This window comes from Mesorhizobium sp. RCC_202 (assembly GCF_041355295.1).
Classification (GTDB): Bacteria; Pseudomonadota; Alphaproteobacteria; order Rhizobiales; family Rhizobiaceae; genus Mesorhizobium.
The window spans coordinates 111,973-168,644 of record NZ_JBFUPO010000005.1; the positions used below are offsets into that span (position 1 = coordinate 111,973).

Annotated in this window: 53 protein-coding genes and 1 pseudogene (2 of these 54 only partly in view); 19 read left to right on the plus strand and 35 right to left on the minus strand. The window is 63.2% G+C overall.

All coding sequences use genetic code 11. The annotated features are described in order from the left end of the window. The 3 genes from AB6802_RS13375 to AB6802_RS13385 form a co-directional block, all read left to right on the plus strand. Window positions 1–174, plus strand: partial view of a DUF5801 repeats-in-toxin domain-containing protein gene (locus AB6802_RS13375; protein ID WP_371010580.1) — the 3' portion only. It extends 3,450 nt beyond the left edge of the window; only the last 174 of its 3,624 coding nucleotides appear in the window; its start codon lies off the left edge, out of view; its stop codon occupies window positions 172–174. A 108-nt stretch (window positions 175–282) separates the two neighbouring features. Further along, on the plus strand, window positions 283–2,028 hold the full coding sequence (locus tag AB6802_RS13380) for a type I secretion system permease/ATPase (protein WP_371010581.1): 1,746 nt from the start codon (window positions 283–285) through the stop codon (window positions 2,026–2,028). Between the two features lie 3 nt (window positions 2,029–2,031). Next, on the plus strand, window positions 2,032–3,558 hold the full coding sequence (locus AB6802_RS13385) for an HlyD family type I secretion periplasmic adaptor subunit (RefSeq protein WP_371010582.1): 1,527 nt from the start codon (window positions 2,032–2,034) through the stop codon (window positions 3,556–3,558). Between the two features lie 142 nt (window positions 3,559–3,700). Here AB6802_RS13385 and AB6802_RS13390 read toward each other — a convergent pair whose 3' ends face one another. Next, complete coding sequence (locus AB6802_RS13390; RefSeq protein WP_371010583.1) at window positions 3,701–5,746, minus strand: SPFH domain-containing protein; 2,046 nt, start codon at window positions 5,744–5,746, stop codon at window positions 3,701–3,703. A 494-nt stretch (window positions 5,747–6,240) separates the two neighbouring features. Next, entirely contained in the window at window positions 6,241–6,543 is a 303-nt protein-coding gene (locus AB6802_RS13395; RefSeq protein ID WP_371010584.1) for a DUF982 domain-containing protein, read from the minus strand. Window positions 6,544–6,839: 296 nt separating this feature from the next. Between AB6802_RS13395 and AB6802_RS13400 the strand changes: the two genes are divergently transcribed. Further along, window positions 6,840–8,297 (plus strand): NCS1 family nucleobase:cation symporter-1, encoded by a 1,458-nt coding sequence (locus tag AB6802_RS13400; protein WP_371010586.1) that lies wholly within the window; start codon window positions 6,840–6,842, stop codon window positions 8,295–8,297. 94 nt (window positions 8,298–8,391) lie between these two features. Here the strand turns inward: AB6802_RS13400 and AB6802_RS13405 are convergent, their stop codons facing one another. The 5 genes from AB6802_RS13405 to tpiA form a co-directional block, all read right to left on the minus strand. After that, window positions 8,392–8,931, minus strand: a complete 540-nt coding sequence (locus AB6802_RS13405; RefSeq protein ID WP_371010587.1) for a DUF1697 domain-containing protein — start codon at window positions 8,929–8,931, stop codon at window positions 8,392–8,394. Between the two features lies 1 nt (window position 8,932). Then, window positions 8,933–10,570 (minus strand): CTP synthase, encoded by a 1,638-nt coding sequence (locus tag AB6802_RS13410; protein WP_371010588.1) that lies wholly within the window; start codon window positions 10,568–10,570, stop codon window positions 8,933–8,935. A gap of 206 nt (window positions 10,571–10,776) precedes the next feature. After that, window positions 10,777–11,895 (minus strand): L,D-transpeptidase, encoded by a 1,119-nt coding sequence (locus tag AB6802_RS13415; protein WP_371010589.1) that lies wholly within the window; start codon window positions 11,893–11,895, stop codon window positions 10,777–10,779. Window positions 11,896–12,109: 214 nt separating this feature from the next. Next, complete coding sequence (secG, locus tag AB6802_RS13420; protein ID WP_371010590.1) at window positions 12,110–12,652, minus strand: preprotein translocase subunit SecG; 543 nt, start codon at window positions 12,650–12,652, stop codon at window positions 12,110–12,112. A 171-nt stretch (window positions 12,653–12,823) separates the two neighbouring features. Continuing rightward, the gene (gene tpiA / locus AB6802_RS13425; RefSeq protein ID WP_371010591.1) at window positions 12,824–13,591 is read right to left on the minus strand and encodes a triose-phosphate isomerase; all 768 of its coding nucleotides are present in this window, start codon (window positions 13,589–13,591) and stop codon (window positions 12,824–12,826) included. A 143-nt stretch (window positions 13,592–13,734) separates the two neighbouring features. Here tpiA and AB6802_RS13430 point away from each other — a divergent pair, with 143 nt between their 5' ends. The 5 genes from AB6802_RS13430 to glp are packed head-to-tail and all read left to right on the plus strand — an operon-like array spanning window position 13,735 to window position 19,148. Then, window positions 13,735–15,630: a peptidyl-prolyl cis-trans isomerase gene (locus tag AB6802_RS13430; protein ID WP_371010592.1), complete on the plus strand. Its 1,896-nt coding sequence runs from the start codon at window positions 13,735–13,737 to the stop codon at window positions 15,628–15,630. Continuing rightward, window positions 15,627–16,637, plus strand: coding sequence for an anthranilate phosphoribosyltransferase (gene trpD, locus AB6802_RS13435; protein ID WP_371010593.1), 1,011 nt, complete (start codon window positions 15,627–15,629; stop codon window positions 16,635–16,637). The genes AB6802_RS13430 and trpD overlap by 4 nt, the downstream gene beginning before the upstream one ends. A gap of 4 nt (window positions 16,638–16,641) precedes the next feature. Continuing rightward, a complete protein-coding gene (gene trpC, locus AB6802_RS13440) occupies window positions 16,642–17,457 on the plus strand; it encodes an indole-3-glycerol phosphate synthase TrpC (RefSeq protein ID WP_371010594.1) in 816 nt (271 codons plus the stop codon). 2 nt (window positions 17,458–17,459) lie between these two features. Continuing rightward, window positions 17,460–17,942: a cyclic pyranopterin monophosphate synthase MoaC gene (moaC, locus tag AB6802_RS13445; protein WP_371010595.1), complete on the plus strand. Its 483-nt coding sequence runs from the start codon at window positions 17,460–17,462 to the stop codon at window positions 17,940–17,942. Further along, complete coding sequence (glp, locus tag AB6802_RS13450; RefSeq protein ID WP_371010596.1) at window positions 17,943–19,148, plus strand: gephyrin-like molybdotransferase Glp; 1,206 nt, start codon at window positions 17,943–17,945, stop codon at window positions 19,146–19,148. It begins immediately after the preceding gene. Between the two features lie 51 nt (window positions 19,149–19,199). Here glp and AB6802_RS13455 read toward each other — a convergent pair whose 3' ends face one another. Beyond that, entirely contained in the window at window positions 19,200–20,030 is an 831-nt protein-coding gene (locus AB6802_RS13455; protein WP_371010597.1) for an alpha/beta hydrolase, read from the minus strand. Between the two features lie 254 nt (window positions 20,031–20,284). Between AB6802_RS13455 and AB6802_RS13460 the strand changes: the two genes are divergently transcribed. Continuing rightward, window positions 20,285–21,910, plus strand: a complete 1,626-nt coding sequence (locus AB6802_RS13460) for an AMP-binding protein (protein WP_371010598.1) — start codon at window positions 20,285–20,287, stop codon at window positions 21,908–21,910. Between the two features lie 15 nt (window positions 21,911–21,925). Here the strand turns inward: AB6802_RS13460 and kynU are convergent, their stop codons facing one another. Continuing rightward, entirely contained in the window at window positions 21,926–23,173 is a 1,248-nt protein-coding gene (gene kynU / locus AB6802_RS13465) for a kynureninase (protein WP_371010599.1), read from the minus strand. A 462-nt stretch (window positions 23,174–23,635) separates the two neighbouring features. On the opposite strand from kynU, the gene lexA reads away from it, so the two are divergent. Continuing rightward, entirely contained in the window at window positions 23,636–24,376 is a 741-nt protein-coding gene (gene lexA, locus AB6802_RS13470; RefSeq protein ID WP_371010600.1) for a transcriptional repressor LexA, read from the plus strand. A gap of 52 nt (window positions 24,377–24,428) precedes the next feature. On the opposite strand, the pseudogene AB6802_RS13475 reads toward lexA, so the two are convergent. Further along, window positions 24,429–26,890, minus strand: a pseudogene (locus AB6802_RS13475) (ComEC/Rec2 family competence protein). 106 nt (window positions 26,891–26,996) lie between these two features. On the opposite strand from AB6802_RS13475, the gene gltX reads away from it, so the two are divergent. Together gltX and gltA are read left to right on the plus strand one after the other, a co-directional pair. After that, on the plus strand, window positions 26,997–28,421 hold the full coding sequence (gene gltX, locus AB6802_RS13480) for a glutamate--tRNA ligase (protein WP_371010601.1): 1,425 nt from the start codon (window positions 26,997–26,999) through the stop codon (window positions 28,419–28,421). Between the two features lie 180 nt (window positions 28,422–28,601). Next, the gene (gene gltA, locus AB6802_RS13485) at window positions 28,602–29,930 is read left to right on the plus strand and encodes a citrate synthase (protein WP_371010603.1); all 1,329 of its coding nucleotides are present in this window, start codon (window positions 28,602–28,604) and stop codon (window positions 29,928–29,930) included. Between the two features lie 63 nt (window positions 29,931–29,993). On the opposite strand, the gene lpxB is transcribed toward gltA, so the two are convergent. From lpxB to pyrH, 11 genes are all read right to left on the minus strand, one after another. Beyond that, entirely contained in the window at window positions 29,994–31,175 is a 1,182-nt protein-coding gene (gene lpxB, locus AB6802_RS13490; protein WP_371010604.1) for a lipid-A-disaccharide synthase, read from the minus strand. Continuing rightward, on the minus strand, window positions 31,165–32,067 hold the full coding sequence (locus AB6802_RS13495; RefSeq protein WP_371010944.1) for an LpxI family protein: 903 nt from the start codon (window positions 32,065–32,067) through the stop codon (window positions 31,165–31,167). Before AB6802_RS13495 ends, lpxB begins: the two co-directional genes overlap by 11 nt. Then, window positions 32,054–32,890, minus strand: a complete 837-nt coding sequence (gene lpxA, locus AB6802_RS13500; RefSeq protein WP_371010605.1) for an acyl-ACP--UDP-N-acetylglucosamine O-acyltransferase — start codon at window positions 32,888–32,890, stop codon at window positions 32,054–32,056. The genes AB6802_RS13495 and lpxA overlap by 14 nt, the downstream gene beginning before the upstream one ends. 15 nt (window positions 32,891–32,905) lie before the next feature. Next, window positions 32,906–33,367 carry a 3-hydroxyacyl-ACP dehydratase FabZ gene (fabZ, locus tag AB6802_RS13505; RefSeq protein ID WP_371010606.1) on the minus strand — a complete coding sequence of 154 codons (462 nt, stop codon included), beginning with the start codon at window positions 33,365–33,367 and terminating at the stop codon, window positions 32,906–32,908. Next, a complete protein-coding gene (lpxD, locus tag AB6802_RS13510; RefSeq protein ID WP_371010607.1) occupies window positions 33,360–34,415 on the minus strand; it encodes a UDP-3-O-(3-hydroxymyristoyl)glucosamine N-acyltransferase in 1,056 nt (351 codons plus the stop codon). Before lpxD ends, fabZ begins: the two co-directional genes overlap by 8 nt. 77 nt (window positions 34,416–34,492) lie before the next feature. Continuing rightward, the gene (gene bamA / locus AB6802_RS13515) at window positions 34,493–36,862 is read right to left on the minus strand and encodes an outer membrane protein assembly factor BamA (protein ID WP_371010608.1); all 2,370 of its coding nucleotides are present in this window, start codon (window positions 36,860–36,862) and stop codon (window positions 34,493–34,495) included. Window positions 36,863–37,079: 217 nt separating this feature from the next. Further along, window positions 37,080–38,222, minus strand: a complete 1,143-nt coding sequence (rseP, locus tag AB6802_RS13520) for an RIP metalloprotease RseP (protein ID WP_371010609.1) — start codon at window positions 38,220–38,222, stop codon at window positions 37,080–37,082. A 104-nt stretch (window positions 38,223–38,326) separates the two neighbouring features. Next, a complete protein-coding gene (locus AB6802_RS13525; protein ID WP_371010610.1) occupies window positions 38,327–39,142 on the minus strand; it encodes a phosphatidate cytidylyltransferase in 816 nt (271 codons plus the stop codon). Between the two features lie 11 nt (window positions 39,143–39,153). Next, entirely contained in the window at window positions 39,154–39,873 is a 720-nt protein-coding gene (locus AB6802_RS13530; protein ID WP_371010611.1) for an isoprenyl transferase, read from the minus strand. Between the two features lie 30 nt (window positions 39,874–39,903). Next, entirely contained in the window at window positions 39,904–40,458 is a 555-nt protein-coding gene (gene frr, locus AB6802_RS13535) for a ribosome recycling factor (protein ID WP_371010945.1), read from the minus strand. Window positions 40,459–40,544: 86 nt separating this feature from the next. Continuing rightward, window positions 40,545–41,267: a UMP kinase gene (gene pyrH / locus AB6802_RS13540; protein WP_371010612.1), complete on the minus strand. Its 723-nt coding sequence runs from the start codon at window positions 41,265–41,267 to the stop codon at window positions 40,545–40,547. Between pyrH and AB6802_RS13545 the strand changes: the two genes are divergently transcribed. After that, window positions 41,196–41,546, plus strand: a complete 351-nt coding sequence (locus tag AB6802_RS13545) for a hypothetical protein (RefSeq protein ID WP_371010954.1) — start codon at window positions 41,196–41,198, stop codon at window positions 41,544–41,546. The genes pyrH and AB6802_RS13545 overlap by 72 nt on opposite strands. On the opposite strand, the gene AB6802_RS13550 is transcribed toward AB6802_RS13545, so the two are convergent. From AB6802_RS13550 to AB6802_RS13560, 3 genes are all read right to left on the minus strand, one after another. Then, window positions 41,492–42,601 carry an aldo/keto reductase gene (locus tag AB6802_RS13550; protein ID WP_371010613.1) on the minus strand — a complete coding sequence of 370 codons (1,110 nt, stop codon included), beginning with the start codon at window positions 42,599–42,601 and terminating at the stop codon, window positions 41,492–41,494. The genes AB6802_RS13545 and AB6802_RS13550 overlap by 55 nt on opposite strands. A gap of 38 nt (window positions 42,602–42,639) precedes the next feature. Further along, on the minus strand, window positions 42,640–43,167 hold the full coding sequence (locus AB6802_RS13555; protein ID WP_371010614.1) for a nuclear transport factor 2 family protein: 528 nt from the start codon (window positions 43,165–43,167) through the stop codon (window positions 42,640–42,642). Between the two features lie 61 nt (window positions 43,168–43,228). After that, on the minus strand, window positions 43,229–43,657 hold the full coding sequence (locus AB6802_RS13560) for a nuclear transport factor 2 family protein (RefSeq protein WP_371010615.1): 429 nt from the start codon (window positions 43,655–43,657) through the stop codon (window positions 43,229–43,231). Between the two features lie 115 nt (window positions 43,658–43,772). Here AB6802_RS13560 and AB6802_RS13565 point away from each other — a divergent pair, with 115 nt between their 5' ends. Then, window positions 43,773–44,699 (plus strand): LysR family transcriptional regulator, encoded by a 927-nt coding sequence (locus tag AB6802_RS13565; protein WP_371010616.1) that lies wholly within the window; start codon window positions 43,773–43,775, stop codon window positions 44,697–44,699. A 23-nt stretch (window positions 44,700–44,722) separates the two neighbouring features. Here the strand turns inward: AB6802_RS13565 and tsf are convergent, their stop codons facing one another. From tsf to AB6802_RS13590, 5 genes are all read right to left on the minus strand, one after another. Further along, entirely contained in the window at window positions 44,723–45,643 is a 921-nt protein-coding gene (tsf, locus tag AB6802_RS13570; protein ID WP_371010617.1) for a translation elongation factor Ts, read from the minus strand. A gap of 109 nt (window positions 45,644–45,752) precedes the next feature. Continuing rightward, the gene (gene rpsB, locus AB6802_RS13575; protein WP_371010618.1) at window positions 45,753–46,535 is read right to left on the minus strand and encodes a 30S ribosomal protein S2; all 783 of its coding nucleotides are present in this window, start codon (window positions 46,533–46,535) and stop codon (window positions 45,753–45,755) included. Between the two features lie 176 nt (window positions 46,536–46,711). After that, window positions 46,712–47,323 (minus strand): LysE family translocator, encoded by a 612-nt coding sequence (locus tag AB6802_RS13580; RefSeq protein ID WP_371010619.1) that lies wholly within the window; start codon window positions 47,321–47,323, stop codon window positions 46,712–46,714. Continuing rightward, entirely contained in the window at window positions 47,320–47,598 is a 279-nt protein-coding gene (locus tag AB6802_RS13585) for a DUF4031 domain-containing protein (RefSeq protein WP_371010620.1), read from the minus strand. Before AB6802_RS13585 ends, AB6802_RS13580 begins: the two co-directional genes overlap by 4 nt. Window positions 47,599–47,617: 19 nt before the next feature. After that, on the minus strand, window positions 47,618–48,448 hold the full coding sequence (locus tag AB6802_RS13590) for a cell envelope integrity EipB family protein (RefSeq protein ID WP_371010621.1): 831 nt from the start codon (window positions 48,446–48,448) through the stop codon (window positions 47,618–47,620). 138 nt (window positions 48,449–48,586) lie between these two features. Between AB6802_RS13590 and AB6802_RS13595 the strand changes: the two genes are divergently transcribed. The 4 genes from AB6802_RS13595 (at window position 48,587) to AB6802_RS13610 (ending at window position 51,571) form a co-directional block, all read left to right on the plus strand. Next, the gene (locus tag AB6802_RS13595) at window positions 48,587–49,051 is read left to right on the plus strand and encodes a RidA family protein (RefSeq protein WP_371010622.1); all 465 of its coding nucleotides are present in this window, start codon (window positions 48,587–48,589) and stop codon (window positions 49,049–49,051) included. Between the two features lie 8 nt (window positions 49,052–49,059). Then, on the plus strand, window positions 49,060–49,788 hold the full coding sequence (locus AB6802_RS13600; protein ID WP_371010623.1) for a glycerophosphodiester phosphodiesterase: 729 nt from the start codon (window positions 49,060–49,062) through the stop codon (window positions 49,786–49,788). A 55-nt stretch (window positions 49,789–49,843) separates the two neighbouring features. Further along, entirely contained in the window at window positions 49,844–51,058 is a 1,215-nt protein-coding gene (locus AB6802_RS13605) for a GNAT family N-acetyltransferase (protein ID WP_371010624.1), read from the plus strand. Window positions 51,059–51,142: 84 nt separating this feature from the next. Next, window positions 51,143–51,571, plus strand: coding sequence for an HIT family protein (locus AB6802_RS13610; protein WP_371010625.1), 429 nt, complete (start codon window positions 51,143–51,145; stop codon window positions 51,569–51,571). 12 nt (window positions 51,572–51,583) lie between these two features. On the opposite strand, the gene AB6802_RS13615 is transcribed toward AB6802_RS13610, so the two are convergent. The 6 genes from AB6802_RS13615 to AB6802_RS13640 form a co-directional block, all read right to left on the minus strand. Beyond that, window positions 51,584–51,895: an AzlD domain-containing protein gene (locus AB6802_RS13615; RefSeq protein ID WP_371010626.1), complete on the minus strand. Its 312-nt coding sequence runs from the start codon at window positions 51,893–51,895 to the stop codon at window positions 51,584–51,586. A 35-nt stretch (window positions 51,896–51,930) separates the two neighbouring features. Further along, window positions 51,931–52,668 (minus strand): AzlC family ABC transporter permease, encoded by a 738-nt coding sequence (locus AB6802_RS13620; protein ID WP_371010946.1) that lies wholly within the window; start codon window positions 52,666–52,668, stop codon window positions 51,931–51,933. Window positions 52,669–52,866: 198 nt separating this feature from the next. Next, complete coding sequence (locus AB6802_RS13625; protein ID WP_371010627.1) at window positions 52,867–53,490, minus strand: chloramphenicol phosphotransferase CPT family protein; 624 nt, start codon at window positions 53,488–53,490, stop codon at window positions 52,867–52,869. A gap of 63 nt (window positions 53,491–53,553) precedes the next feature. Beyond that, complete coding sequence (clpA, locus tag AB6802_RS13630) at window positions 53,554–56,037, minus strand: ATP-dependent Clp protease ATP-binding subunit ClpA (RefSeq protein WP_371010628.1); 2,484 nt, start codon at window positions 56,035–56,037, stop codon at window positions 53,554–53,556. Window positions 56,038–56,043: 6 nt separating this feature from the next. Beyond that, window positions 56,044–56,370, minus strand: coding sequence for an ATP-dependent Clp protease adapter ClpS (gene clpS, locus AB6802_RS13635; RefSeq protein WP_040972327.1), 327 nt, complete (start codon window positions 56,368–56,370; stop codon window positions 56,044–56,046). A 277-nt stretch (window positions 56,371–56,647) separates the two neighbouring features. After that, window positions 56,648–56,672, minus strand: partial view of a phasin family protein gene (locus AB6802_RS13640; RefSeq protein ID WP_371010629.1) — the 3' end only. It continues 305 nt past the right edge of the window; the window shows 25 of its 330 coding nt (coding positions 306–330); its start codon lies off the right edge, out of view; its stop codon occupies window positions 56,648–56,650.

A 56,672-nucleotide genomic window follows, 5' to 3' on the forward strand; every position in this document is an offset into this window, starting at 1 on the left:
ATCTTCGATCCCGTCGACAACGACGTGCTGAAGATCACGGATATCGGCTTCACCTCGACGGTGAGTCAGACCCCGGATGCACACCTCAATTTCGCGTTCCAGGTGGCGGACGCGGACGGAGACGTGACTCCGACCTCTCCGGACATGGCGCACATCCTCGTCGACATCGCCTGACACTCGATCAACGGGGGCGGCTATAGCCGCCCCCGTTACCGTCGCCGGCCGCGCGCAACTGGGCGCCCGGCCGGCCATTAGCAAAAGCATCAAAGTGGGGTATGCGTGATGCAGCCAAGACCGCAATTCCAGGAGGTGATGCGTCTGGCGCGTCACCAGGCGCCCGCGCTTCTCCTTTTCAGCCTGCTTGCCAACGTTCTCCTGCTCGCCAGCACCGTCTACATGTTGCAGATCTACGACCGCGTGCTGTCGAGCGGCTCGTTCGACACGCTGCTGTGGCTCACCCTGGCCGTCATCGGCGCGATCGCCGTCTACGGCCTGCTGGAACATGCCCGCCGGATGATGCTGGGGCATATCAGCCAGTGGCTGGACGACCAGCTCAGCGTGCCGGTGATCGAACGCGCCATGGAGGCCCGCTTGGCCGGCAGCGGCCTCGAGGCTGGCCTGAAAGACGTGTCGGATTTGCGCGGCTTCATTGCCGGCGACGGCATACTGACCTTTCTCGATGCGCCATGGACACCCGTGTTCCTGGCATTCATGTGGTTTCTGCACCCGGTATTAGGCCTGCTCGGCCTCGCCGGCGCCGTATTGATGTTCTGCTGCGCTTTAGCCAATGATCTCCTTACCCGCCGCAAGGGGCAGGAGGCGGCGGCCGGCCTGCGCCGGAGCCAGGCCGTCGTCGGCCAATTCGTCGACGGCGCCGAGACGTTGCGCTCGCTCGGCATGTCGGAGCCGGCGCTGCTGCGGTGGGAACAGAACCAGCAGTCGCTGACGACCTTGCAATCCCGGATTTTCCACCGCACCACCATCATCGGCAGCCTGTCGCGCTCGCTGCGCCTCGCTCTCCAGGTGGCCGTGCTGGGAGTAGGCGCCTACTTCGTCCTGCGCCGCGAATTGACGGGCGGCTCGATGATCGCCGGCTCCATTCTGCTCAGCCGCGCACTGGCGCCGATCGAGCGCTCTATCGGCGCCTGGCGCAGCCTGGTCAGCGCACGAACGGCGCGCCGCAACCTGATGAAGCTTTTTGCCGACACACGGTCGATGCAGCCAAGCAGCGTCAGGCTGCCCCGGCCGCAAGGCCGGCTGAAGCTCGAGAACCTCCACTACCGGCCGCCAGGAACCTCGCAGGCGCTGTTGAACGCGATAGGCTTCGACGTCGAGCCTGGCCAAACCTGTGGCGTGATCGGCCCGTCCGGATCCGGCAAGACCACGCTGTGCCGATTGATCGTTGGAGCGCTGCAGCCCTCGCTTGGCCATGTCAGGCTGGATGGCGCCGAGGTGTGCAACTGGCCTTCGGACGAACTTGGCCAGCATGTCGGCTATCTGCCGCAACAGATCGACTTGTTTCCGGGAACAATCGCCGAAAACATCGCGCGCCTGCGTGACGTCGACAGCGAGTCGGTCATGGCGGCAGCGCAGCTTGCAGGCATCCACGAGATGGTCCTGCGGCTGCCGAACGGCTATCGGACCGAAGTCGGACCGCACGGCGCCCGGATTTCGCGCGGCCAGCGCCAGCGTATCGCGCTGGCCCGGGCGCTGTTCGGCGATCCGCCCCTTGTGGTTCTGGATGAACCGAACACCGGTCTCGATGGCGAAGGCGAGGTCGCGCTGTTCAACGTGCTGCAGCAGCTCAAAGAGCGAGGCCGCACAGTCGTTGTCATCAGCCACCAGACCAATCTTCTACGCACCGCCGATCATGTCGTCTTCCTCCGCGACGGGGCCGTCGCGATGTTCGGCCCGCGCGACGAGGTGCTCGGCTCGCTGGCAGGCCAGCCCAAGCGCATCCCGGTGCCGACGGCCATGCGAGACAAGATTGCCGCCAACGTGCAAGCGAAACTGAAGGCAGCGGAGTGAGCCATGGACGACCGATTTGGCGACTTTTCGAGGATGCTGACCGGGCTGGCGGATAATCTGCGCGAGCTGACCGGCAGGCTGACGATTTCCGCCGGGCAACTCATTGCCGCGGCGTCGATCTGGTTCGACGGGCTCGACCAGTCGAAGCGCATCGCCCTGATGGTGGCCGTCGGCCTGCTCTTCCTGCTCCTGACAGCAGGGCTCGTCCGGCGACGGTCGCATGCGGTCCGGATCAGCAGGCGCGATCTCAACCAACGCACGCGGCCCGCGCGCATGCTCGGTTACGTATCATCGATCGTCTTCGTCGGCGGTGTAGCCGCATGGTCGAGTGTCGCCCTCCTGGCGAGCGCCGTCGTCGCCAACGGCGTGGTCAGCCCCGAAGGCTATCGCAAGACCGTCCAGCATCTGGAAGGTGGCATCATCGGGGCGATCCATGTGAAGGAAGGCGAAAAGGTCCGCGCCGGCCAGGTTCTCATCAGCTTGAAGGCAACCGAGGCCCAAGGCCGCTACGACGAGTTGCAGGGGCACTACATCCGCCTGCTGGCGACAGAGGCGCGGCTGGTCGCGGAGCTTGCCGGCCAAACACGCATCGCGTTTCCCAAGGAACTGACGTCGATCGACAGCGAAATCGCGCGCAAGGTGGTCGTCGAGGAACAGGCTCTGCTCGACAGCCGTCTGGCAACCCGCGAGGGGCGCACGCAGATCCTCAACAAGCGCGTCGCGCAGATCGAAGAGCAAAGCACTGGAGCGCGGGACGTCATGGCCGCCGAGGCCGAGCAGCTCGGCCTGATCGACCAGGAGATCGCCTCCGCGCAGGAGATGTACAAGAAGGGCCTCGAACGCCTGCCGCGGATATGGGCGCTGCAACGCTCCCAGGCCGATATTCGCGCCAACCAGGCATCGAACCGGGCGCAGATAGCGAAGAACGACCAGCAGATCGGCGAGACTGAGTTCCAGCTCCTCAACCTGCGTCAGCAGGACAGCGAGAGCGCCAATGAAGATCTGGCCAAGGTGCGCAATGATCTCGCCGAACTGCGCAGCCAACTGCCTTCCCGCCAGGATGTGCTGGCGAGGACGGACATCGTCGCGCCGATCGCCGGAACGGTGATGAACCTGCGGGTAACGACCGAGTCGGGCGTGATCGCCAGCGGCCAGCCGCTTCTCGATATCGTCCCCAACGAGCCCAACCTGATCATCGATTCACGAATCCGGCCGACGGACATCGATGTGCTGCATCCGGACATGCCTGCCCGCGTCGTGTTGACAGCCTATCCGAGCCGGCATCTGCCGCAGATCCATGGCCTGCTCACCTCGGTGTCCGCCGACCGGCTGACCGATGAGAAAACCGGCGAGCCTTATTTCCTCGCCAAGATCAAGGTCGACGCGGCCGAACTCTCGGAGCTGCATGACATCCGGCTGTCCCCCGGCATGCCGGCCGAAGTCATGATCCTGACGGGCGAACACACGCTGCTCGATTACATGCTGGCTCCGGTCGAGGCTTCGTTGACGCGGACTTTCAGGGAGAATTGAGCCAACACAATCCACGACGTTGGCCGGAGGAGCCAACGTCAAAACTCGCCCTGGCCGGGTGGACCGATCGGCCTGCAGGAGCGCCTCGACGCGGCATGTTTCGGCAGAGCGAAACGGGCCGGTACAACCGGCCCATCCTCGATCACTCCTCCTCAACGGCTTCCGGCACCGCATCTGGTAGCGTTTGCGGTCCAACCCGGTCGGCGACGAGCATCGAAAGCATCATCTCGACAAGGCCATTGGCGGCCCCCTTCTCGCCACCGGTAGCGCCGATCTGGATCTGCGGCACGAGCGGTATCCTGCCGTTCTCGATCGCTTCGGCGAAGCGCGTGAGAACCTGCGAGTTGAGCTGATAGTCCGGGCCGCCGAAGGCCGCGACCTTCTTTTCGGTGGCCTCGGCCTCCGCCAGACCGATGGCGCGCACCCTCTCGGCATCCGCAAAACCGGTCGCCTTGATGCGTTCGGCATCGGCAAGCGCGATAGCCTTGATCATGTCGGCCTCGCCCTGGCCGCCGAGGCGCACCTTCTCGGCCTCTGCCTTGGCTGTCACCTGAATGGTTTCCGCCTGCTGGCGGGTGCGGGCGAGTTGCGCCTTGCCCTCGTTCTCGCTGATCTCGATGGTAAGGGCCGACGTCGTGATCTTGGCTTGCTGTTCGGCGAGCGCCTCCTTCTCACGCAATGTGCGTTCCTGAATGGCCGCCTTCTCCTGCAATTTGTAAGTCTCGACCTTTTCGACCGCGATCTGCCGCTCGCGCAGCTGGATCAGGATCTGCTCTATGCTGTTCTGGCCATTGGCGGCACGCGGCGTACCAATCAACACTTCCTGCAGCTCGAGGCTGTAGGTATTGAATTTTTCGCGCATCTCCTCGCCCGATTTGCGCTGGATATCGCTACGCTCCTGCAAAAGCTGGATCAGCGTCTTCGTCTGGGCGATGTTCTTGAAATAAGCGGAGACCATCGGATCGAGCGTTTGTTCGACCAGCCGCTTGATGTCGCCGAAACGCTGCACCACGAGCGGCGCCTTCATATAGTCGATATGCACGACAACGGAGAGCGGCAGCACAGGCTCGAACGCATCCTTGGTGATCAACGACACTTCAGACAGGTTCTCGTCCAGCCTGTGTTCGCCAAACTGCTCCTTCGTCCATTTGAGCACGAAGTTGGTGGTCGGCACGGTGATGATATGGCCGGCATAGGTATTGAACGCATACTTGCCTGGCAGCAGCGGCGTCGACCACACACCGCGTGCGCCGATTTCGACCAGCTCGCCGTGACGATATGCCTGCCCGGATATATCCGTGCCGTGGCGGCCATTATAGGAGACGACGACACCCACCGTGCCGACGTCGATGATGGTCTTCTCGACCAGCTCGACGGTCGCGAAAATGCGATTGAGGAAGTAGCTGCCGTCGGCCAGCACCTGCAACTGCCGGCCACGGTAGCCACCGGCATTGAGAAACTTCTCCGGGTCCTGAAAATTGTTGTGGAAGTTCGGGTCGTTCGGATCGTTGGCGACGGTCGGTGCGATGATCTCGCCGTCCGGCAGAGCCGGACCGTCATGGATGGTGACGATGCCGATCATGTCCTCGGCACTGTGGATGACGACCGGCTCAAAGCCGCCCCGCTCCGAGATCATGCTGGACATATTGGCAAAAAGGTCTTGTTCCGACGCGCTCAGATTGACGGCATAGATCGACTGGGCGGTGAGCACGATGAACTGTGCGAGATTGATGGCGTAGGTACCTTCACGCAAGATCTTGCGCTGCGGTCCTTTCTGTCCGCCTTTTTCAAGAAAGCCGCGCACATCCTGGAAATCATCGGCTTCGGTGTTGGAAGCAAGTGTCTGCGTCGGGGGCAGCGCCTTGCCATCGCGGGCAAAGACATAGCCGATCTGACCTTGCGGGATGGTGACCAGATTGGCGCGATGCATCGAATATTGGAACGGCATGAAGAAATGCAGGCCACCGCGCACCACTTCCGGCTGGTAGCCTGCCTCACGGTTGAGCGCAATGAAGCCATTGCTGACGGAGCCGCGGAAACTCCATAGTTTTTCCAAAATGCCGAGCCTGTCGTTTGGGATGTAGCGGACCACGCCGCTGCGCCAAAACAGGATTGCCAGCACGATGACTGGCACGGCTATCTCGATCGCCGTCCATTTCATCGGCTCGAGATATTGCAGGGCTTCCATTTCTTCTCTCCTCTGGGCGCGCGGGTTCGTTCACCCGGCGGCGACCCGGTTGGTGTTGATTGTTGAAGCGGGGAGATTGCGCAGCGGCACGCTCGACCAACTCAACGGCGTGTCGAACGTTTGGGCTGCTCATTGTATGGGAAAACGACCACCCGTCCCGAGTCCCCAGTGTGGGGAGGCGTGGCCGTGAGCGATCTTACATCGGTGTTGCCTTAACAGACATTACGACAAATGACGTAGGGATCGCGCCTACAGGTTTAAAGATACTTCGAGTGAAAATATTATAAGTACTTCCGACGCTACTTTGAAAGCGTGGCCGTTGGCTTTCAGGAGTTGGCTTCTAGGAGTTGGCTTTAGAAACTGGCAGGGGGCGAGAATGGCGCTTTTGAAGGGTTGGAACCGCCGCCCACGGTGCGGTTGCATTCGGAAACGAACAGCAGCCTGTGCCGCGCCATTGCGGGCACGGCATCTTGATTTCGCGAAGGTTTTTTCGCCTACCGCCGCAGCGCGTAGACGTTTTCTATTGTGCCGCCGCCAAGCGGTAGCGCCATGTCGTCATCGAGCAGCCTGGTGATGCGGGCAAAGCCGATGAAGGCTTTCCTTGCTTCCTCGGCCGACATCTTGCCCGATATCGCCGCCGAGCAGCAATTCAGGGCGCACTGATAGACAGGGCCGCGTCTGCCTGTTGGCCACTTCCGCAAAAACACCATCGCTTCGGAGACGCTATCGACTTCCTCAACGGGGTGCCCTTGCCCACGCGCAATTCGCACTGGGGTAAAGAAATGCAAGCGATCCATGACTAACCTCCCGGCCGACCGCGATGCGATCGAACCCTACTGAACGCACGTCTTGCGACTTGGTTCCAAACAATTTTGGTTGCCGACGGAAAGAGTTCGAAACCTATAGGGTTGCGCCTGGCCAGCATGGCGAGTGAGCTCGATGCAGGCTCGGGTGCAGGCGGATAACGGCGATTCTCATTGAATATCTTTAAGGCGAAAGCCGGCAAATGGTTTGCTTGCCCGTTCCCCGGCGTCAGGCTTACCCTCCACGGTTAACGCGTGAGGGCGCGTTTTGCAAAAGGGGAACACTTGCAATGACCATACAAGGCGCATCGCCGGGCCTCTACAATGAGGATCTGGCTCCAGCTACGGTCCGAAATTGGGGGCCATTCTCGATCTTCAACGTCTGGACATCGGACGTCCACAGCCTCTGGGGCTATTATCTGGCGGCGAGCCTGTTTCTGTTCTGCGGCGGCTTCGTCAATTTCATCGTCGCCATCGGCATCGGCTCGCTGATCATCTACGTGCTGATGAACATGGTCGGCTATGCCGGCGTCAAGACCGGCGTGCCCTACCCCGTGCTTGCCCGTGCTTCTTTTGGCATCTGGGGCGCCAACATCCCGGCGCTGGTGCGCGCTATCGTCGCCTGCTTCTGGTACGGCGCGCAGACGGCCGCGGCATCCGGCGCGATCGTCGCGCTTTTGACGCGGCTGCCATGGTTCAACGAATTCAACCAGACCTCGCATCTTCTTGGCCATTCCACACTGGAAGTGCTCTGCTTCGTCGTCATCTGGGCGCTGCAGCTGCTGATCATCCAGAAGGGCATGGAAACCGTGCGCCGCTTCCAGGATTGGGCCGGCCCGGCCGTCTGGGTGATGATGCTGCTCCTGGCCATCTATCTCTGCATCAAATCGGGGACTTTCGCCTTCACCAGCGATATTCCGATGGACGTGCTGCGCGAAAAGACCACCGATGCCGGCATTCCGGGCGATCCAGGCTCCTGGACGGCGCTCTTCGCGGTGGCGGCGATCTGGGTGACCTATTTCTCGGCGCTCTATCTGAACTTCTGCGATTTCGCCCGCTACGCGCCTGACCAGGCTGCCCTGCGCAAGGGCAACATCTGGGGCCTGCCGGTCAATCTGATCCTGTTCTCGCTGGTCGCCGGCGTCACCACGATCGCCGCCTATGATGTCTATCACGAGGTGCTGCTGCACCCCGACCAGATCTCGGCCAAATTCGACAGCTGGTTCCTGGCCGCGCTTGCGGCATTGACGTTCGCGGTGGCAACGCTCGGCATCAATGTCGTGGCCAACTTCGTCTCACCCGCCTTCGACTTCTCCAACGTCTTCCCGCGCCAGATCGATTTCAAGAAAGGCGGCTACATCGCGGCGGTGATCGCGCTCGTGCTCTACCCCTTCGCGCCATGGGAAGGCAGTGCCGCGCATTTCGTCAACATCATCGGCGCGACGATGGGGCCGATCTTCGGCGTCATGATGGTCGACTACTATCTGATCCGCAAACGCGAGGTCGATGTCGAAGCGCTCTACCGCGAGGACGGCGAATTCCGCTTCCAGGGCGGCTGGCACGTCAACGCCTTCATCGCCGCCGGCATCGGCGCGATCTTCTCCTCGATCCTGCCCAACTTCACCAACTGGCTGCCCGCCTGGTGGGGCGTCTATGGCTGGTTCTTCGGCGTGGCGATCGCGGGTGTCGTCTACTATGTGCTGCGCACGGCCGCACTTGGCGCCGGGGCGCGGACGGCAAAGGCCTGAGAAATAGGGGAGTAAGGGAGTAGGCAAGTAGGCAAGTAGGCAAGTAGGCAAGTAGGGGAGTAGGGAAGAGAGCTTCCCCTATTCCCCTATTCCCCTATTCCCTCACCATCTCCGCCAGCTTGCGCACCGTGTTCCAGTTACGCGAAGTGCCGATGCCGAGACGCTTGTGGTTCATTGCCGCGAGCAGCCGCGATGTCGGGCTTTCGCGCGAAAAGACGACCCAGATGTCGCCGCCGGACGGCAGCATCTTTTCGTCCTCGGCGGCGTAAGCCTGCAGCGCCGCCACGCTCTCCACGGGCGCGGGCTTGCGCATCACCCGCACGGCCACCCGGTCGCCTGCCGCGGCCGAGTCGGACGGGAACGGATTGCCGGCGGCGAGCTTCAGCCAGTCCTCGGCGGTGCGCACGATGATGTCGACATGGCGGCCGAACGTTTTTTCGAAGGCTGTTTCCAGCCGCTGTTCCAGCCTGGCGATATCGGTCGCCCCCGCCTCGAAGACCAGATTGCCGGTCGCCACCAGCGTGCGCGGGTTCTTCAGCCCAAGGCCCTCGGCCATCGCCTTGAGCTCGGACATGACGACCCGGCGGCCCTCGCCGAGGATGATGCTGTAGAGCAGCGCGACATAGGTCTGCACGTCAGACCAGGCGCGACTGCTCGACCGCCGCCTCGATGAAACTGGCGAACAGCGGATGCGGCTCGAGCGGCCGGCTCTTCAGCTCGGGATGGTACTGGACGCCGATGAACCACGGATGGTCCGGGTACTCGACCGTCTCGGGAAGCACGCCGTCAGGCGACATGCCGGCAAAGACCAGCCCGCAATCCTCGAGCCGCTGCTTGTAGTCGATGTTGACCTCGTAGCGATGCCGGTGGCGCTCGGAAATCTGCGTATCGCCATAGATATCCGCGATCTTGGACCCTTTGGCGAGCTCGGCCTGGTAGGCGCCGAGCCGCATCGTGCCGCCGAGGTCGCCAGTCACCCTGCGCTTCTCCAGCATGTTGCCCTTCAGCCATTCGGTCATAAGGCCGACGACGGGCTCGGGGGTCGGGCCGAACTCGGTCGACGACGCATGCTCGACGCCGGCCAGCGACCGCGCTGCCTCGATGCAGGCCATCTGCATGCCGAAGCAGATGCCGAAATAAGGCACTTTGCGCTCGCGCGCGAACTTCGCCGCCAGGATCTTGCCTTCCGAGCCACGCTCGCCGAAACCGCCGGGAACCAGGATGCCATGCACCTTTTCCAGCCACGGCGTCGGGTCTTCCTTCTCGAATATCTCCGATTCGATCCAGTCGAGCTTCACCTTGACGCGGTTGGCCAGACCGCCATGCGAAAGCGCCTCGATCAACGATTTATAGGCGTCCTTGAGGCCGGTGTATTTGCCGACGATGGCAATCGTCACTTCGCCTTCGGGATTGTGGATGTGGTTGGAAAGCGCCTGCCACGGCTCCATGCGCGGCTTCGGCGCCGGGTCGATGCCGAAAGCAGCCAGCACTTCCGAATCGAGCCCTTCGTGGTGGTAGGCCAAAGGCACGTCATAGATATGCGGCACGTCGAGCGCCTGGATCACGGCGCTTTCGCGCACGTTGCAGAACAGCGAAAGTTTTCGCCGCTCCTCCTTCGGGATCGGCCGGTCGGCGCGCACCAGAAGGATGTCCGGCGCAATGCCGATGCCGCGCAATTCCTTGACCGAATGCTGCGTCGGCTTGGTCTTCAATTCGCCGGCGGTCGGGATGTAGGGCATCAGGGTCAGATGCACATAGACCGCGTTGTTGCGCGGCAGGTCGTTGCCGAGCTGGCGAATCGCCTCGAGAAATGGCATCGCCTCGATATCGCCGACCGTGCCGCCGATCTCGCACAGCACGAAATCATAGTCGTCATTGCCGTCCAGCACGAAATGCTTGATCTCGTCGGTGACATGCGGGATCACCTGCACGGTGGCGCCGAGATAGTCTCCGCGCCGCTCGCGCTCGATGATGTTCTTGTAGATGCGGCCGGTGGTGATGTTGTCCTGCTGGTTGGCGGAGCGCCCGGTGAAGCGCTCATAGTGGCCGAGATCCAGATCGGTCTCGGCGCCATCGTCGGTCACGAACACTTCGCCGTGCTGGTACGGCGACATCGTTCCGGGGTCGACATTCAGATAGGGATCGAGCTTTTTGATCCGGGCGCGATAGCCTCGCGCCTGCAGGAGAGCCCCAAGGGCCGCCGCGGCAATGCCTTTTCCAAGTGAGGAAACCACGCCGCCTGTGATGAATACATATCGCGCCATGGGAGTCATCGCTTAACGCGGGCTGATTGATTCCGCCAGAGAAAAAACCGCCGCGAAAGCTTTTTCCCAAAATGGCGCCGGCGCTCCTGAAGAGCCGTTGCGAAGCATGTCGCCCAAAGTGCAAACCGGTTTTGGGACACCGACAGGCGTGAAAACGAATACTCAAAACAAAAGGGCCGGCGATGCCGGCCCTTTCGGCAGTTTGATCGAACGTGTCAGATGATAACGACCTTGGTACCGACCCTGACACGGCTGTAGAGGTCCATGACGTGCTCGTTGATCATGCGGAAGCAGCCATTCGAAGCGCTGGTTCCGATCGACTGCGGCGCGATGGTGCCGTGGATGCGCAGATGCGTGTCCTTCTTGCCGTCGTAGAGGTAGATGGCGCGCGCGCCGAGCGGATTCTGGCCACCGCCGGGCATGCCGTCCTTGTACTGGCCATAGTGCTTGGGTTCGCGCTTCTGCATATCGAGCGTCGGGATCCAGCGAGGCCATTCCTGCTTGTCGCCAACGGCAACAGTGCCCTTGAACTGCAGGCCTTCGCGGCCGACCGCGATGGCATAGCGGCGCGCCGTCGAATACGTCTCGACGAGATAGAGACGACGGGCGCTGGTGTCGATGACGATGGTGCCCGGCTCATAGCCGGTGAAGGTGACGTCCTGCGGCACGAATTCCGGCTTCACCTTGAAGGGCCGCTTGGAGTCCTTCCTTGCAAGCACCGAATCGAGCGCGCGCGTCTCGGGCAGATAGTCGATCGAGGTTGCTTTGGCTTTGCCGCCGAACAGACCGTCGAACAGACCGCCGCTGCTCGCCTGCTTCTGCCCCGGCTGCTCGCTGCGCAACTCGCCATTGTTGCCGCTGGCGGTGACATTCATGGCCTCCGCCGGGATAGGCTCCTCGGTCTGGACAGGCGCCGCCACGGGTTCGAGCGACGCGATCTTAGTCGTCTTCTTTGTCGGCTTGGCGTCGGCGACTTCAGCCGGTGCGGCAGTGCCCTTCTTGGCAAGCCATTCCTGGCGCGCCGCGTCGGCCTTGGCCTTGGCGGCATCGCGCATCGCCATTTTGCGAGCCTCGAGCGCCTTATCCTTGGCGGACTGCTTGTCGGCCACCATCTTGGCCTCGAGTTTGCCGATCTGCGCAAGATCGTCCGAGGTCGGGTTTTTCTTCTTCTTGAGAAGCTTCAGCTGCGATGCGTCGCTCTTTGCGGCGACAGGAATTGCGTCGGTCTTCTCGAGCGACGGGGAAGAGACCATGTTTGCCGGTCCGGCAATGGCCGCGGAGCCCATGCCGAGGACGGCACAGAATCCCAGAATGATGAAGCTGCGAAGCTGCATGGCGAAGATCCGATTCTTGACTGCAAGTTGCCCACGGCGTCGCCCGGCGCCCCCCAAGGACGCCGAAAAGTGCCGCGAACAACCTATAATCGATTAGCCGCCGCGCCCTCAAGCTTACCCAGGCGCTACGCCCGGTTGAATCTTCGTGATCGGGCACGCATTTGCCGCGACTGTGTTCAAAGAACCACAGATCGCGGCCTGAAAGCTTGCGCGGCTATTGGTTCGGAACCTGCGGGGCGGCTGGCGCCGAGGTGCCGTTCGTTGCCGGCGGCGTGGCCGGATTCGCCGTGGCGGGAGCCGGGGTGGTCGTATTCGCCGTGGCGGGAGCCGGGGTGGTCGTATTCGCCGGAGCCGGAGTGCCGCCATTGGCAAGCGGCGTGGTGGTTGTCGCGGCGCCTGACGCAGCGGGAGCCGTCGTGCCGGTCGGAGCCGCGGGCTGCGTGGTGCCCACCGGCCCATTGGAGCCCGGCAACTGGTTGAGCACGCCATTACCCGAGGTCGATGTCGCCGGGCGATCGAGAATGTCGATCGGCTTTTCGCCGTAGCGGGCCAGGATCGACAGCCCGAGCGATGTGACGAAGAAGGCGGCCGCCAGGATAGCGGTGGCGCGGGTCAGTGCATTGGCTGCCCCCCGCGCGGTCATGAAACCGGAGCCGCCGCCAATGCCGAGACCGCCGCCTTCGGAGCGCTGCAGCAGCACCACGCCGACAAGGGCGAGCACGACCATAAGGTGGATGACGATCAGTACGGTTTCCATAATTTATCCTGGCGAGGCCTTGCGCGACCGCGCAAATGACCGGTGATTTGGAGGCGGCTCCTTACAATGCTTTGGCGGCATTTCCAAGCCCGTGGCCGGGAATATGGGAAGCAACGCGGCCATTGCAAAGATTTCCGCCCGTCCCCAGGCCGCCGAAGCGAGCCGCGGCGGTTACGCCATGCTCATATAGGCTTCCGCAATGGCGAGGAAGTCCGCCGCCTTCAGGCTCGCGCCGCCGACCAGCGCGCCGTCGACATTCGCGACACCGAGCAGCTCGACCGCGTTGGACGGCTTGACCGAACCGCCATAGAGAATGCGCATCTTGGCCGCGGCATCGCCGAGCAATCCCGTCAGCTTGCCGCGGATATGCGCATGCGCCTGCGCGACGTCGGCGGCGGTCGGCGTCAAGCCGGTGCCGATGGCCCAGACCGGCTCATAGGCAATGATAGTATTCGCCGCGGTGGCGGTGGCCGGCACGGAGCCGTCGACCTGGCGCGACAGGACATCGAGCGTCGTGCCGGCCTCGCGCTCGGCCCGCGTCTCGCCGATGCAGACGATGGCCACCAGCCCTGCCCGCCAGGCGGCCGTGGCCTTGGCATTGACGATCGCATCGTCCTCGCCGAATTGCTCACGCCGTTCGGAGTGGCCGACGATGACGTGGCTGGCGCCGGCATCTTTCAACATCTCGGCCGAAATCTCGCCGGTGAAAGCACCGCTCTCCTTGGGATGGCAATCCTCGCCGCCGGTCCGCACCGGTGTGCGCGACAGGATTTCGGCGGCCCGCTGAAGCAGGGTCGCCGGCACGCACACCACCGCTTCGGTTTCCGCATCCAGCCCGCTCATGAAACCGTTGCCGATCGACCTCAGCTCGTTCAGCGAGGCGCTGGTGCCGTTCATTTTCCAGTTGCCGGCAACGAGCGGGCGGATTCCAGGGGTCATGGGGCGTATTCTCCGAGCGACATTAAGCAGCGCCCTCACTACCAAAATCAGGTGACAAAGCAATCGACAGTGGGCTGGAAGGGCGCTATTGCGCTTGTTTCAGACTCGGCGCATGCGAAAATGCGCAAAAATCGGAAGTATGCATGCTTGGTATATTGAGAAGCGCGGCAGGTACCTGGGTCGCGAAGGCGTTGTTGTCCTTGCTGGTGTTGAGTTTCCTCGCCTGGGGCGTGACCACCCGGATGGCGGGCGGCTTCCTGGCTGGCCATCACGCGGTGATCACCGCCGGTGGCACGGAGGTTTCGATCAACGAATACCGCCTCGCCTATAATCGCCAGCTCAGCATGCTCTCGCAGCAATATGGCCAGCGCGTCACCCAGGAGCAGGCCAAGCTGCTCGGTGTCGACAATCAGGTGCTGTCGCAGCTTGTCTCGGGCGCAGTGCTCGACGAGCAGGCGCGCAAGCTTGGCCTCGGCCTTTCCAAGGATCGGCTGGCCGAGTTGACCCGCGAGGATCCTGCCTTCAAGGGTCCCGGCGGCCAGTTCGACCGCAGGACCTTCGAATATCTGCTGCGTCAGCTCGAGATGCGGCCTGAGGACTATCTCAAGAACCGTTCGCAAGTGGCGGTGCGCCAGCAGATCGTCGAGGCCATCTCGGACGGAATGAAGGTACCGCAGACCTTCCTGAAGGCGGTTTCGCTTTACCGCGGCGAGGATCGCACGATCGAGTATCTGGTGCTGCCGAAGACGCTGGCGCAGCCGATCGAGGCCCCGTCCGACAGCGCCTTGAACACTTATTTCGACGCCAACAAGAAGGCTTACGCCGCACCGGAATACCGTAAGTTTTCCTATGCCCGGCTGGAGCCGCAGGACATCATGGATCCGTCGGCGGTGACCGACAGCCAGGTCAGCGACGATTACAAGAAGAACATCGCACGCTACACGACGCCCGAGATGCGCACCATCGAGCAGTTGGTGTTCAAGACCCCGGATGCGGCCAAGGCCGCCTATGATTCGCTGAAGGCCGGCGCCACTTTCGACAAGCTCGTCACCGCCGAGGGCAAGACGCAGGCCGACACGCTGCTTGGCACGCTGTCCAAGGACAAGGTAGCCGACAAGGCGGTGGCCGACGCCGCCTTCTCGCTCAACGCCAATGAGGTCAGCCCGGTCGTCCAGGGCGCCTTCGGCCCGGTTCTGTTGCGCGTTACCGAGATCAAGCCGCAGGTGGTAAAGCCGCTTACCGAAGTCTCAGCCCAGATCCGCAAGGACCTCGCCTTGGGCGAAGCAAGCCGCATCCTGCTCGACGTCCACGACAGCTACGAAGACACCCGAGCGTCGGGCGCTTCGCTTGCCCAGGCGGCCGACAAGCTGAAGCTCAAGGTGGTCACCATCGACGCCATCGACCGCACCGGCTTGCGGCCGGACGGCACTGTTGTCAACGACCTGCCGGAATCGGCCGATCTCATCAAATCGGTGTTCGCGGCCGAGCCGAACATCGAGAACGAGGGCCTGACCACGACCAACAACGGCTTCGTCTTCTACGAAGTACAGTCGATCACGCCGGCCCGCGACCGCACGCTGGACGAAGTCCGTCAGAAAGTCGTGGCCGACTGGACGGCCGCCGAGACCGACAAGCGGCTCGACGCGAAGGCGCAGGAGTTCGAAAAGCGCCTCAAGGCCGGCACCACGCTCGACGTTATCGCCGGCGAGCTCAAGCTCGACAAGCAGACCAAGCGCGGCCTGAAGCGCGAAGCCGACGATGCCGATTTCGGCAAGGAAGGTGCTGCAACGATGTTCGGCGTCGGCGAAGGCGGCACGGGCCTCATCCCCTCGCCCACCGGCGACGGGCAGATCCTGTTCAAGGTCGCCGAGGTCTTCGAGCCGGCGGGCGCCGATGGCAGCTCGGTTCCGGAGGACGTGCAGAAATCCTTTGGCGCCGGCATGTCTGACGATCTGCTCGACCAGTTGGTGGCGCAGCTTCAGTCACAATACAACGTCCGCGTCGATCCGAACGCCGTTTCGCAAGCCCAGACACGATGAGCGCGCTGAAGACACACATCGCAAAGGTCGCGACCGGCACCGCACTTTCCTTCGAGGAAGCGCGCGAGGCCTTCGACGTTATCATGTCGGGCGATGCCACACCCGGCCAGATCGGCGGGTTCCTGATGGCGCTGCGCGTGCGCGGCGAGACGGTGAGCGAGATTTCCGGCGCTGTCGCCACGATGCGCGCCAAGATGCTGCGCGTCGAGGCGCCCCCGGGCGCCATCGACATCGTCGGCACGGGCGGCGACAATTCGCATTCCGTCAACATCTCGACCGGATCCGCCTTCGTCATTGCCGCCGCCGGCGTGCCTGTCGCCAAGCACGGCAATCGCGGCCTGTCCTCGCTGACCGGCGCTGCCGATGTGCTGACGGCGCTCGGCGTCAAGGTCGACATTTCACCGGAGACGATCGGCCGTTGCATCCAGGAGGCCGGCGTCGGCTTCATGTTCGCGCCGGCCCATCATCCGGCGATGAAGCATGTCGGCCCGGTCAGGGGCGAACTCGGCACGCGCACCATCTTCAACCTGCTTGGGCCGCTGTCGAACCCGGCCAGCGTCAGCCGCCAAATGGTCGGCGTGTTCCTGCCGGAATGGATCATGCCCGTGGCCGAGACGCTGAAGGCGCTCGGCACCGACCACGCCTGGGTCGTCCATGGCGATGGCTATGACGAGATCACCACCACCGGCGAAACGCAGGTGGCCGAGCTTGTCGGGGGCGAGATTCGCAGCTTCACCCTTACCCCGGAAGCGTTTGGGCTGAAGCGCCATACGAAGAAAGATCTGCGTGGAGGCGAAGCGGCCTACAATGCCAAGGCGCTGCGCGATATGCTGAGCGGCGTTGCCGGCGCCTATCGCGACACGGTGCTGATGAATGCCGGCGCCGGGCTGGTCGTTGCCGGCAAGGCGACCACCCTTGCCGACGGTATCGCCGCTGCCACGCAGGCCATCGACAGCGGTCGCGCGGTTGCCGTGCTTGAGAAGCTGATCGAGATTTCGAACGGATAAAACCTTGTCGGATATCCTGCGCAAGATCGAAGCCTACAAGCGCGAAGAGATCGCGGCGGCGAAGGGCAAACTGTCGCTCGCCGAAATCAAGGCGCGGGCGAAAGACGCCGACGCGCCGCGTGGTTTCCTTGCCGCACTTGAGGCAAAGCGCGGATCGGGCGGCTTCGCCCTGATCGCCGAGATCAAGAAGGCGAGCCCATCCAAGGGGCTGATCCGCGCCGATTTCGATCCGCCGGCACTTGCGAAAGCCTATCAGCAAGGCGGCGCAGCCTGCCTTTCGGTGCTGACGGACGCGCCGTCTTTCCAGGGCGCTCCGGAATTCCTCACCAGCGCCCGCAAAGCGGTGTCATTGCCTGCGCTGCGCAAGGATTTCCTGTTCGACCCTTACCAGGTCTACGAAGCCCGAGCCTGGGGCGCGGATGCTATCCTGATCATCATGGCCAGCGTCGGCGATGCCCTGGCGAGCGAGCTCGAAGCCGTGGCGTTCGAACTTGGCATGGATGCGCTGATCGAGGTGCATGATGAGGCAGAAACCGAGCGCGCGGTAAAACTGTCGTCGCGATTGATCGGCATCAACAACCGCAATCTCAGAACATTCGAGACCAATCTCAACACCTCGGAGCGGCTGGCGTCGATGGTGCCGAGCGGTCGCTTGCTGGTCAGCGAGAGCGGCATTTTCACCCATGACGATTGCATCAGGATGCAGAAGACCGGCATCGGCACCTTCCTCGTCGGCGAGAGCCTGATGCGTCAGAACGATGTGGCGGCCGCAACGCGCCTGCTTCTCACGGGCAAGGCGGCGGTCGAGGCCGCCGTCTGACGATGACGCCCGCCCTCACCCACCTTGGCGCCAAGGGCGAGGCCAACATGGTCGATGTCGGCGACAAGGCCGAGACGACCCGCACCGCGATCGCCGAAGGTTTCGTCTCGATGCGGTCGGAAACGCTGGACATGATCCTGGCCGGCGACGCCAAGAAGGGCGACGTGCTGGGCACCGCCCGCATCGCCGGCATTATGGCGGCGAAGAAGACGCATGAACTGATTCCACTTTGCCATCCCCTACTTTTGACGAAGATTGCCGTCGAGATCGAGCCCGACCATTCGCTTCCCGGCCTCAGGGTCACCGCGCTTGCCCGCGTCACCGGCAAGACGGGCGTGGAGATGGAAGCGCTGACGGCCGCCTCGGTCGCCTGCCTCACCATCTACGACATGGCCAAGGCAGTGGATCGCGCCATGGTGATTTCCGGCATCCGGCTGGTCGAGAAGACCGGCGGCAACTCCGGCGACTACAAGGCAAACAGCTAGATGGCGTTGGTTCCGGTGGCCGAGGCCCTTGAGCGCCTGCTCGATGGCGCAGCACCTTTGCCGGGCGAAAGCGTTGCGCTGGCCGATGCCGCCGGCCGGGTGCTGGCGGAGCCGGTGGTGGCGCTGCGCACCCAGCCGCCCTTCAATGCCTCGGCCATGGACGGCTATGCCACGCGCTCGGCCGATATTGCCTCCGTGCCGGTGCATCTTTCCGTGGTCGGCATGGCGCCTGCCGGACGCGGCTTTGCCGGTACCGTCGGCAAGGGCCAGGCCGTGCGCATCTTCACCGGCGCGCCGCTGCCGGACGGCGCCGACACCATCGTCATCCAGGAGAATGTCCGCGACCTTGGCGACGGCCAGATCGAAGTGGTCGAACCGACCGCCCAAGGACGCAATATCCGTCGCCGTGGCCTCGACTTCGGTCAAGGCGATGTCCTGCTCGAAAAAGGCCGCGTGCTCGATCCGGCCGCCCTGTCGCTCTCGGCATCAGCCAACCATCCAAACCTCACGGTCGTGCGCCGGCCGCTGGTCGCGATTATCGCCACCGGCGACGAATTGCTGCCGCCGGGCAGCGAGCCTGGCCCCGACCAGATCATCTCGTCCAACGCCTATGGCGTCGCCGCCACCGCGCGCTCGGTCGGCGCTCGCGCGCTCGATCTCGGCATCGCCGCCGATCGTCCGGAGGCGATTGCCGGGCTGGTGAAAAAGGCTGTCGAGGCCGGCGCCGACGTCATCGTCACGCTGGGCGGCGCCTCGGTCGGCGATCACGACCTGATCCATGACGTGCTGACCGGCGAAGGCATGCAGCTCGATTTCTGGAAGATCGCCATGCGCCCCGGCAAACCGTTGATGTTTGGCCGGCTCGGCAATGTCCGCTGCGTAGGCCTGCCCGGCAATCCGGTGGCAAGTATCGTCTGCTCGCAGCTTTTCCTGAAACCGCTCCTGGCGCGGCTTGGCGGCCGCGATCACAGCCAGGATTTGCGCACGGCCCGGCTGGGCAGCGCGATGCAGGCGAACGATCTGCGGCAGGATTATGTGCGCGCCGTCGTGCGCGAGGATGCCGGCCAATTGGTGGCGACGCCTTTCGGCATCCAGGATTCCTCGATGCTGCGGATGCTGGCCGACGCCAACGGCCTGATCGTGCGCGAGCCCTTCGCGCCCGCAGCGCAAGCCGGCGCCGCATGCCGGGTGCTGATGCTGCGCTAAACAGACGTCGACGCAGTCGATCGTCCCGTCGACGCAGTCGATCGCTAATCCCTATTCGTCGACCAGCATTCGCGTCAGAGGATGATCCGGGTCGGCGAGACCATCCACGACATTGAAATGATGTCGGTCGGGCTCGACCACCGAGCTTGTGACGGCGCCAAGCCCAGTCCAGATGTTGGCGAGCAAGGCGCTCTGGCGCAAGAATTCGGAACGCTCGCCGCCGCCGACCCAGGATGCCACGCGCGCGCCGTTCATCGGCCGCAGCAGCGCTGGGCTCTCGCTCAGCGCTTCCTGCTCGTCGATCGCCAAGGTCGCGTTCATCTGTGTGCGCATGAGCGGCCGAAGGTCGTGCAGGCCCGAAATCGAAACGACATGGCGTATGCGTCGCGCCACGTCGGGCGACAGCGGCGTGGTCGTGGTGATCATGCGGCTGGCGAGATGGCCGCCGGCGGAATGTCCGGTCAGCATCAGCGGCCCCTCGACCATCGCTGCCGCGGTGCGAACCGCGACCGCTATTTCACCGACGATACCGCCGATCCTGATCCCGGGACATTGGGTGTAGGAGGGCATGACGACGGCGAAGCCGCGGCTGACGGCGCCATTGGCCAGATGCGACCAGGAATCCTTGTCCGACTCCATCCAGTAACCGCCATGGATGAACACCACGAGGCCCTTTGGCTTCGCGCTGGGGAGAAAGAGATCGAAGCGGTTGCGCGGCGCTTGACCGTAGACGATGTCGAGCTGTGCCCTGCCCTGCGCGAGGAGCTTTTCACGAAACGCCTGCGCCGGGCTATCCCAGGCCGCCGGCCAGCGGTCGCCGCCTGGGATGTTCGCCCCATTGGTGTAGGCATCGTCCCAATCCGCGATGCGATGCTCGACCACCAGCCCCTCCCAAGACGCGCAGCTTTCCCCAGCAATGGCCGGCAGAGGGCACAACGTCAATGCTCGCGAGCAAAACATTTTAGGCTTGAAACAAATTTCGGCTGGTGCAATCCTGCGCGACGAACAGCCGACAATGGGAGGTCAGCTGGACAGGCCGAAGCCTGCATTCCGTCGCTGCCCGGGTGGCGTTGTTGAACAGGTTTGGCACGCTGGCATCGACCTCCCTCAGGGAGGCAGGGAAGGATAGCGGCAGCATGCTTGGACCTTCGGCGCACACCGACACTTTCACGCGCGATCATCTGCCGCCGCCGCACCAATGGCCGGACTTCCTTCTCGACGGCTTCGACTATCCCGAACGCCTCAATGCCGGCGTCGAACTGACCGACAGGCTGGTCGCGAGGGGCTTTGGCGATCGTACGGCGCTGATCGGCAATGGCCGCCGCCGCACCTACAAGGAACTGTCCGACTGGACGAACCGGCTCGCCCATGCGCTGGTCGGAAATTACGGCGTCAAGCCTGGCAACCGGGTGCTGATCCGTTCGGCGAACAACCCCGCCATGGTGGCCTGCTGGCTGGCCGCTACGAAGGTTGGCGCAGTGGTCGTCAACACCATGCCGATGCTGCGCGCCGGCGAGCTCGCCAAGATCGTCGACAAGGCTGAAATCGGCATCGCGCTTTGCGATACGCGGCTGATGGACGAGATGACCGCCTGCGCCAAGGACAGCGCCTTCCTCAAGCAGGTCATCGGCTTCGACGGCACCGCCAACCACGATGCTGAACTCGACCGCGCCGCCCTCGACAAGTCCGTCACCTTCACCGCCGTCGACACCGGACGCGACGACGTGGCTCTTCTCGGCTTCACATCAGGGACGACTGGCGTGCCCAAGGCGACGATGCATTTTCATCGCGACCTGATGATCATCGCCGATGCCTATGCCCGCGAGATTCTCCAGGTGACGCCCGAAGACATCTTTGTCGGCTCGCCGCCGCTGGCCTTCACCTTCGGCCTCGGCGGCCTCGCGATTTTCCCTTTGCGCTTCGGCGCTGCGGCGACACTGCTGGAGCAGGCGACACCGCCCAACATGATCCACATCATCGAGACCTACAAGGCAACCATCTCCTTCACCGCGCCGACCGCCTACCGCGCCATGCTGAAAGCCATGGATGAAGGCGCCGACCTGTCGTCGCTGCGGGTCGCCGTTTCGGCCGGCGAGACGCTGCCCGCCCCTGTCTTCGACGAGTGGACGCGCAAGACCGGCAAGCCGATCCTCGACGGCATCGGAGCGACCGAGATGCTGCACATCTTCATTTCCAACCGCTTCGGCGATAGGAAGCCGGCTTCGACCGGCAAGCCGGTGGGCGGCTACGAGGCGCGCATTGTCGATGACGCGATGCGCGAGTTGCCGCGCGGCACGATTGGCAGGCTGGCGGTGCGCGGCCCGACCGGTTGCCGCTACATGGCCGATACCCGCCAGGCAGACTATGTCCGCGACGGCTGGAACCTGACCGGTGACACCTTCGTGCAGGACGAGGACGGCTTCTTCCATTTCGCCGCCCGCTCCGACGACATGATCGTCAGCGCCGGCTACAACATTGCCGGCCCTGAGGTCGAAGCAGCACTTCTGTCACACCCCGACGTCACGGAATGCGCCGTCATCGGCGCCGAGGATAGCGAACGCGGTCAGATCGTCGAGGCGCATGTCGTGCTGGCAACCGGCGTGGCGCCGGACGCCGCGACGGTCAGACGCCTGCAGGATCACGTCAAGGCAACGATCGCGCCTTACAAATACCCCAGGTCAGTAAAGTTCATCGCGGCCTTGCCCAAGACCCAGACCGGCAAGATCCAGCGTTTTCGTCTACGCAGCGAAAAGGCCCATTAAGCGGGCGATTCCGCTTCAGGTAACGGCCGTCTTGACCGCAAAGCGCGCGTCCTGCCAGGCGCCTGTGCGCAGGATATCCTCCAGCACGCCGACCGCATCCCAGACATCGCGATAGCCGACATAGAGCGGCGTGAAGCCGAAGCGAATGGTGGACGGCGCGCGGAAATCGCCGATGACGCCACGCTCGATCAAGGCGCGCATCACCTGGTAGCCGTTGGGATGGGCGAAGGACACCTGGCTGCCGCGCTCGGCGCCATCGCGTGGACTTTCTAGCTCGAGGCCAAAGGCGCCGCATCTGGCTTCGACAAGCTGGATGAACAGATCCGTCAGCGCGATGCTTTTGTCGCGCACGACGGTCATGTCGACCTCGTCCCAGAGATTGAGCGCGCCCTTCAGCGCCCGCATCGACAACACCGGCTGCGTTCCGCACAGGAACCGGCGAATGCCCGAGCCTGCGGCATAACCCTGTTCGAAGGCGAAAGGCCTTGCATGGCCCCACCAGCCGCTGAGCGGCTGGCGGATGTCGCCGTGGTGGCGGTTCGCGGCATAGATGAAGGCCGGCGCGCCCGGACCGCCATTGAGATATTTGTAGGTGCAGCCGATGGCGAAATCGGCATTCGAGCCGTCGAGATTCACCGGCAGCGCACCCGCCGTATGGCAGAGATCCCAGACGATCAACGCGCCGGCCTGGTGGGCCTTGCGCGTTAGCGTCGCCATGTCGCGCAACCGACCGGACTTGTAGTTGACGTGGTTGACGAGGATGACGGCGACGCGTTCGTCGATCAATTCCTCGATCGCCGGGGCGTCGACGCCTTCCAGGCTCAGCACCGTGCCGGGCCGTGTCGAGGCCACGCCTTCCGCCATGTAGAGGTCGGTCGGAAAGCTATCGCCCTCGGCAACGATGACGGACCGTTCAGGCCGCATGGCCAGCGCTGCATGCAAAACCTTGTAGATGTTGATCGAAGTCGTATCGCAGACGACCGTCTGGCCGGATCCGGCGCCAATCAAGCGCCCAAGCTGGTCACCCAATTCGACGGGCATGTCGAACCAGCCGGCGGTGTTCCAGGCGCGGATCAGATCCTGCGCCCATTCACGCCTGGCGGCGTTTTCGATCTCGCTGAAGACATCGGATGAAGCGGCACCCAGTGAATTGCCGTCGAGATAGATGACCCCATCGGGCAGCACGAAGCGATCGCGCATGGAGCGCAACGGATCGGCGGCGTCCATCGCCTCAACAGACGCCAGATCAGGAATTCCCGTCATTATGCAATTGCCTCCCGTTCGGGCCCGACGCAGCATATGAAGCTACCGCCGGCCATGCGCGGTTTGTCTCACCGCCGTCCACGCTACGGCAAGACCCTTTTGTCCTTGTCCGCTGGTCCATCGATGCCAGGCGAGAGATCGGAATTATGCCGACGTTGGCCTTTTGAGTTCGTTTCGTTCACGGTGCCGCAGATGAATCGGGTGGCAGAGCCTATCCCGCCCTGCGCATTCACGATGTGGACGTCCCCGTCTCCTGTGAACGATGGGGTTGTAAAATGGAACGGAATCAAGACCTAAGGCTCAGCCGGCCCTCGCAACGGCATCCGCGCCGACGCAACATGGTTTCGGCTGTCCTAACAAATTCACTAAACTTTAAACGGTTGCGGAACACAACTGGAACAGATAGTGTTTGTTCTGGGTTTGTTTTTCTGATTCTGGTTTCTGAACCCTTGGGGGCGGCCGATGCTGACGCGCAAACAACATGAACTCCTGATGTTCATCCACGAACGTCTGAAAGAGAGCGGCATTCCTCCGTCCTTCGACGAAATGAAGGAAGCGCTCGACCTTGCGTCGAAGTCCGGCATCCACCGACTGATCACGGCGCTGGAAGAACGCGGTTTCATTCGCCGGCTGCCCAACCGGGCGCGGGCATTGGAAGTGCTGCGGCTGCCCGATTCGATCGCGCCCGGCCTCAATGCCGCGAGGAAGTTTTCGCCAAGCGTCATCCAGGGCGGCCAGGGCCAAGGCAATCTCGGCCGGCAGATCAAGCCGGCGGCTTCATCGCGCGCACCCTCGCCGAGCAATGACGACGATGCCGTTTCGGCCATCTCTATCCCGGTCATGGGCCGCATCGCCGCCGGTGTACCGATCGACGCCATTCAGCACCGGACGCATTCGATCTCCGTGCCGCCGGACATGATCACGGGCGGCGAGCATTACGCGCTCGAGGTCAAGGGCGACTCGATGATCGAGGCCGGCATCTTCGACGGCGACACCGTCATCATCCGCAACGCCGACACGGCGAGCCCGGGCGAGATCGTCGTGGCGCTGGTCGACGATGAGGAAGCGACGCTCAAGCGCTTCCGCCGCAAGGGCGCCTCGATCGCGCTCGAAGCCGCCAACCCGGCCTATGAGACGCGCATCTTCGGGCCTGACCGGGTCAAGGTGCAGGGCAAGCTTGTCGGGCTGATCAGACGTTACTGAGCAATTCCAGGAAAAGTGCACAGCGGTTTTCCGTCCGGAATTGCGTAGCGATCTACTGAGCCGGCGGCGAGGGCTTCGCATCCGCCCTCTCCGGCTTTTTGTACGGCGCTAGCCCCCTCGCCTCGCGCGCGTATTTCCGCTGCTCGTGCCAGGGCCGGTACGGCTGCTCGACGGCGTAGCGAACGACTGGCCGCGCCGTTGCCGACTGCGTGTCGAAGAAGACGGCGGCACTGCCGTCAAGCGCGAGCTGCCGCTTGGTAACGACGAGAATGCGCGGATCCCAGCACGGATTGTAGGCCGTGGCGTCGTTGATGACGATGAGGTCGGCGAAGCCGCAGGCTGGGCGTGCGCTGTCGCGGGTCTCGGCGAGCGCGACGATCGCGCCGGATGGATGCCGGCCGATGCACAGGTCACCGGTGCAGTAGAAAGGTGAGCCCGGCGGCAGGTCGACTGGATCGGCGACGTCCAACGCGCCTCTGGCGAAGATCTCCGGCGGCACGATCGTTTCCGACTGCAGCGCTCGCTTCCAGTTGTCGGTCGTGAATTCGTTGGCGCGCTCACGGTTGATGGCGAGCTCGCCGCCGCCGATCGGCATCGCCACCAGATGCGCATCCTCCGAAATGAGAAGGTCCGGGGTGCGCACATGCGGAATGGCCAGCAAGGCGGCAAGCGCGAAGGGCGCGGCGGCGAGCCTCAGCCAGGTGGTCGCCATGGTGGCGATGACAAGCGCGATCGTTGCCAGAAGCACCGACTGGATCGAGATCAGGCCGACAGCGTCGACCGGCGAGCGCTCGGAAATCCATGCCGAAATCGCAACCATCGCCGTCAGGCCCTTGCCCATCACATAGAGGAACGGGCCGTCGAGGCCGAAGGGCATGGCCAATGCGCTCAGCACTGCAAACGGCATGACGATCAGTGAGACGATCGGCATGACCGCAAGGTTGGCCACCAGGCTGAGCGGCGATACGCGCTGGAAATGCCAAATGGCGAACAGCACCGTCGCGCTGCCGGCGATCAGCGATGTCATGGCCGCGCCGCCGACGCCAACCGCCAGTTTTCTCGACCAGAAACCCAGGAATGAATGCTTTGCCGGCGGCGCCCGTATTTTGTCGGCGCGGTAGTCGGCCCAGCCGGCATAGGCGCCGACGAGCGCCGCGGTCGCGGCAAACGACATCTGGAAGCTCGGGCCGACCACCTCGTGCGGCGAAACCAGGATGACGGCGATGGCCGAGATCGCCAGATTGCGCATGGTCAGCGCCGCGCGATCGAAAAGCACCGCAATCAGCATCACCGCCAGCATGATGAAGCTGCGCTCGGCCGCGACCACGATGCCGGAGATGACGAGATAAGCGGCGATCGAGATGAGCGCGATTGCCGCGGCGTATTTCTTCACCGGCCGGCGCGACGAGAAATCGGGAAACAGCGCGAAGGCGCCGCGCAACAGCACCAGATCGTGCCGGCGACCAGCGCCATATGCAGGCCCGAGATCGAGATGATGTGATAGATGCCGGTGCGCCGCATGGACTCGTTGATCTCTTCGGGAATGCCGGCGCGCACGCCGACAATCAACGCCGCCGCGATCTCGCCTTCGGATCCGCCGATCTTGGATCTGATATGGTCAGCGATGTTTTCCCGCGCATTCTCAATGGCCAGAGCGACGCTCGAACCAAACGGCGCGTCGGCCGTCGCTGAAACCAGTTTTGGATCGCCCAGGAAAAATCCGCTGCCGCCGATGCCGGTAAAATAGCTATCGAAGGAAAAGTCGTAGCTGTCCGGCCGCACCGGCCCTGTCGGTGGCAAGAGCTTGGCGTAGCCGGTCAGGATCGATCCGGCCCGCATGTCGGGTGGGATCCGGCGCGCCGAAAGCCTGACGCGCTCCGGCGCATAGCGCAACGTCGGACGCGCGGTTGAAATCAGGTCGATGGTCAGCCTGACGCGGCCGTTGGCGGTCGGCTCGGCGATGACCAGGCGGCCGGTCAGCCGGGTCTGGATTTCGGACCCGAGCATCGGTGTTGCCGCCCGCCATGTCTCGACCTTGGCAGCCAGAAAGCCCAGGGCGCAGAACAGCGTGGCCATGAAGATGAGATGCGTTCTCGGCCAGGAACGGAAAACGACCGCGCACACGGCCATCAGGGTCACCGTCGCAAGCGGCCTGTAGAGATCGGGCTCGGTGCTGAGCGAGAAGTAATAGATGACGCCGGCGGCCAGAAACACCGGCACCAGCAGGAAGCCGATGCCGCGATCGAGCTCCGTGGTTGCAGCGACACCGATGCCTTGCCGAAGTACCGGAAGCGAAAGGCGGCGAAGCTGCTTGCGCAGTGTGACGATTGGCGCCGGCAAAACCGGGCGTGGCGCGCCGCGGCTTTGCGGTGAGATTTCAGTGGGGGTTAGCGGAGTCGCCGGGAGTGAAACCGGTACCGCTTCGACCGCATTGACGTCGGCAAACAGCAGGCGTTCGCTGACGCCAGCTGCCGTCACCTCGCCCTCTCCCGCGCCCCGGCCTCGTCCAGCCATCGGGTCTGCCCCTTGCGCCCAAGACCGCCTATGCTACATGAACCCGCACCGCGCGAAAGTCCGCGCGAAAAATGCGTGTTTTCCTGCGCCGCTTTCCGAGAGTTTCATGTCCGACAAGGTCGTCACCCGTTTTGCCCCATCGCCGACAGGCTACCTGCATATCGGCGGCGCGCGCACGGCGCTGTTCAACTGGCTCTACGCCAGGCACACCGGCGGCTCGATGCTGCTGCGCATCGAGGATACCGATCGCGAGCGCTCCACCGAGGCGGCGACTGCCGCCATTCTGGACGGACTGACCTGGCTCGGGCTTTCCTGGGAAGGCGACGCCGTCTCCCAGTTCCAGCGCGCGCCGCGCCATCGCGAGGTGGCCGAGGAACTCGTGCGCCTGGGCAAGGCCTATTACGCCTATGAGACGCCCGCCGAGCTCGAGGCGATGCGCGAGGCCGCGCGCGCCAAGGGCCTGCCGCCGCGCTACAATGGCGCATGGCGCGACCGTGACCCGTCCGAGGCGCCTGCCGGTGTCCGAGGCGCCATCCGCATCAAGGCGCCGGCCGAGGGCGAAACCGTCGTGCACGACCGTGTGCAGGGCGAGGTACGCTTCCCCAACAAGGATCTCGACGATTTCATCATCCTGCGTTCGGACGGTGTCCCGACCTACATGCATGCCGTCGTCGTCGACGACCACGACATGGGCGTCACCCACATTATCCGCGGCGACGATCATCTGACCAATGCCGCGCGCCAGACCGTGATCTACAACGCCATGGGCTGGGACGTGCCGTCGATGTCGCATATCCCGCTGATCCACGGCGCCGACGGCGCCAAGCTGTCGAAGCGGCATGGCGCGCTCGGCGTCGAGGCCTATCGCGCCATGGGTTACCTGCCCGAGGCGCTGCTCAACTATCTGGCCCGGCTCGGCTGGAGCCATGGCGATGACGAGGTGATATCGATCAAGGACATGATCGCCTGGTTCGACATCGGCGACGTCAACAAGGGTGCTGCGCGCTTCGACTTCGCCAAGCTCGATGCGCTGAATGGCGTCCACATGCGCAAGATGGACGATCACGCGCTGTTCGACATTTTCGTCGCCACCTTGCCTTATCTCGATGGTGGCCCGGCGCTGGCGGCTAAGCTCGACGACAAGCGCAAGGCGCAGCTACTTGCAGCCATGCCCGGCCTCAAGGAACGGGCAAAAACCCTGGTCGAGTTACTCGACGGCGCGTCATTCCTTTTCGTTGAGCGGCCCTTGCCGCTGGATGAGAAGGCGGCAGGCTTGCTCAATGCCGATGCGCGCGCCATCCTGCGGGGGGCCCATGCGGCGCTGGCGACGGTTTCCGGCGACTGGATCGCGGCTTCGGCAGAGGCTGCGATCCGCGACTTCGCGCAGGCCGGCGGCCACAAGCTCGGCGCCGTGGCGCAGCCACTTCGGGCGGCGCTGACCGGCCGCAGCACATCGCCCGGCGTCTTCGACGTGCTTGCCGTGCTGGGTCGCGAGGAAAGCCTGGCGCGGATTGGCGATCAAATCGATTAGGTGTGAACTGGCCCAAGAAGATTGGCATTGAAAGGTGTGTTTCGCAGTGCAACATTAGGCCTTGGCCCAATCTGGCACGCACCTCCTAAAATGCGGTGGCGAGTTCGCGCATTCCGGTGACTTCACGTGTCGTTGGCAGGATTTGCCTTGCCGGCATGAGGATACAAAAGGAGTTTGAGAATGAGCGAAGCTGCGAAAAAGCTGGACACGGGCAGCAAAGCGCACCCGTCGACTGCCACGCTCGATTTGAACGGCAAGACGCACGAGTTGAAGGTGCGAAGCGGGACGGTCGGACCTGATGTCATCGACATCGGCGCGCTCTACAGCACCACCGGCGCCTTCACCTACGATCCGGGGTTCACGTCGACGGCAAGCTGCGAGTCGGCGATCACCTTCATCGATGGCGACGCCGGCATTCTCCTGCATCGCGGCTTCCCGATCGACCAGCTTGCCGAACATGGCGACTTCCTCGAAGTCTGCTATCTGCTGCTTTATGGCGAGCTGCCGACCAAGGCGCAGAAGGACGACTTCGACTACCGCGTGACGCGCCACACCATGGTGCATGAGCAGATGTCGCGCTTCTTCACCGGCTTCCGCCGCGACGCGCATCCGATGGCCGTGATGTGCGGCGTCGTTGGCGCGCTGTCGGCCTTCTATCACGATTCGACCGACATCTCGGACCCGTACCAGCGCATGATCGCCTCGATGCGCCTGATCGCCAAGATGCCGACGATCGCCGCGATGGCGTATAAATACCATATCGGCCAGCCCTTCATTTACCCGAAGAACGATCTCGGCTTCGCCGCCAACTTCCTGCATATGTGCTTTGCCGTGCCGTGCGAGGAGTACAAGATCAATCCGGTGCTGGCGCGCGCCATGGACCGCATCTTCATCCTGCATGCCGACCACGAGCAGAACGCCTCGACCTCGACCGTTCGCCTCGCCGGCTCGTCGGGCGCCAATCCCTTCGCCTGCATCGCCGCCGGCATCGCCTGCCTGTGGGGTCCCGCCCATGGCGGCGCCAATGAAGCGGCGCTGAACATGCTGGGCGAGATCGGCCATGTCGATCACATCCCGGAGTTCATCGCCCGCGCCAAGGACAAGAACGATCCGTTCCGCCTGATGGGCTTCGGCCACCGCGTCTACAAGAATTACGATCCGCGTGCGAAAATCATGCAGAAGACCGCGCATGAAGTGCTGGGCGAGCTCGGCATCAAGGACGATCCGCTGCTCGACATCGCCATGGAGCTGGAAAAGATCGCGCTGACCGACGAGTACTTCATCGAAAAGAAACTCTACCCGAACGTCGACTTCTACTCCGGCATCACGCTGAAGGCGCTGGGCTTCCCCACCACCATGTTCACCGTGCTGTTCGCGGTTGCGCGCACCGTCGGCTGGATCGCGCAGTGGAAGGAAATGATCGAGGATCCGCACCAGAAGATCGGCCGCCCGCGCCAGCTCTACACCGGCGCCACCGAACGCGACTACGTGCCGATTGCGAAAAGATGAGCGAGTAGCGAGTAGGGAGTAGTGAATAGGGAAGAGGGTCGAGCACTTACTCAGCCCTACTCCCTACTCTCTATTCGCTCTCTTGATGCACCCCATCACCACCTCGGCGGCAATCTCGCCGGATGGTCGCTCGGTCGCCATGCGGCGGGCGATGTCGGCAAAGCCGGCCTTCTGCCAGGCGCGCATGCCGGTGTCGGCGAACAATGCTTCCAGCTGCCGCGCCAGATTCTCCGGCCGGACATACAGGTCATAAAACTCGGGAACCAGCGCGCGGTCGGAAATCAGGTTGGGCAGCAGCGCCGACCATGCGGTCACCAGGTGCAGCAGAATTTTGCGGGCGATCGGATCGAGCTTGTAGCTTGAAACCATCGGCACACCGGCAAGCGCCAGCTCGAGCGAGACCGTTCCCGAGGCAATCATGGCCGCGTCGGCCTTGCCGAAAGCCTGCCACTTGCGCTCCGGCTCGGTTACGATTTCCGGTTTCTCGTCCCAGGTCGCGACCGACGCCTTCACCAGATCGGCAACATGCGGAACCGTCGGCAACAGCACACGCAGGCGGTGGCCGCGCTGGTGCAACACCGACACCGTCTTGCCGAAGGGTTCCAACAGCCGGCGCACCTCGCCACGGCGCGAGCCCGGCAGCACGAGCAACGTCTTCACGCGATCGTCGGCAAGGTCGCGCGCCAGGCTCTGAGCCTTGGCGGCGGCGAGCACGCCTGGATCTTGGGTCAGGCGGTGGCCGACATAGGTGCCGGGCGGCCCGCCGAGACGGCCAAGCGCCTTTACCTCGAAGGGCAGGATGCACAGGATGTGATCGACATAAGGCTTCATCGCCGCCGCCCTGCCCGGCCGCCATGCCCACACACTCGGGCAGACATAGTGCACGATCGGGATGGCGGGATTGGCCGCACGGACCTTCTTGGCAACACGCAGAGAAAAATCGGGGCTGTCGATGGTGATCAGGCAATCCGGCCGCCCGGCCGCGATCGTCGCCGCCGTCTGGCGGATGCGACGCATCAGCCGCGGCAAATCGCGCAGCACCGCGCTGAACCCCATCAACGCGATCTCGGCGCCGTCGAACAGCGGCGTCAGCCCCAGTTCCTGCAGATGGCGGCCGCCTATGCCGACGAGCTGAACCCTGCGTCCGGTTGTCCGCTCCAGCGCCCGCACGATGTCGGCGCCGAGCAGATCGCCGGATTCCTCGCCGGCAACGATCGCGATCTTGAGCGGCTTGTCACTGGCCATTGGCCGGCTCCATTGCGGGCAGACCGACAATGAACAGGCCAAGCGCATTGGCGCGCGCCAGCGTCGCCGGACCTTCGAGAACGAGCGCATGGCCAGCTTCGACCGCGATGCCGGCCAGGCCGGCGGCATGCGCGGCTTCGACGGTTTCGGGGCCTATCGAAGGCAGGTCGGCACGCAACTCCTGATCGGGTTTGGCGCATTTGACCAGCACGCCGCGCTCCTTGCCGGCGAGCCTGCCATGGCCGCGCAGATCCCGCGTTCTTTCGAGCAGGCCTCGGGTGCCTTCGACGCCTTCCAGCGCGATAGCCCGCCCGCCGATCGCAACCGCCGCCTGACCGATGTCCAGCGCGCCAATAGCCTTGGCTGCCGCTCTGCCGGCCTGAATGTCGCGCCAATCGGATTGTCGGGGCGCTGCCGTCGTCAGCGTGCCTTCGCTGGCTGCCAGCTCGGGAACAACTTGATGTGCGCCGACCACCGTGATGCCCCGCTTCTCCAAACCTCGCGTCAGCATCTTGAGCAGCCCGTCGTCGCCGCGCGCCAAAGCCACGACCAGAGAGGGTATGATCGCCAGCAGACCAAGGGTCGGGCGTACTTTGCTCAGCCGTGGCCGGCGCCTGATCTCTCCGGCAAGCACCAGATGGCTGATGCGCTGGCGCTTAAGCAAGGAGACCAGCGAACCGATCTGCTCCAGCGCAAGCCTTTCCTGCGCGTATTCGGCAAAATCCGCCTCGCGGTCGACTTCGCCGTCGACCAGGATGATGAAAGGGGCGTGGCCTTGTCGGACCAGGCCCGCGGCGACTTCCACCGGCAGACTGCCGCCACCGGCGATGATGCCGACCCTGGCGCCCGGCGCGAGTGCAAGTCGGGCTTCGGTCGGCTCAGCCCTCGTCATCGCCATTGTCATCGTCGCCGCCACCCTTGAGCGACGGGACGGCATAGTGCCGCTTGCCGCGGCTGGAGATGAAATCGATGATTTTCATGGCCGTTGGCGACGAAGCGAATTCCACCTTGGCCAGTTCGACATTCTCGCCGACGGTGCGGGAACGGTCGAAGATCGTCCTGTAGGCCTTTCGCAACAGGTAGATTTCGGAACGCGCCAGACCGGCTCGCTTCAATCCGATGATGTTCAGGCCGCGCAGGCTGGCGCGGTTGCCGACGGCGATGGCGTAGGGGATGACATCGCCGACGAAGGCCGAGCAGCCGCCGAGGAAGGCGTTGTCGCCGACACGCACGAATTGATGAACGGCGCTGAGGCCGCCGATATAGACGTTGTCACCAATCTCGCAATGTCCGCCCAGTGTGGCGCCATTGGCGAAGGTCGCGTTCTTGCCGACGACGCAATCATGAGCGATATGGGCATAGGCCAGGAAATTGCCGTTGTCGCCGATGGTCGTCTCGCCACGGCTGGTATCGGTGCCGAGATGCATGGTGACGCCTTCACGGATCGTGCAATTCTCGCCGATCACCAGCGTGGTGCGGCCGCCCTTGTGCTTGGTGTTTTGCGGCGGCCCGCCGAGCGTCGCCATCGGATAGACCTTGGTCGAGGCTCCGATCGTTGTCGCGCCCAGCACCGAGACATGGCTGACCAGTTCGACGCGGTCGCCGATCACGGCATCGGCGCTGACATAACAGAAGGGACCGATGCGGACGCCTTCGCCGAGTTGCGCGCCTTCCTCGACGACCGCGGAAGGATGGATGGATGTCTGGACTTTCATGAGCATATCGAACCGTCAGCCGGTAACCATCATAGCCGAGATCTCGGCTTCCGCCGCTTTCGCGCCGTCGACCATCGCCTCGCAGGCAAATTTGAGCAGGTTGCCGCGCATTTTGATTTTCTTGACGTGGATCTTCAACTGGTCGCCCGGAACGACCGGTTTGCGGAATTTCGCATTGTCGATGGTCAGGAAATAGACCAGGGACGGCGTTTCCGTCTTGAGGCTGCGGATGCAGATGGCTCCGGCCGTCTGCGCCATCGCCTCGATGATGAGCACCCCCGGCATCACCGGCTGCCCGGGAAAATGGCCCTGGAAGTGCGGCTCGTTCATCGTCACGTTCTTGATGCCGATGGCGGAGTCGTTGCCGTCGATTTCGACGATGCGGTCGATCATCAGGAACGGATAGCGATGCGGCAGGAGCTTCATCAGCCCCATTATGTCGACCGTATCGAGCGCCGTTACCACCATGTCAGCCATTTCCGTCGCCCTGCTTGCGGGTCTTGGCGAACCTGCGCAGCATCGCGATCTCGCGCAGGGCTTCCGCCATCGGCTGCGCCGGATAGCCACCCCAGACCTCGCCCGCCGGCACGTTGTTCATGAATCCACTTCTGGCGGCAAGCTTGGCTCCCGCCCCGATGGTCAAATGGTCGGCGAGGCCGACACCGCCACCCATGGTGACGTTGTCGCCGACGACGACGGAACCGGAGATACCCGAAAGCCCCGCTATAATGCAATTGCGACCGATGCGAACATTGTGGGCGATCTGAACCAGATTGTCGATCTTGGTCCCCTGGCCGATGACCGTGTCGGACATCGCGCCGCGATCGACGGTCGAATTGGAACCGATCTCGACATCATCCTGGATGATGACGCGGCCGATCTGCGGCACGCGTTCGGGCCCCTTGGCGCCGCCCACGAAGCCGAAGCCATCCTGGCCGATCCTGGCGCCGCCGTGGATGATGACACGGTTGCCCAGAAGCGCGTACTGGATGCTGGCGCCGGGGCCAATGAAGCCATCCCGGCCAATTCTGCAGGAGCGGCCGATCACGGCATGAGGCGCAATCACGGTGCCGCTGCCGATCGCGACATCGGGGCCGATCACGGCGCCCGCCTCGACGATGGCCCCCTCCTCGATATGGGCGGAGGGATCGACGAACGCATGCGCCGAAACGCCCGTCTCCCCGGTCATCGGTCCTGGAGTGGCGGCCTGCGGGAACAGCAGGCGCCCGACCATGGCGAAAGCCTGTTGCGGTCGCGGATGCACCAGCACCGCGACACCTTGCGGTGCCTTGCTGGCAAAATCTGCGGGGCAAAGGACGGCGGCCGCCTTGAGCGCCTGCATGAGCGCGAAATTGCGCTTGCCGTCGACAAAGACGAGCGCGCCGTTGCCGCCCTCATTGGCCGGAGCCAGCGCCTCGATGGCGATTTCGGCCTGCGTGGAATCGACCAGGCTGGCGCCGGTCAGATTCGCGACTTCGCCAGCCGTATACCGGCGTGAAGGCGCGAAGAACACCGGATCGGTCATTCCAGAAGCAATATCCAGCTGGGTCGGGTCAGTCCACTCCGGGCCGTCAACCGGCCCGGAAAATCACAACCACGAAATTAGAAGCGGGTCGCAATACCGAAGTTGAATTCCTGCACGTCGTCATGCGGCTGTTTCTTGACCGGTATCGCATAGTCGATGCGGATCGGACCGAACGGCGAAGCCCACATCAGGCCGATACCGACAGAGGCGCGGAGCGCCATGTCGGTCGATTCCTGACCAACCAAGTTAACCTTTGAACCATAAAGCGTCGCTGCGTCGGCAAAAACGGCGCCGCGTAAGCCAAAGCTTTCCGGGATAGCCGGCAGCGGGAATTGGGCTTCGGCCGAGGCGTTGAAATAGGTCGTGCCGCCGAGATGGTCGCCCGTATTCGGGTCGACCGGGCCGATGCCGCCATATTCAAAGCCGCGGATCATGCGATCATTGCTTTGGAACTGGTCGAAGATACGCAGGCCACCATTACCAAACCCGGAAATGTAACCGGCGCCGCCCGAGACCAGGCCGACCAGGTCCCACTGCTCGGACAAGGTATGATAGACGCTTCCGCGACCGGTCACCTTCACCCACTTGGCGTCACCGCCAAGCCCGGCAACTTCAGTCGTGCCGGTCAGATAGAGACCCTCATGCGGGTTCTTCATGTCGTCGATGGTATTGTAGACCAGACCCAGGCTGACCGACGATTTGACCCAGGTGCCCTCGTGGATGGCGTCCAAAATGGCTGGCGAAATCGTACAGTTGGGGCCATCGGGATCGAGACCGGTCACCGTACCGCAATTGTCGTCCACTTTGTATTTTTCTTGCGAGATATTGTACGCCAGCTGGGTCGAGATGCTGTCCGTGATCGGCAGACCGAACCGGATCGTCGCGCCAGTGGTATCGCTGTCATAGCTGTTATTGTACTCGCGGGTCGACTTGTAGATATCGAAGCCCGCCGCGATGCGCCGGCCGAGGAAATAGGGCTCGGTGAAGGACAGGGCGTAGTCGCGCGAATTCTTGCCGCCACCGGCCGACAGCTTGATGTACTGGCCGCGACCGAGGAAGTTGCGCTCGGTGATCGAGCCTTCCACCGAAGGTCCGGGCGTATCGCCGCCGGTCGAGTAGCCGGCGCCGACCGAGAACTCACCGGTCGACTTCTCGACCACGGTGACCACGAGCACGACCTGATCCGGAGCCGAGCCCGGGACTGTCGAAATGTCTACGGACGTAAAGTAATCAAGGTTCTCCAGCCGCTTCTTCGCGCGCTGGATGAGAACCTGGTTGAACGCGTCGCCTTCGCTGACATCGAATTCACGACGGATGACATAATCGCGCGTGCGATCATTGCCGCGGATTTCGATGCGCTCGACATAGGCCTTGGTGCCCTGGTCGATGGTATAGACCACCGAAATGGTGTGGTTTTCGAAATTGCGGTCACCGCGCGGCGTCACCTGGGCGAAGGCGTAACCCGAGCCAGCGACCTTCTCGGTCAGGGCAACGATCGAATCCTCGACGTCCTTGGCGTTGTACCTGTCGCCCTTGTGGGTTTCGACCGTCGACTCCAGCGACTTCGAATCGACCTCGGGAATGGTGCTCTCCACGCTGACGTCGCCGAACGTATAGAGGTCGCCTTCCTGAACGGTGATGGTGACCGTGTATTTGTTGGTGGCGTTGTCGAGCTCGCCGACAGCCGAGACGACCTGGAAGTCGGCATATCCGTGATTGTAGTAGAAGCGGCGCAGCAATTCCTGGTCGGCGCGCAGCTTGTCCTCGTCATAGACGTCGTCGCGCAGCACGAAGGACAGCCAGGACGAACGCTTGGTGTTGATCACATCCGACAAGCGGCGGGCGGAATACGCGTGGTTGCCGACGAAGTTGATGGCGGCAATCTGGGTGCGGTCGCCCTCGGTGATGTTGAAGACCACATTCACCCGGTTCTCGCCGAGGTCCATGACCTGCGCGGTCACGCCGGCATCGTCACGGCCGATATGCCGGTAGGCGGCCTTGACCGACTCGACATCGGCATCAAGCGCCTGCTGCGAGAAGGTCGAACGCGGCTTCAGCTGGATAGCCATCTGAAGCGCATTGTCCTTGATCTTCTTGTTGCCCTGGAACAGGACCTGATTGACCACCTTGTACTCGGAAACCTTGACCACCAGGCTCGATCCGACCTGATTGATCTGGACATCCGAGAACAGACCGGTGCCGAACAGCGCCTTGACGGCGGCGTCGATGTCGGCGCTCGAGAAGGGCTTGCCGGGCTTGATGGCGATGTAATTGCGGATGGTCTCGGCGTCGACGCGCTGATTGCCGCTGACATCGACTCTGCTGATAACCGCAGCTTCGGCTACCGATGTGGCAACGAATTGCACTGCGAGCGCGCCTGGCACAACCAGGGCGGCGGACAGGGCCGCCGCGGAAGCGGCGCTCAGAAACTTAGATGCTGCCTTCATCGGGCTTTTGTACCTTTTTCTCGTAGTCCCCACGGCGAGAAAACCGGACGTGCGGTATTTCCCTTACCGTATTAACCGGATTTTCCCTACACGCAAGGCTCCCGGTTAATTTGTATTTACTTAACCGTACCGCGTGGCTTTCGCGTCACGCATATCCCCACGCATGGTAAACGGCATCTCAACGTGAACGGCGCCGAAGCCAAATTCCTTCATGATTTCAGCACCCAAACAGATCATTCCAGAAAACGAAACCCATAAAACCGAGAACCAGGAAGAGACCGGTCCGATAGGCCATCTCCATCATCCGCTCCGAAACCGGCCGCCTTATGACGGCCTCCACGCCGTAGAACAAGAGATGGCCGCCGTCGAGAGGGGGAATCGGCAGGAGATTGAGAATACCTATCCCGACTGACAGAAATGCCACAAGCTGCACAAGCCATTCAAAGCCGAGTTTGGCCGCCTGGCCCGACATTTTCGCTATCTTGATCGGACCGCCCAGCTGGCACTTGTCCTCGCGCCCAGCGACGAAGCGCTGCAGGAACTGGCCGGTGCGCTCGATCACATGGCCGGTTTCCTCGACCGCTGCCAGCACCGCGCCGGCGGGCGTGTAGGACACCAGCCGCTGTTGGCCCAGTTCGGCGTTGTTGACGACGCCAATGACCGCGACCTTGACCTTGTTGCCCAGCGCATCCTGCTGCTCCATCGGCGCCGGCGTTGCCGTAACGGTGATTTCCTTGCCATCGCGCAGCATAGTGAAGGCGATGGCGTCACCGGCGCGGCCCGAAACCAGCCGCTGCACATCCGCGAAGGTCTCGACTTTGCTGCCGTCGACTTTGACGAATCGGTCGCCGGGCTGAATTCCAGCCTGGGCTGCCGGACTGCCCGCGGTGACTTCCGCCACCGTCGGCTCCATGACCGAACGGCCATACAGCGAAAACAGCACCGCAAAGACGACAATGGTCAAAAGGAAATTGAACATCGGGCCGGCAACGACCGTTGCCGCGCGCTTCCAGATCGGCTGGGTGTGAAAAGCGACCTCGCGCTCGGCGTCGGTCAGCGATTCGATCTCTTCGGTGCTCGGCTGGCTCGACGTCGCATTCATGTCGCCGACGAATTTGACGTAACCACCGAGCGGAATGGCGCAAAGCTTCCAGCGCGTGCCGTGGCGGTCGTAAAAGCCGAAAAGCTCCGGGCCGAAGCCGATGGAAAAGGCCTTCACGCCGATCCCGCACCAGCGGCCGATCAGATAATGCCCCATCTCATGGACGAACACGACCACGGTCAGCACGAACAGGAACGGCACCAGCGTGCCAAGGACAAAGCCTTGCGTGCTGAAGAGCGCGTGGAAGATGTCGTTCAAGTCATGCCCTCAAATTCACCGCCGCGCGACACTCACCCGCGACTGTGGCTCAATCCAGGCGAATCCGTGGCGTCTGCCGCTTTTCGCTCTGCCGCAACGTCGTTTCAGTTCGGGAACAGCCCCAGTGCCGGATGGTCGGCGCCCGCCGCGATCCACCCAATGACGTACAGGGCGAAGGCCGCGGCGACAAGCCCGTCTACCCTGTCCATGACGCCACCATGGCCGGGAATCAGCTTGCTGGAATCCTTGGCGCCGTGCCGGCGCTTGACCCATGATTCGAAGAGATCGCCGATTTGCGAAACAATCGACAGCGCCAGCGCGACTAAGCCAAGCTGAACGAGATTGCCAGCGCCCGCGGCGGCCGCCAGAATCAGCCCGGCGGCAACACCGCCCGCCGCCCCGCCCGCAGCGCCACTCTGTGTCTTGCCGGGCGAGATGGACGGCGCGAGCTTCGGACCACCAACCGCGCGACCAACGAAATAGGCCGCTATGTCGGTCGCCCATACCACCGCGAACAGGAACAGAATCGCTATCAGCCCGGAATGGTTGTCATCGCGCAGGTAAGCGAGCGAAAGGCCGGACAGCGCGGCATAAGCCAGTCCGGACGCTTCCCATTGTCCCGTTCCCCGTATCCGTGCAGCGATCGCGACGCCTGCGACCAGGATCGCGCCGAGCAGCAGCAACCACAGCGCCGGCAGGCCCGCAACCAGCGCGACAATGAAGACGCCAGCCAGGGCCTCCGGCAGAAAACCGAACGCGGCGCCTGCCGACTGGCGCGACATGCGTGTCCATTCGTAGAAGGTCAGCGCGACGATCGCCGCGCAAAACAGGCGGAACGGCAACCCGCCAAACCAGGTGACCGTAAGCGTAACCGCCGCCATCACGATTGCCGAGATGACGCGCTGCTGGAGATTGCTCATCGGGGCCGGCGCTAGAGTGCGACGTCGCGGGCGGCAAGCCCGCCGAATCGGCGTTCGCGGCCGGCAAAATCGCGCAGGGCGTCGGCCAAGTGCTCGCGGCTGAAATCCGGCCAATAGCAAGGCAGGAAGACGAGCTCGGCGTAAGCCGCCTGCCAGAGAAGAAAGTTCGACAGCCTGAGCTCGCCGCTGGTGCGGATCACCAGCTCCGGATCGGGGATGCCTCGGGTGTCGAGCGAACCGGCAAAGCTTTCCGCCGTGATGGCGTCGCTGGCGATCTCGCCGCGCGCGACGGCATCCGCCAATTTGCGCGCCGCGCGCACGATCTCGTCGCGGCCGCCGTAGTTGAAAGCGATGACCAGTGTCAGCGACTCGTTGCCGGCGGTAAGCGATTCGGCTTCCTGCAGCAGACCCCTGATGTCGGGCTGCAACCCATCCTTGTCGCCGATCACCCTCACCCGCACGCCGTTCTGGTGCAGTTCGGCGAGATCGCGGCGGATGAACAGCTTCAAGAGGCCCATCAGGTCGCTGACCTCGGATTTCGGCCGCGACCAGTTTTCCGACGAGAAGGCGTAGACCGTCAGATAGGAGATGCCGAGCCCGGGCGCTGCACGCACCGCCTTGCGCAAGGCCTCGACGCCGGCGCGATGGCCGGCAAGGCGCGGCAGGCCGCGCGCCTTTGCCCAGCGTCCATTTCCATCCATGATGATCGCGACATGCGCGGGCGTTGCCATGGTCTCGCTTTCGGGCCGGAAAACCCGACCCTAAACCTGCATGATTTCAGCTTCCTTATCGGAAAGCAGGTGATCGATGATGCTGATCGTCTCGTCGGTCAGCTTCTGCACCTGGTCGGAGCGCTTGCGCTGATCGTCCTCGCTGATCGTGCCGTCCTTTTCCGCCTTCTTGAGGAAATCCATGCCGTCGCGACGGACATGGCGCGCCGCGACGCGGGCGTTCTCGGCATAGCCGTGCGAAATCTTGACCAGCTCCTTGCGGCGCTGCTCGTTGAGTTCAGGCAGCGGAATGCGCAGATTGGTGCCGTCGACGATCGGGTTGAAGCCGAGATTGGCTTCGCGGATGGCGCGGTCGACGGCGCTGACCATCGACTTGTCCCAGACCGAAACCGAAATCATGCGCGACTCCGGCACCGTCACATTGGCCACCTGGTTGATCGGCATCGTCGTGCCATAGGCCTGCACCTGGATGGCATCGAGCAGGTTGCTGGACGCGCGGCCGGTGCGTAGCGAAGCCAGATCGTGCTTGAAGGCCGCGATCGCCCCGTCCATGCGCCGCTTGAGGTCGTCGAACTCGCTCATGATCATCTCCTCGACCCGTTCACCGGGTTCGCTGTTGGTGTTCTTGTCCCGTCCGCAATCCGCCTTCGATTAACGGATCCCGGCCCCGATTACTTGTCCGCGACGACCGTGCAACGGCCACCGCCCCTCAAAATGTCGCCGAACCCACCCTTTTCGTGGATCGAATAGACGATTATCGGAATGTTGTTTTCGCGCGCAAGTGCAATTGCGGCCGTATCCATGATTGCCAGCCCGCGTTTGATGACTTCGGCATGACTTATGTGCTCGAAACGGACCGCATTCGTGTCCTTCTTGGGATCAGCCGAATAGACGCCGTCGACCTGCGTACCCTTGAACAGCGCGTCGGCGCCGATCTCGGCGGCACGAAGCGCCGCGGCCGAATCGGTGGTGAAGAACGGATTGCCGGTGCCACCGGCGAAGATCACCACCTTGCCCTGGTTCATATAGGCGGTGGCCTGGCGCTGGGAAAAGCTCTCGCAAAGCTCGGGCATGGCGATCGCCGACAGCACAACCGCATCGACACCGATCTTGTTCAGCGAGGTGCGCAGCGCCAGCGAGTTGATGACGGTGGCGAGCATGCCCATGTGGTCGCCGGTGACACGGTCGCCGCCCTTCGAGGCGACGGCCACGCCGCGGAAAATGTTGCCGCCGCCGATGACGACGCCGACTTCGACGCCCAACTCGCGCGCCTCGGCGATGTCGGCGGCGATCCGGTCGACAACCGAGACATCGATGCCGAAATGCTGCTCACCCATCAACGCTTCGCCGGAAGCTTTCAAAACGACACGTCGATAGAGGGGCTTCACCGTCATCTCAATCCTCGAAAATCGCGGCGCGGCAAATCGGGCGGCGAAACCGGCCCCGCTTCGCCAGGCGGTGCTGTCATGATGGCCGACCCGATACACGAAGGGCGCGGCGATGTCACGCCGCGCCCTTGCGCAAAAATCCAGGCTTTTTCGATCCGTTGCTGGCTTTTCGATCCGTTGCCGCCTTTTCAATCACTTGCCACCTTTTCGATCAGTTGCCACCTTTTCGATCAGTTGCTTGAGATGCTGACCGCATTGCCTTCGATCAGAACCGGCGGGCAATAGCCGGCGGGCTTGTCGCCGGTCACCGCGCCGCCGGTGACGCGGGCCTGGATCTCGGAACCGAAATAGGAATGCGGGAACGGCGCCGGCGTCCCGCTGACAGCCTCCAGCCGCTTGCGAAGCTCGGCGGGAATGGAAAAGTCGAGCGCGCCGAGATTGTCCTGCAGCTGCGCGAGTTTCGTCGCGCCGAGGATGACGGAAGCGATGCCGGGCTGCGTCGCCACCCAGTTGAGCGCGACCTGGGCCATGCTGCGACCGAGTTCGGCGGCGACCTTCTCGAGCTCCGCCACGATCGCCCAGTTACGGTCGCTGAACTTCTGGAAGCCGGGATGCGTGGTGTTGCGAAAACCGTCGAGCCGGCCGGCATTGCCTTGCTGTGTCGGCTTGTACTTGCCGCTGAGCAGGCCGCTGGCCAAAGGGCTCCACACCATGATGCCGGCGCCGTGATGGGTGGAGAACGGCACATATTCATGCTCGATGGAACGCTCGGCGAGCGAATATTCGAGCTGCAGCGCCGAGACAGGCTCATAGCCGCGCAGCTCGGCGATCGCCTGGGCGCGGCTGGCATACCAGGCCGGCACGTCGGACAGGCCGATGTAGCGCACCTTGCCGCCGCGAACGAGGTCGTCCATCGTGCGCAGCACTTCCTCGGCCGGCGTGATCCTGTCCCACACATGCAACAGGTACAGGTCGATATAGTCGGTGCCGAGCCGCTTCAACGAAGCGTCAACCGCGCGCATGATGTTCTTGCGGCCATTGCCGCCGGCATTCGGATTGCCGGCCTCGGAATTGAAGGTGAATTTGGTGGCGATCACTGCCTTGTCGCGCAGGCCGCGCTCGGTGATGAATTCGCCAAGCCAGGTCTCGGCCGTGCCGCCGGTATAAAGGTCGGCGGTATCGAGGAAATTGCCGCCGGCCTCGATATAGGCGTCGAACATGGCGCGTGCGGTCTCACGGTCGGTGCCCCAGCCCCATTCGGTGCCGAAGGTCATGGTGCCGAGCGCCAGCCGGCTGACGCGCAGCCCGCTGCCGCCAAGGGTGTAATAGCTCATGGTCATGGCTTGGTTTCCAATTCTGATCTGGTCGATGCGCCGGCTTATTGGCCGGGGGTCGCCTTGACCCAGGGATTGCCGCGCTCATGCGTCATGCGGAAGGTGAAGCCGTCGACCTTCCAGCCGGCGGCGGAGCGGACCAGGTGGTGCTCATAGGTGCCCCAGACCTCCCAGAGCGGATCGCCATTGCCTTCCATCCGGTTCCAGGCATAGCCGTTGGAGCGGACCGTCGCGGCATTGGCTTCGAGCGCGACCTGATGATTCGTGCGCAGATGCAGGCTGGTCTTGCTGCCCTTGAGGTTGCCGGCCCAGGCGCCGATCAGATCGTCGGAGGCGATGTTTGCTGCCGGCTGCCCCGAAAGCGTGCTGAAATCGGCGACGACGCGCTCAGCGAAATAGCTGCGGGCCAGTTTCCAGTCCTGGGCATCGACGGCGCGATCGATGGCGTCGGCGATGCGGATGACGGCGCGCTCATCGGCCAGCGCCTGCCAACCGGCCGGCTCGGCGCCGCCGGCGTCGACGGGAGCCAGCGCCATGCTGGCCGCGAAAGTTACTTGTCCCAACGCGTTCATGTCTCTTCTCCTGTGGATCGGCCCGTGACCAATGGATGATTTGCCAATTGCGGGTGGGCGCTCAGCCCTTCGCCAGCGTGTCGACCACGATCTGGAACCGGCGCGGGTCGAAATAATCGTGATAGGCGACGATCAAGCCGTTCTCGAAGCGGAAAATGGCGATGTTGCTGTTGGTGTATTCGGCGCCACCCGCAATGACGGCGCGGTTGCGGTATTCGACAACGACCGCTTCGGAGTCGGCCGCCGGATAAATGGCCGTCACCTCGGATTCGAAGGATTCGAAATTGCCGAACAGCCCCTTGAAGGCTGTGACGATCGCGGCCTTGCCGTCGATGCTGTCGCCAAATCCCGTCGGCGGATAAGGCACGATGATGCGGCCGTTATCGGCCCAAAGTTCAGCCCAGCCCTCGATGTCCTTGCGATGCAGCAGGTCGAAGAAGCGGCGAACCGCCTCGATGTTACGGGTCTGGTTGGCGTGAAGGTCGTTCATTTGAGGTCTCCCTGACGCGGCTCGATCTGTGCCCTTCGATGCGCCTTAGATGAACCTCATTTGCCCCTTCGATAAGGTTGCATGATCTGCATGGACTATGCGATATAATTCATGAATGGACCGCGATCTCCTCACGCATCTGCCTGTCATCATCGCCGTGGCGCGCCGCGGCGGCTTCGCTTTGGCGGCCGCCGAACTCGGCATGAGCCCGTCGGCGGTCAGCCATGCTGTACGACTGGTCGAGGAGCGCGTCGGCCAGCCGCTTTTCGCCCGCACGACGCGCAGCGTATCACTCACGGAAGCCGGCAAGGCATTGGTGGAGACGGCGGCCCCTGCCCTGCAGGACATTGCCGAGCGGATGGACCGCATCCGCGCCGTCAAAGGCCGCCCGTCAGGCCTGCTCAGGATCAATGTCCCCAACATCGCCGTGCCGCTGGCGGTGACGGCCGTGGTCGCGGCGATGGCAGAACGCTACCCCGACGTGACCATCGAATTGCTCACCGACCAGAGGCTGGTCGACATCGTCGGCGAAGGATTCGACGCCGGCATCAGGCTGGGCGAGATGATCGCGCAAGACATGGTCACGGTGCGGCTGACACCGGCATTCAAAGCCGTGATCGTCGCCTCACCCGCCTATGTCGGAAAGCACGGCCGTCCGCGCGACGTGGCCGATCTCGCCAACCACAACTGCATCGGCTACCGGCTGGTTCGCTCCGGCGCCTTGTATCGCTGGGACCTGACCGAGAACGGCAAGGACGTCATCGTCGAGACGCGCGGCACGGTCATCGTCACGGATTCGCTCGCGGCCATCGATCTGGCACTGGCCGGCGTCGGCCTCTGCTATGTCTTCGAGCCGCTGGTGCGGGCGGATCTTGCCGCCGGCCGCCTCACCCAGATCCTGCCGCAGACGGCGATCGAGGAGCCAGGCCTTTTCCTTTACTTCCCGCGCCGGGCGTCGATGGCGCCGAAGCTCAGGGCCTTTATCGACACCGCACAAGAAATCGGCCGGGCATCCATGCGGACACCCGACCGAGTCGCCTGAGCTCGTAGACCCTTGTGGAGGGTTTATTTCTTGACCGCCGCCGCGACTTCCGCGGCGAAATCGGACTCTTCCTTCTCGATGCCTTCGCCAAGCGCAAAGCGCAGATAGGCCGTAATCTTGGCCGGCGCGCCGATTTCCTTCTCGGCATCCTTCAGCGCCTTCTCGACGGTGATGTCGGGATTGAGCACGAAGGCCTGCTTCAGCAGCACGACTTCCTCGTAGAATTTGCGCAGGCGGCCCTCGACCATCTTTTCGATGATGGCTTCCGGCTTGCCGGACTGACGCGCCTGGTCGGAGAAGATCGCCTTTTCGCGCTCGACAGCGGCAGGATCGATCTGTTCCGCAGTCAGCGCCATCGGGTTGGTGGCGGCGACATGCATGGCGACCTGACGGCCAAAGGCCTTGGCGGCATGCTCATTGCCGGTGGTCTCGATAGCAACCAACACGCCGAGCTTGCCGAGGTTGTCGGCAACCGCGTTGTGGACGTAGGTCGCAACCGCGCCGTGCGGAACGGAGAGCTTGGCCGAGCGGCGGAAGCTCATGTTCTCGCCAATGGTGCCGACCGCGTCCTTGATGGTGTCGGCGACCGATTTGTCGGAACCCGGATACTTCGCGGCGGCCACGGCTTCCGTCGTGCCATAAGCGAGCGCAACCTTGGCGACATTGCGAACGATCTCCTGGAACTGCTCGTTGCGGGCAACGAAGTCGGTCTCGGAATTGACCTCGACGACGGCAGCCTCGCGGACGCCGGAATCGACGCCGATCAGACCTTCGGCGGCAGTGCGGCCAGCCTTCTTGTCGGCCTTGGAGATGCCCTTCTTGCGCAGCCAGTCGACGGCTTCTTCCATGTTGCCGTTGGTCTCTGTCAACGCCGTCTTGCAGTCCATCATGCCCGCGCCGGTCAAGTCGCGGAGTTCTTTGACCTGTGCAGCCGAAATGCTCATTGTCGCCTCTTTGTTTAAATGCACCGACGCACCATCGGCATTCGATGGTGCGTCCGTTTAGCGTGCCAAAATATTAGAAAGATGAAGGCCGCAAGCGGCCTTTCGTTTATCAGGCTTCCGGGGTCTCGGCCGCCGGAGCCGCGTCGAGCGCCGGCTCGATCGGAGCCTCGGCCGAAGCGCCGATGTCGACGCCGAGCGCGCCCTGCTGGCGAGCGATGCCGTCGAGGGCAGCCTTGGCGATCAGGTCGCAATAGAGCTGGATGGCGCGGGCAGCGTCATCATTGCCGGGGATCGGGAAGTCGATCTTGTCCGGATCGCAGTTCGAATCGATGAGGGCGACGACCGGGATGCCGAGGCGCTTGGCCTCCAGGATGGCAATCGCTTCCTTGTTGGTGTCGATGACGAACATCAGGTCAGGCGTCGAGCCCATGTCCTTGATGCCGCCCAGCGCCTTGTCGAGCTTCTCGCGTTCGCGGTCGAGGTTGAGGCGCTCCTTCTTGGTGAGGCCCTGGGCCTCGCCGGCGAGCAGTTCGTCGAGCTTGCGCAGGCGCTGGATCGAGTTCGAGATCGTCTTCCAGTTGGTGAGCATGCCGCCCAGCCAACGCGAGTTGACATAGTACTGGGCCGAGCGCTGCGCGGCGTCGGCGACGATGTCGGAAGCCTGGCGCTTGGTGCCGACGAACAGCACGCGGCCGCCCTTGGCGACGGTGTCGGACACCTGCTTCAGAGCCTGGTGCAGCAAAGGCACAGTCTGCGACAGGTCGATGATGTGGATGTTGTTGCGGGCGCCGTAGATGTAAGGTGCCATCTTCGGGTTCCAGCGGTGGGTCTGGTGGCCGAAGTGAACACCAGCTTCCAAAAGCTGGCGCATGCTGAAATCTGGCAGAGCCATTCTTTATTTCCTTTCCGGTTGGCCTCCACGGACACAGGCATTTCGGACAGGATGTCCTGATGCCACCGGAGGTTTCAGCCGGATTTCTCCCGGGCAGACACCAAAGTCCGTGTGTGGAATGAGCGCGCATATAGAGGGGAAGCGCTGCAAACGCAAGCCGTGCGTCGCTTCACGGCTCAACGTGCGGCAATCAGCGCACCGGTGCCGATCATCGCGCCGCCGGCGAGCCTGTTCATGAGGCGCATGCGCTTCGGGGTCTTGAACCACCCGGCGGCCCGCCCGGCAAGCGCGGCATAGAGGCCCATGGTGATAATGTTGACGCTGACCACGACAAGCACGACGAGCAGGCCGTCGGCAAAGGTCATCGTGTTGAGGTTCAGGATCAGCGGCATGATCGAGGCATGGAACAGGATCGCCTTCGGATTGCCGAGCGCGATGGATGCGCCGAGGAAGAAGGAGCGCGACAGCCGCGTCTGCGCCTGATGAGGCTCATCCGATTGCATGGCCGCGGCCCGCCACATCCGGATGCCGAGAAACACCAGGTAGGCGGCGCCGGCGTATTTCACCAGAAGAAAGACCCACTCGAATGTCTGGGCCAGGGCTACCAGGCCGAGCAACGCCAGGGTGACCAGAACGGCATCGCCGGCGGCAACGCCGACGCCAGCCATGAAGGCGCGGATGAAGCCGCGCGAGACGCCATTGGTGATGACCGCGAACATCGCCGGTCCAGGCGTCGCGGCCGCCAATGTGATTGCGACGCAATAGGCCAGGAACGCCGTCACCGTCATCGTTTTACCTTCCCGTTGGGCACCCGAACGCGGCGGAAGACCGCAACGATCTCCTCGCGGCTGCATTCGATCGCGCCAAGCCGCACCGCCCGGACGCGCTCGAAACTGGTTATATCGTAATGCGGCGCCGACGTCTTGGGCGGTCCCTGATAGGTCGAGCGCTTCAGGCCAAGCTCCGCGGCGAAACGGTGCAACTCGTCGGTATCGTCGGCAAGCAGATGGCACCAGCGTCGGCCAGCCCACTTCCAGATCGCCGCATCGACATAGACCGCCATCAGGCGCGCCTGGTTGGGCTTACTTCGAAACCGGGCAAGGCTTGGTCTGGTCGAACAACGACAGGTTGACCAGCTTGCCGGTCATCGAGAAGTCGCCATAGTCCATGACGAGGTCGCGGGTGATGCCGTTCTCATGCAGCTTGAAGCTGATCCGGTATTCCGGCGTCTCTCCGCCCGATTTGTCGGTGTCGTCGAAATAGGCGATGTCGACCGGCCAGTATTTGTCCGTCGCGAGCTTGGCCAGCGCCGGCGCTTCGGGATCGGACTTGTCGGCCTCGGTCTTCTTGCCGACGACGACGGTGGTCGCCATCACCTTGTTGGCGTCTTCCGAGCCGTCGAACAGATTGGTCTGGTAAAAATTCTCGCCCTTTTCGGCCTTGCCGATCAGCTCGACCAGGTGCTGCGTCGGGAACTGCGTGGCCGAGAGCTCGACGCTGTTCTTCTCCGGCTTGTCGATATCGACCTTGAGGCCTTTCGCCTCTTTGACGGCCGTTCCCTTGACCTCCTTGTCGAGATTCTGGTCGACGAAGGATTTGGTCACGAAGGAAAAGGTCTTGCCTTCGGCATCCTCGAAGGTGGTCGTCTGCTGGTCGGTCAACCGGGTGTTGTCGTTGGTGACGATCTGGGTGACGAAGCGGAATTTTACCGTATAGCCCTCGCAGGCCGAGCCGTTGAACTCATACACCATGCGTCCGGTGATGCCGGTGATGCCCGAGCGGTCCGACGCTTTGTCGAGCGTGAGATCGTAGACGGCGCGGTGCGCCTGCAGCGCGGGCACGGCAAAGGCCGGAGCCATCGGGAACACCGCCGAGGCAAGCGCGGCGGCGAGAAAAAGGCGCGATGCGCGCATGAGATACTCCGATCGTCGCGGCCGATGGCAGACCGCAGGTAAAGATGGTCCAGCTTAAAAAAAGTCGTGGCGGAAGCGAGGCAAAAATAGCAATTTCGGCCCGGCCGACGCGGCGCCTTCCAGCAATAGGGAAAACCAATGAGCGAAACAATCGAAAAGCGGCTAAGCGATCTTGGCGTCACTCTTCCAGCCGCCGCGGCGCCCGCCGCCAACTACGTGCCCTATTGCCGCACCGGCAACATGCTGTTCACCGCCGGCCAGCTGCCGCTCAAGGACGGCAAGCTGCAGGCAAGCGGATTGCTTGGCCGCGACATCGACACGGCCGCCGGCAGGGAAGGCGCGAAATTCTGCGCCATCAACATCCTGGCGCAGGCGAAGGCCGCGCTTGGCGATCTCGAAAAAATAACCCGCCTGGTCAAGATCACCGTCTTCGTCGCATCGGCGCCGGATTTCGTCGAGCAGCATCTGGTCGCCAACGGCGCGTCCGACTTCCTGGTCGCGGTACTCGGCGAGCGCGGCAAGCATGCGCGCTCGGCCGTCGGCACCGCCTCGCTGCCGCTCAATGCGGCGGTCGAGATCGAAGCGATCTTCGAAGTCGCATGAGGCCTGTTATGACCGACCTTTCCTGGCTGATTGCCCGCCCGGTCGCGCATCGCGGCCTTCACGACATGAACAAGACCCGCTGGGAGAACACGCTGTCGGCCTTCGCCGCGGCGGCCGAACGCGGCTATGCGATCGAATGCGACGTGCATATCTCGTTGGACGGCGTTCCCGTCATCATCCATGACGGCGATCTGAAGCGCCTGACGGGTGAGGACGGGTTCATCTGGCAGCGCACGGCGGGTGAGCTCACGGCCCTCAAGATCGGCGGTACAAACGACCATATCCCAACGCTGCAGGAAGCGCTCGACCTGATCGACGGCCGCGTGCCGCTCGTCGTCGAGTTGAAAGGCGTTCCCGGTCACGACGAAGGCCTGGTGGCGAGCGTCGGCCGCTTGCTCAAGCGCTACAAGGGCAAGGTCGCGATCATGTCGTTTGACCATTGGCTGATCCGCGATTTCGCCAAGCAAGCGCCTGGGATCCCCGGCGGGCTGACCGCCTATGGCAAGGATAATCAATTGATCGAGGCGCATTTCGCGATGCTCGCCCACGACCTCGCCTTCACGTCCTACGCCGCCGGCGACCTGCCCAATCCCTTCGTCAGCTTCGTGCGCGAAAAGCTCAAAATGCCCGTCATCACCTGGACGGTGCACGACCAGCCGGCGGTCGACCTCACCTTCAAATATGCCGACCAGATGACTTTTGAGGGCTTTGAGCCTGACCTTGTGAAAGTAGCCTGATCAAGGTCCCTCAAACGTGACTTGTAGCGGCCCCGACGGAGCTTAAATAAGCCCCATGGATCAGGGCGACGACAATGATGGACAAGCGGCGAACGCGGATTACGCGATCCGCGTCGCCGCCGGTATCGGCGCGTTCACCTGCGAGGAATGGAACGGCTTTGCCGGCACCACGCGCGACGACAAAGAAAACGGCTACAACCCGCTCGTTTCATTCGCTTTTTTGAGCGCGCTGGAAGATTCCGGCTGCGCCGTGCGCCGCACCGGCTGGCAAGGCCATCATTTGCGGCTGGAGACGGCGCAAGGCCGACTGCTCGGCGCGGTGCCCGGTTATCTCAAATCGCACAGCCAGGGCGAATATGTTTTCGACCACGGCTGGTCGGATGCGTTTGAGCGCGCCGGCGGAAGCTATTATCCCAAACTGCAATGCTCGGTGCCGTTCACACCCGTCACCGGCCCTCGCCTGCTGGTCGGCAAGGGCGAAGATGCCGGCGCGGTAAAGGCAGGCCTCGCCGCTGGCCTGAAACTCGTCACCGACAAGCTCGGCGTCTCTTCGGCGCATGTCACCTTCGCCACCGAAGCCGACGTCGCGACGCTGGAGGCGGCCGGCTTCCTACATCGCACAGATCAGCAGTTTCATTTCTTCAACGAAGGCTTTTCGGCCTATGACGACTTCCTCGCCACGCTTGCCTCGCGCAAGCGCAAGGCGATGAAGAAGGAGCGGCGCGAGGCGCTTGCCGATGGCATCTCGATCGACTGGCTGACCGGCAAGGACATCACCGAGCGCGCCTGGGACGATTTCTACGCCTTCTATATGGACACCGGCGGCCGCAAATGGGGCCGGCCCTATCTCAACCGCAAATTCTTCTCGCTGATCGGCGAGCGCATGGCCGACGACATCCTGCTGGTGATGGCCAAGCGCAACGGCCGCTACATCGCCGGCGCCATCAACTTCATCGGCTCGGACGCGCTCTATGGCCGCAACTGGGGCTGCATCGAGGACCACCCCTTCCTGCATTTCGAGGTGTGCTATCATCAGGCGATCGATTTCGCCATCGAGCGCAAGCTAAAGGTGGTCGAGGCCGGCGCGCAAGGCGAGCACAAGCTGGCGCGCGGCTATAGGCCGGTGACGATGCACTCGGCGCACTACATTTCCCACCCCGGCCTGCGCAACGCCGTCGCCGACTATCTGCGCCGCGAACGGCGCGAGGTCGAGCGGATGAGCGAATACCTCGAAGAGCACACGCCCTTCCGCAAGGATCTCGAGGACTAAGTTCGGCGACGCTGCCTGACCGGCTTGTCGGCCACGGATGGCTTCGCTACACCGGAGGGGCGTGCATAAACGGAGCCTCCCGCCATGGCCGAAGCCTATGATCCCAGCAACATCTTTGCCAAAATCCTGCGCGGCGAGATCCCGTCGCACCGCGTCTATGAGGATGAAGCCGTTGTCGCCTTCATGGATGTGATGCCGCAAGGGCCCGGCCATACTTTGGTGATGCCGAAAGCGCCGTCGCGCAACATGCTCGATGCCGATCCGGCAATTCTCGGCTCCTTGTTTACGGCAGTCCAGAAAGTGACGGTGGCGGTGAAAAAAGCCTTCAATGCGGACGGCGTCACCATCATGCAGTTCAACGAACCGGCCTCGGGCCAGACCGTCTACCATCTTCACGTCCACGTCGTGCCGCGCTTCGAGGGCATCGCCTTGAAGCCGCACACCGGGCAGATGGAGAAGCCGGAAGTGCTGGTCGAAAACGCCGGCAAGATCCGGGCGGCACTGGCGGGCTGAGAAGACGCGCAATCAAAAGTTCAGATGAAGTCCTGCCAGCAGCAGGAACTCGGCCGCGGCGATGCCGACGACCATGCGCTTTCCCCACACCAGATAAGCGACGAAACCCAGGGCCGCCGCCGCTATTCTCAAGGCAAGCGACGTATGCCCAAGCGCGCCGCCTGGAAAGACAATCAGATTGCCGATGACGGCGGCAACAAGCGCCGTCGCCATGGTGCGAACCAGAACCAACAGATCTGAATCTTCGGAAAGCTTGCCGCCGAGATAGACACCGAGGAAGCGCCAGATATCGGTCGCGGCGAAACCGGCGACGAGAATGAACATGTATGGCCACCACAAGGCGCCGCTGGAAAAGTAACTCACGCTGCGCGCGCCTTGCGCCGCCACAGGTGCCAGCCATAGGCGCTCGTGCCGCCGATCAATCCGGCGACCAGCAAATCGATCTGTGGCAACACTATGTGGAAGACCGGTCCGAGGACGAGGCCCAGGACCATTGCAACATGCCCTACCCGTTCGCGTGCGGAACCCCACAACGAGGTCAGGAAATACATCGGCGTTAACATCAGCAACGCCGCCGAAACCGCAGACGGCAGTGCATCCGCCACCGCATAGACGACGGTCACGACGATGATATTCGTCGTCACCAGCGTGCCGCCGAGGCCGGCATAATATGTCGTACGCATATGAGGCGGGACGCGCTTGAGGCGTTCCATGGCCAGCACCCAGGAGGTCACGGCCACGAAATGCGCGAGGAGATAGAGTACGCGTTGCCGGGTCTTCCCGGTGCGCATCTCAGGTACGAGCGCCATCACCATCGGCATCAGACGTATGGCGGACAACGTCACGGCGAACATCGCCGCCGGCAGCGCCGCTCCCGATGCGATCGCGCCAACCAGCACGACCATGGATGGCAGCGCCCACACCGTTCCGGTCATGAAAGCGGCCTGTGTCGCTGTGACCCCGGCGCCTTTCGCCAGTGCGGCAAAGCCAATGAACGAGCTGATGAGGATCAGGCCAGGCAGGGAAAAGGCCGCGCGAACACCACGCAGGAACCAAGTGGAACGAGGCACTGTGGCGTCCGAGGTCCAAGTCGACATGTGCCGGCAATAGCATGCGCCGCCATTGGATGCGACCGCACCGAAAGCCGCGTATCGTCTTTCCATTGATCCAGGAAAATCTGTTGGCAGTCGGCCCCCTGGTTTGGTCGCTAACGCGATGTTGGAGGACGCCGGCTACGCGGGCAGCGACAGTCCTTGGCCGAAAGCGCCGGCAAGATCCGAGCTGACCCCAACCCTTCAGCTAACCGGCAGTTGCGCCAGGATCCGGAACGCCGACGGCTCCGGTGCGCTAGTGAGACGCTGCCTGATCGCTTCGGTGCTGGCTTGCGGCGTTAGCAGCGACGTATCGACCTCCAGGTCGTAGATGCCGGGCTTGTGCACCTCCTCCTGCCACAACCGCACCGGCCGGGGAATCGGATCCTGGGCCGACGCGATCACGTAGGCGCCTGCGGCGGAAGCGGCGCGCCTTTGCAGGATAATTTCGATCGGGCAGCGGACGCCGACAAAAAGAACCGGCAGGCCGGCCAGGCGCCGCGCGCATTGAGGGAGAATGTTCAGCGGCGTGGAGTACGCATCGTGGTGGCCGAGATCAGCGACGACATTCAGACCGAGCCGGCTGTGCGCCGCGATCGAGTCGTAAAGCGCGGCATAGAGACCCGGCACAAAGGCCTCCAGATCAGGGCGCTCGCCTCCGGGACGCAGGCCGAGCCCTGGCTGCAGCCCAGGAGGTGTGGCGCATGCATAGGTGTCGACGCCAAGATTCACCCAGACGCCGTCGAATGTTTCCTGAATAGCGGCGGCGATGCTCGACTTTCCCGAGCGCGGGGCGCCGTTGAGGACGATGATCTGGCCGGGTTTCACGCGCTCTCCCTGCAACAAAAAGGCCCCGTCGCCGGGGCCTTTCTCTATTCAAAGGAAGAGCTTTTAGCCCTTGCGCGGCAATTGCGGCACCAGGCTGCGCTTGCCGCCATCCTTGCCCTTCGGCTCCGGCTTGCCCTTCGGCTCCGGCTTCTGCGCCACGGCCTTCTTGGCGACCGGCTTCTTGGTCACCGCCTTCTTCGACTGGGGCGCGTCTTCCGGGTCTTCCTGCTTGGGCTGCACCGGCGCTTCGTCGGCCAGCGATTCGAGCTTCAGGCCGGTCTCGCCGGTTTCCTTCTTCTCGACGGTGACGCGCACCGTGCCGCCCTTCTTGAGCTTGCCGAACAGCACCTCGTCGGCCAACGGCTTCTTGATGTGCTCCTGGATCACCCGGCCGAGCGGCCGCGCACCCATGCGCTCATCATAGCCCTTGTCGGCGAGCCAGGCGATCGCCTCCGGCGACAGGTCGAAGGTGACGCCACGCTCGGAAAGCTGCGCCTCCAGCTGCATGACGAACTTCTGCACCACCTGATGGATGACCGGCACCGGCAGCGAGCCGAACGGAATGATCGCATCGAGACGGTTGCGGAATTCCGGCGTGAACAGCCGGTTGATCGCCTCGACATCGTCGCCTTCGCGCTTGGTCGAGCCGAAGCCGATTGCCGCGCGCTGCGCATCCGACGCACCCGCATTGGTGGTCATGATCAGGATGACATTGCGGAAGTCGATCTGCTTGCCGTTATGGTCGGTCAGCTTGCCGTGGTCCATCACCTGCAACAGGATGTTGAACAGGTCCGGATGCGCCTTCTCGACCTCGTCGAGCAACAGCACGCAGTGCGGATGCTGGTCGACGCCGTCGGTAAGCAGGCCGCCCTGGTCGAAGCCGACATAGCCGGGAGGCGCGCCGATCAGCCGCGAGACGGTGTGGCGTTCCATATATTCCGACATGTCGAAGCGGATCAGCTCGACGCCGAGCGAAGCAGCAAGCTGCTTGGCGACTTCGGTCTTGCCGACGCCGGTCGGACCCGAGAACAGATACGAGCCGATCGGCTTTTCCGGTTCGCGCAGACCGGCGCGCGCCAGCTTGATCGCCGAGGTCAGGGCGGTGATGGCCGTATCCTGACCGTAGACGACACGCTTCAGCTCGATATCGAGGCCTTGCAGCACCTTCTCGTCGTCGGCCGAAACCGTCTTTGGCGGGATGCGCGCCATGGTGGCGATCGTCGCCTCGATCTCCTTGATGCCGATCGTCTTCTTGCGCTTGCCCTCCGGCACCAGCATCTGCGAGGCGCCGGTCTCGTCGATCACGTCGATCGCCTTGTCCGGCAGCTTGCGATCGTTGATGTAGCGTGCCGACAGTTCCACCGAGGCCTTGATCGCCTCGCTGGTGAACTTCACCTTGTGGAATTCCTCATAATAAGGCTTCAGGCCCTTCATGATCTCGATGGCGTCCTCGATGGTCGGCTCGTTGACGTCGATCTTCTGGAAGCGCCGCACCAGCGCGCGGTCCTTCTCGAAGAACTGGCGGAACTCCTTATAGGTGGTCGAGCCGATGCAGCGGATGGCGCCCGAAGACAGCGCCGGCTTCAACAGGTTCGACGCATCCATGGCGCCGCCCGACGTGGCGCCGGCGCCGATCACGGTGTGGATCTCGTCGATGAACAGCACCGCGCCCGGATAATCCTCGAGCTCCTTGACGACCTGCTTCAGCCGCTCCTCGAAGTCGCCGCGATAGCGTGTGCCGGCCAAGAGCGTGCCCATGTCGAGCGCGAAGATGGTGGCGTCCTGCAGCACTTCCGGCACATCGCCTTCGACGATGCGCTTGGCCAGCCCCTCGGCGATCGCGGTCTTGCCGACGCCTGGGTCGCCGACATAGAGCGGGTTGTTCTTGGAGCGGCGGCACAGCACCTGGATGGTGCGGTTGATCTCGCTCTCACGGCCGATCAGCGGATCGATCTTGCCGGCCCGCGCCTTGTTGTTGAGGTTGACGCAATAGGCCGTCAGCGCGTCCTGCTGCTTCTTCTTGCCGTTTTCCTCCTGCGGCTCGGCGCCGTTCTGGCCGCCCTGCTCGTCCTCGGCGCCGCGCGGCGTGCGCTGCTCCGAAGCGCCGGGGCGCTTGGCGATGCCATGCGAGATGTAGTTGACCGCGTCGTAGCGGGTCATCTGCTGTTCCTGCAGGAAATAAGCGGCGTGGCTCTCGCGCTCGGCGAAGATGGCGACGAGCACGTTGGCGCCGGACACTTCCTCGCGGCCGGACGACTGCACATGGATCACGGCGCGCTGGATGACGCGCTGGAATCCGGCCGTCGGCTTGGAATCCTCATCGTAACCGGTGACGAGGTTGTCGAGCTCGGTGTCGATATAAGTCAGAACGGTGTGCTTGAGCTCGTCGAGATCGACGTTGCAGGCGCGCATCACGGCGGCCGCCTCGGTATCATCGATCAGGGCAAGCAGCAGGTGTTCGAGCGTCGCATACTCGTGATGCCGCTCGTTGGCGAATGTCAGCGCCTGATGTAGCGCCTTTTCCAGGCCTTGGGAGAAAGCCGGCATGTTACCTCACTTCTTCTCCATCACGCATTGCAGCGGATGCTGATTCTGTCGGGCGAAATCCATGACCTGAGACACTTTGGTCTCGGCCACCTCGAATGTATAGACCCCGCACTCGCCCACCCCATGATTGTGAACATGAAGCATGATGCGCGTGGCGGCTTCGCGATCCTTCTGGAAAAAACGCTCCAGCACGTGAACGACGAACTCCATGGGCGTGTAGTCGTCGTTAAGGATGAGGACCCGATACAGGCTGGGCTTCTTGGTCTTGGTTTTGGTGCGCGTAATCACGGCGGTGCCGCGACCGGGATCGTTGCGGTCACCGTCACTTTGCATTCGCACCACGAGTGCCGTGGCAGTCGAGCCGATCGTCACGTAGTCAAGCCTTTTCGAATCCTCGTGCGAGTTCAACATGTAGGTGCTCGATGAACGATTTTAAGCCCTTTAGGTTAGCTGACAATATGGCTAGGTGGGCAAACCTCAGTGAATTTCTCAATCGTGAATGCGGCAAGGTGCGGGCGGTTGCGCAAAGGCATGAAAAAACCCGGCCGCGCTGACGCGACCGGGTCTTTTTCGTAGACCGGTTGGCCCAATAGGAGCCATTTAGCCGAAATTACTTCGCCTTGGCGACGACCGAT

What these genes read in the sequence shown, in the direction of transcription:
- AB6802_RS13545 (WP_371010954.1), top strand. Translation starts at nt 41,196, where the DNA reads ATGCTGCTCACCCATCAACGCTTCGCCGGAAGCTTTCAAAACGACACG.
- gltX (WP_371010601.1), top strand. Translation starts at nt 26,997, where the DNA reads ATGTCCGACAAGGTCGTCACCCGTTTTGCCCCATCGCCGACAGGCTAC.
- AB6802_RS13430 (WP_371010592.1), top strand. Translation starts at nt 13,735, where the DNA reads ATGCTTGGTATATTGAGAAGCGCGGCAGGTACCTGGGTCGCGAAGGCG.
- AB6802_RS13380 (WP_371010581.1), top strand. Translation starts at nt 283, where the DNA reads ATGCAGCCAAGACCGCAATTCCAGGAGGTGATGCGTCTGGCGCGTCAC.
- lpxA (WP_371010605.1), bottom strand. Translation starts at nt 32,890, where the DNA reads ATGAAAGTCCAGACATCCATCCATCCTTCCGCGGTCGTCGAGGAAGGC.
- tsf (WP_371010617.1), bottom strand. Translation starts at nt 45,643, where the DNA reads ATGAGCATTTCGGCTGCACAGGTCAAAGAACTCCGCGACTTGACCGGC.
- AB6802_RS13495 (WP_371010944.1), bottom strand. Translation starts at nt 32,067, where the DNA reads ATGACGAGGGCTGAGCCGACCGAAGCCCGACTTGCACTCGCGCCGGGC.
- AB6802_RS13555 (WP_371010614.1), bottom strand. Translation starts at nt 43,167, where the DNA reads ATGAACGCGTTGGGACAAGTAACTTTCGCGGCCAGCATGGCGCTGGCT.
- AB6802_RS13590 (WP_371010621.1), bottom strand. Translation starts at nt 48,448, where the DNA reads ATGCGCGCATCGCGCCTTTTTCTCGCCGCCGCGCTTGCCTCGGCGGTG.
- bamA (WP_371010608.1), bottom strand. Translation starts at nt 36,862, where the DNA reads ATGAAGGCAGCATCTAAGTTTCTGAGCGCCGCTTCCGCGGCGGCCCTG.
- AB6802_RS13610 (WP_371010625.1), top strand. Translation starts at nt 51,143, where the DNA reads ATGGCCGAAGCCTATGATCCCAGCAACATCTTTGCCAAAATCCTGCGC.
- AB6802_RS13585 (WP_371010620.1), bottom strand. Translation starts at nt 47,598, where the DNA reads ATGGCGGTCTATGTCGATGCGGCGATCTGGAAGTGGGCTGGCCGACGC.
- fabZ (WP_371010606.1), bottom strand. Translation starts at nt 33,367, where the DNA reads ATGGCTGACATGGTGGTAACGGCGCTCGATACGGTCGACATAATGGGG.
- tpiA (WP_371010591.1), bottom strand. Translation starts at nt 13,591, where the DNA reads ATGACCCCTGGAATCCGCCCGCTCGTTGCCGGCAACTGGAAAATGAAC.
- AB6802_RS13565 (WP_371010616.1), top strand. Translation starts at nt 43,773, where the DNA reads ATGGACCGCGATCTCCTCACGCATCTGCCTGTCATCATCGCCGTGGCG.
- AB6802_RS13460 (WP_371010598.1), top strand. Translation starts at nt 20,285, where the DNA reads ATGCTTGGACCTTCGGCGCACACCGACACTTTCACGCGCGATCATCTG.
- AB6802_RS13605 (WP_371010624.1), top strand. Translation starts at nt 49,844, where the DNA reads ATGGATCAGGGCGACGACAATGATGGACAAGCGGCGAACGCGGATTAC.
- rpsB (WP_371010618.1), bottom strand. Translation starts at nt 46,535, where the DNA reads ATGGCTCTGCCAGATTTCAGCATGCGCCAGCTTTTGGAAGCTGGTGTT.
- moaC (WP_371010595.1), top strand. Translation starts at nt 17,460, where the DNA reads ATGACGCCCGCCCTCACCCACCTTGGCGCCAAGGGCGAGGCCAACATG.
- AB6802_RS13595 (WP_371010622.1), top strand. Translation starts at nt 48,587, where the DNA reads ATGAGCGAAACAATCGAAAAGCGGCTAAGCGATCTTGGCGTCACTCTT.
- AB6802_RS13600 (WP_371010623.1), top strand. Translation starts at nt 49,060, where the DNA reads ATGACCGACCTTTCCTGGCTGATTGCCCGCCCGGTCGCGCATCGCGGC.
- clpA (WP_371010628.1), bottom strand. Translation starts at nt 56,037, where the DNA reads ATGCCGGCTTTCTCCCAAGGCCTGGAAAAGGCGCTACATCAGGCGCTG.
- kynU (WP_371010599.1), bottom strand. Translation starts at nt 23,173, where the DNA reads ATGACGGGAATTCCTGATCTGGCGTCTGTTGAGGCGATGGACGCCGCC.
- AB6802_RS13385 (WP_371010582.1), top strand. Translation starts at nt 2,032, where the DNA reads ATGGACGACCGATTTGGCGACTTTTCGAGGATGCTGACCGGGCTGGCG.
- pyrH (WP_371010612.1), bottom strand. Translation starts at nt 41,267, where the DNA reads ATGACGGTGAAGCCCCTCTATCGACGTGTCGTTTTGAAAGCTTCCGGC.
- lexA (WP_371010600.1), top strand. Translation starts at nt 23,636, where the DNA reads ATGCTGACGCGCAAACAACATGAACTCCTGATGTTCATCCACGAACGT.
- lpxD (WP_371010607.1), bottom strand. Translation starts at nt 34,415, where the DNA reads ATGACCGATCCGGTGTTCTTCGCGCCTTCACGCCGGTATACGGCTGGC.
- trpD (WP_371010593.1), top strand. Translation starts at nt 15,627, where the DNA reads ATGAGCGCGCTGAAGACACACATCGCAAAGGTCGCGACCGGCACCGCA.
- AB6802_RS13530 (WP_371010611.1), bottom strand. Translation starts at nt 39,873, where the DNA reads ATGGCAACGCCCGCGCATGTCGCGATCATCATGGATGGAAATGGACGC.
- AB6802_RS13415 (WP_371010589.1), bottom strand. Translation starts at nt 11,895, where the DNA reads ATGCAGCTTCGCAGCTTCATCATTCTGGGATTCTGTGCCGTCCTCGGC.
- AB6802_RS13580 (WP_371010619.1), bottom strand. Translation starts at nt 47,323, where the DNA reads ATGACGGTGACGGCGTTCCTGGCCTATTGCGTCGCAATCACATTGGCG.
- AB6802_RS13620 (WP_371010946.1), bottom strand. Translation starts at nt 52,668, where the DNA reads ATGTCGACTTGGACCTCGGACGCCACAGTGCCTCGTTCCACTTGGTTC.
- AB6802_RS13400 (WP_371010586.1), top strand. Translation starts at nt 6,840, where the DNA reads ATGACCATACAAGGCGCATCGCCGGGCCTCTACAATGAGGATCTGGCT.
- lpxB (WP_371010604.1), bottom strand. Translation starts at nt 31,175, where the DNA reads ATGGCCAGTGACAAGCCGCTCAAGATCGCGATCGTTGCCGGCGAGGAA.
- AB6802_RS13550 (WP_371010613.1), bottom strand. Translation starts at nt 42,601, where the DNA reads ATGACCATGAGCTATTACACCCTTGGCGGCAGCGGGCTGCGCGTCAGC.
- clpS (WP_040972327.1), bottom strand. Translation starts at nt 56,370, where the DNA reads ATGCAAAGTGACGGTGACCGCAACGATCCCGGTCGCGGCACCGCCGTG.
- AB6802_RS13410 (WP_371010588.1), bottom strand. Translation starts at nt 10,570, where the DNA reads ATGACTCCCATGGCGCGATATGTATTCATCACAGGCGGCGTGGTTTCC.
- secG (WP_371010590.1), bottom strand. Translation starts at nt 12,652, where the DNA reads ATGGAAACCGTACTGATCGTCATCCACCTTATGGTCGTGCTCGCCCTT.
- AB6802_RS13525 (WP_371010610.1), bottom strand. Translation starts at nt 39,142, where the DNA reads ATGAGCAATCTCCAGCAGCGCGTCATCTCGGCAATCGTGATGGCGGCG.
- gltA (WP_371010603.1), top strand. Translation starts at nt 28,602, where the DNA reads ATGAGCGAAGCTGCGAAAAAGCTGGACACGGGCAGCAAAGCGCACCCG.
- AB6802_RS13395 (WP_371010584.1), bottom strand. Translation starts at nt 6,543, where the DNA reads ATGGATCGCTTGCATTTCTTTACCCCAGTGCGAATTGCGCGTGGGCAA.
- AB6802_RS13390 (WP_371010583.1), bottom strand. Translation starts at nt 5,746, where the DNA reads ATGGAAGCCCTGCAATATCTCGAGCCGATGAAATGGACGGCGATCGAG.
- AB6802_RS13615 (WP_371010626.1), bottom strand. Translation starts at nt 51,895, where the DNA reads ATGTTCATTCTCGTCGCCGGTTTCGCCGCGACCGATATCTGGCGCTTC.
- AB6802_RS13560 (WP_371010615.1), bottom strand. Translation starts at nt 43,657, where the DNA reads ATGAACGACCTTCACGCCAACCAGACCCGTAACATCGAGGCGGTTCGC.
- glp (WP_371010596.1), top strand. Translation starts at nt 17,943, where the DNA reads ATGGCGTTGGTTCCGGTGGCCGAGGCCCTTGAGCGCCTGCTCGATGGC.